General features: G+C 54.4%; 53 protein-coding genes and 3 tRNA genes (1 of these 56 running past the window's edge). 17 read left to right on the top strand and 39 right to left on the bottom strand.

Going from position 1 to position 57,671, the window contains the following annotated elements; genetic code table 11:
- Positions 1–108 carry the beginning of a BamJ family beta-barrel-assembly machinery protein gene (gene bamJ / locus F3J37_RS26145; RefSeq protein ID WP_166936539.1) on the bottom strand. The gene continues 513 nt to the left of window position 1, outside the view, so the window shows 108 of its 621 coding nt (coding positions 1–108); the start codon lies at positions 106–108; the stop codon falls past the left edge of the window.
- Between the two features lie 214 nt (positions 109–322).
- On the opposite strand from bamJ, the gene F3J37_RS26140 reads away from it, so the two are divergent.
- Entirely contained in the window at positions 323–979 is a 657-nt protein-coding gene (locus F3J37_RS26140) for a LysM-like peptidoglycan-binding domain-containing protein (RefSeq protein ID WP_166936537.1), read from the top strand.
- 58 nt (positions 980–1,037) lie between these two features.
- Here the strand turns inward: F3J37_RS26140 and rplI are convergent, their stop codons facing one another.
- Genes rplI through rpsF form a run of 4 tightly spaced genes read right to left on the bottom strand, consistent with a single transcriptional unit; the run spans position 1,038 to position 2,478 of the window.
- A complete protein-coding gene (gene rplI / locus F3J37_RS26135) occupies positions 1,038–1,487 on the bottom strand; it encodes a 50S ribosomal protein L9 (RefSeq protein ID WP_034829315.1) in 450 nt (149 codons plus the stop codon).
- 39 nt (positions 1,488–1,526) lie between these two features.
- Positions 1,527–1,754: a 30S ribosomal protein S18 gene (rpsR, locus tag F3J37_RS26130; RefSeq protein ID WP_002210155.1), complete on the bottom strand. Its 228-nt coding sequence runs from the start codon at positions 1,752–1,754 to the stop codon at positions 1,527–1,529.
- Between the two features lie 4 nt (positions 1,755–1,758).
- Positions 1,759–2,076, bottom strand: coding sequence for a primosomal replication protein N (priB, locus tag F3J37_RS26125; RefSeq protein WP_034829319.1), 318 nt, complete (start codon positions 2,074–2,076; stop codon positions 1,759–1,761).
- 6 nt (positions 2,077–2,082) lie between these two features.
- On the bottom strand, positions 2,083–2,478 hold the full coding sequence (rpsF, locus tag F3J37_RS26120) for a 30S ribosomal protein S6 (protein ID WP_034829324.1): 396 nt from the start codon (positions 2,476–2,478) through the stop codon (positions 2,083–2,085).
- Positions 2,479–2,861: 383 nt separating this feature from the next.
- On the opposite strand from rpsF, the gene F3J37_RS26115 reads away from it, so the two are divergent.
- Positions 2,862–3,068: a hypothetical protein gene (locus F3J37_RS26115; protein WP_034829327.1), complete on the top strand. Its 207-nt coding sequence runs from the start codon at positions 2,862–2,864 to the stop codon at positions 3,066–3,068.
- A 47-nt stretch (positions 3,069–3,115) separates the two neighbouring features.
- Here the strand turns inward: F3J37_RS26115 and yjfP are convergent, their stop codons facing one another.
- Positions 3,116–3,865 (bottom strand): esterase, encoded by a 750-nt coding sequence (gene yjfP, locus F3J37_RS26110; RefSeq protein ID WP_166936535.1) that lies wholly within the window; start codon positions 3,863–3,865, stop codon positions 3,116–3,118.
- Positions 3,866–4,025: 160 nt separating this feature from the next.
- On the opposite strand from yjfP, the gene F3J37_RS26105 reads away from it, so the two are divergent.
- Both F3J37_RS26105 and bsmA read left to right on the top strand, forming a co-directional pair.
- Positions 4,026–5,957, top strand: coding sequence for a methyl-accepting chemotaxis protein (locus F3J37_RS26105; RefSeq protein WP_166936534.1), 1,932 nt, complete (start codon positions 4,026–4,028; stop codon positions 5,955–5,957).
- 55 nt (positions 5,958–6,012) lie between these two features.
- Positions 6,013–6,339: a biofilm peroxide resistance protein BsmA gene (gene bsmA / locus F3J37_RS26100; protein WP_166936532.1), complete on the top strand. Its 327-nt coding sequence runs from the start codon at positions 6,013–6,015 to the stop codon at positions 6,337–6,339.
- Here bsmA and F3J37_RS26095 read toward each other — a convergent pair.
- The 15 genes from F3J37_RS26095 to nnr all read right to left on the bottom strand — a co-directional run bounded on the left by F3J37_RS26095 (position 6,313) and on the right by nnr (position 24,506).
- The gene (locus tag F3J37_RS26095; protein WP_166936530.1) at positions 6,313–7,941 is read right to left on the bottom strand and encodes an isovaleryl-CoA dehydrogenase; all 1,629 of its coding nucleotides are present in this window, start codon (positions 7,939–7,941) and stop codon (positions 6,313–6,315) included. The two genes, bsmA and F3J37_RS26095, sit on opposite strands and share 27 nt — an antisense overlap.
- Before the next feature lie 89 nt (positions 7,942–8,030).
- A complete protein-coding gene (gene rlmB, locus F3J37_RS26090; protein WP_034829342.1) occupies positions 8,031–8,765 on the bottom strand; it encodes a 23S rRNA (guanosine(2251)-2'-O)-methyltransferase RlmB in 735 nt (244 codons plus the stop codon).
- Positions 8,766–9,031: 266 nt separating this feature from the next.
- On the bottom strand, positions 9,032–11,482 hold the full coding sequence (gene rnr, locus F3J37_RS26085) for a ribonuclease R (RefSeq protein ID WP_166936528.1): 2,451 nt from the start codon (positions 11,480–11,482) through the stop codon (positions 9,032–9,034).
- A gap of 16 nt (positions 11,483–11,498) precedes the next feature.
- Positions 11,499–11,942: a nitric oxide-sensing transcriptional repressor NsrR gene (gene nsrR / locus F3J37_RS26080; protein WP_166936527.1), complete on the bottom strand. Its 444-nt coding sequence runs from the start codon at positions 11,940–11,942 to the stop codon at positions 11,499–11,501.
- A gap of 192 nt (positions 11,943–12,134) precedes the next feature.
- Positions 12,135–13,433 (bottom strand): adenylosuccinate synthase, encoded by a 1,299-nt coding sequence (locus tag F3J37_RS26075; protein WP_034829348.1) that lies wholly within the window; start codon positions 13,431–13,433, stop codon positions 12,135–12,137.
- Positions 13,434–13,609: 176 nt separating this feature from the next.
- The gene (locus F3J37_RS26070; protein ID WP_034829350.1) at positions 13,610–13,810 is read right to left on the bottom strand and encodes a DUF2065 domain-containing protein; all 201 of its coding nucleotides are present in this window, start codon (positions 13,808–13,810) and stop codon (positions 13,610–13,612) included.
- A 58-nt stretch (positions 13,811–13,868) separates the two neighbouring features.
- Entirely contained in the window at positions 13,869–14,873 is a 1,005-nt protein-coding gene (gene hflC, locus F3J37_RS26065; protein ID WP_034829352.1) for a protease modulator HflC, read from the bottom strand.
- Between the two features lie 3 nt (positions 14,874–14,876).
- Entirely contained in the window at positions 14,877–16,115 is a 1,239-nt protein-coding gene (hflK, locus tag F3J37_RS26060) for an FtsH protease activity modulator HflK (RefSeq protein WP_034829354.1), read from the bottom strand.
- A 113-nt stretch (positions 16,116–16,228) separates the two neighbouring features.
- Positions 16,229–17,509: a ribosome rescue GTPase HflX gene (gene hflX, locus F3J37_RS26055; RefSeq protein WP_160868577.1), complete on the bottom strand. Its 1,281-nt coding sequence runs from the start codon at positions 17,507–17,509 to the stop codon at positions 16,229–16,231.
- 80 nt (positions 17,510–17,589) lie between these two features.
- The gene (gene hfq, locus F3J37_RS26050) at positions 17,590–17,907 is read right to left on the bottom strand and encodes an RNA chaperone Hfq (RefSeq protein WP_034829366.1); all 318 of its coding nucleotides are present in this window, start codon (positions 17,905–17,907) and stop codon (positions 17,590–17,592) included.
- Between the two features lie 110 nt (positions 17,908–18,017).
- Positions 18,018–18,959: a tRNA (adenosine(37)-N6)-dimethylallyltransferase MiaA gene (miaA, locus tag F3J37_RS26045; protein WP_166936525.1), complete on the bottom strand. Its 942-nt coding sequence runs from the start codon at positions 18,957–18,959 to the stop codon at positions 18,018–18,020.
- Positions 18,952–20,820 carry a DNA mismatch repair endonuclease MutL gene (gene mutL / locus F3J37_RS26040; RefSeq protein ID WP_166936523.1) on the bottom strand — a complete coding sequence of 623 codons (1,869 nt, stop codon included), beginning with the start codon at positions 20,818–20,820 and terminating at the stop codon, positions 18,952–18,954. Before mutL ends, miaA begins: the two co-directional genes overlap by 8 nt.
- A 42-nt stretch (positions 20,821–20,862) precedes the next feature.
- Positions 20,863–22,500 (bottom strand): N-acetylmuramoyl-L-alanine amidase AmiB, encoded by a 1,638-nt coding sequence (gene amiB / locus F3J37_RS26035; RefSeq protein ID WP_370662142.1) that lies wholly within the window; start codon positions 22,498–22,500, stop codon positions 20,863–20,865.
- 8 nt (positions 22,501–22,508) lie between these two features.
- Positions 22,509–22,985: a tRNA (adenosine(37)-N6)-threonylcarbamoyltransferase complex ATPase subunit type 1 TsaE gene (gene tsaE, locus F3J37_RS26030; protein ID WP_034829377.1), complete on the bottom strand. Its 477-nt coding sequence runs from the start codon at positions 22,983–22,985 to the stop codon at positions 22,509–22,511.
- Positions 22,986–22,988: 3 nt separating this feature from the next.
- Complete coding sequence (gene nnr, locus F3J37_RS26025) at positions 22,989–24,506, bottom strand: bifunctional ADP-dependent NAD(P)H-hydrate dehydratase/NAD(P)H-hydrate epimerase (protein WP_166936520.1); 1,518 nt, start codon at positions 24,504–24,506, stop codon at positions 22,989–22,991.
- On the opposite strand from nnr, the gene queG reads away from it, so the two are divergent.
- The gene (gene queG / locus F3J37_RS26020) at positions 24,505–25,644 is read left to right on the top strand and encodes a tRNA epoxyqueuosine(34) reductase QueG (protein WP_166936518.1); all 1,140 of its coding nucleotides are present in this window, start codon (positions 24,505–24,507) and stop codon (positions 25,642–25,644) included. The genes nnr and queG overlap by 2 nt on opposite strands.
- A 435-nt stretch (positions 25,645–26,079) precedes the next feature.
- Here queG and F3J37_RS26015 read toward each other — a convergent pair.
- The 4 genes from F3J37_RS26015 to orn form a co-directional block, all read right to left on the bottom strand.
- Positions 26,080–26,155: transfer RNA gene (locus tag F3J37_RS26015), tRNA-Gly, on the bottom strand.
- Positions 26,156–26,185: 30 nt separating this feature from the next.
- Positions 26,186–26,261: transfer RNA gene (locus F3J37_RS26010), tRNA-Gly, on the bottom strand.
- A 24-nt stretch (positions 26,262–26,285) separates the two neighbouring features.
- A tRNA-Gly gene (locus F3J37_RS26005) sits at positions 26,286–26,361 on the bottom strand.
- 170 nt (positions 26,362–26,531) lie between these two features.
- Complete coding sequence (gene orn / locus F3J37_RS26000) at positions 26,532–27,080, bottom strand: oligoribonuclease (RefSeq protein WP_034829381.1); 549 nt, start codon at positions 27,078–27,080, stop codon at positions 26,532–26,534.
- A 103-nt stretch (positions 27,081–27,183) separates the two neighbouring features.
- On the opposite strand from orn, the gene rsgA reads away from it, so the two are divergent.
- From rsgA to mscM, 3 genes are all read left to right on the top strand, one after another.
- Complete coding sequence (gene rsgA / locus F3J37_RS25995; RefSeq protein ID WP_034829385.1) at positions 27,184–28,230, top strand: small ribosomal subunit biogenesis GTPase RsgA; 1,047 nt, start codon at positions 27,184–27,186, stop codon at positions 28,228–28,230.
- 93 nt (positions 28,231–28,323) lie between these two features.
- On the top strand, positions 28,324–29,220 hold the full coding sequence (gene asd / locus F3J37_RS25990; protein WP_034829399.1) for an archaetidylserine decarboxylase: 897 nt from the start codon (positions 28,324–28,326) through the stop codon (positions 29,218–29,220).
- Positions 29,221–29,234: 14 nt separating this feature from the next.
- Positions 29,235–32,570: a miniconductance mechanosensitive channel MscM gene (gene mscM, locus F3J37_RS25985; RefSeq protein WP_034829388.1), complete on the top strand. Its 3,336-nt coding sequence runs from the start codon at positions 29,235–29,237 to the stop codon at positions 32,568–32,570.
- Positions 32,571–32,616: 46 nt separating this feature from the next.
- On the opposite strand, the gene mdh is transcribed toward mscM, so the two are convergent.
- The gene (mdh, locus tag F3J37_RS25980; protein ID WP_166936516.1) at positions 32,617–33,552 is read right to left on the bottom strand and encodes a malate dehydrogenase; all 936 of its coding nucleotides are present in this window, start codon (positions 33,550–33,552) and stop codon (positions 32,617–32,619) included.
- Positions 33,553–33,972: 420 nt separating this feature from the next.
- Here mdh and argR point away from each other — a divergent pair, with 420 nt between their 5' ends.
- From argR to yhcN (F3J37_RS25960), 4 genes are all read left to right on the top strand, one after another.
- Positions 33,973–34,443 carry a transcriptional regulator ArgR gene (gene argR / locus F3J37_RS25975; protein ID WP_034831131.1) on the top strand — a complete coding sequence of 157 codons (471 nt, stop codon included), beginning with the start codon at positions 33,973–33,975 and terminating at the stop codon, positions 34,441–34,443.
- Positions 34,444–34,933: 490 nt separating this feature from the next.
- Positions 34,934–35,197 (top strand): peroxide/acid stress response protein YhcN, encoded by a 264-nt coding sequence (gene yhcN / locus F3J37_RS25970; protein WP_034831133.1) that lies wholly within the window; start codon positions 34,934–34,936, stop codon positions 35,195–35,197.
- A gap of 90 nt (positions 35,198–35,287) precedes the next feature.
- A complete protein-coding gene (locus F3J37_RS25965; RefSeq protein WP_166936514.1) occupies positions 35,288–35,554 on the top strand; it encodes a YdgH/BhsA/McbA-like domain containing protein in 267 nt (88 codons plus the stop codon).
- Positions 35,555–35,659: 105 nt separating this feature from the next.
- Positions 35,660–35,926: a peroxide/acid stress response protein YhcN gene (gene yhcN / locus F3J37_RS25960; RefSeq protein ID WP_166936512.1), complete on the top strand. Its 267-nt coding sequence runs from the start codon at positions 35,660–35,662 to the stop codon at positions 35,924–35,926.
- A 59-nt stretch (positions 35,927–35,985) separates the two neighbouring features.
- Here yhcN (F3J37_RS25960) and F3J37_RS25955 read toward each other — a convergent pair whose 3' ends face one another.
- The 5 genes from F3J37_RS25955 to aaeX form a co-directional block, all read right to left on the bottom strand.
- Complete coding sequence (locus tag F3J37_RS25955) at positions 35,986–36,255, bottom strand: barstar family protein (RefSeq protein WP_034831139.1); 270 nt, start codon at positions 36,253–36,255, stop codon at positions 35,986–35,988.
- Positions 36,256–36,286: 31 nt separating this feature from the next.
- Complete coding sequence (locus tag F3J37_RS25950) at positions 36,287–37,741, bottom strand: NAD-dependent succinate-semialdehyde dehydrogenase (RefSeq protein ID WP_166936510.1); 1,455 nt, start codon at positions 37,739–37,741, stop codon at positions 36,287–36,289.
- 111 nt (positions 37,742–37,852) lie between these two features.
- Positions 37,853–39,805, bottom strand: coding sequence for a p-hydroxybenzoic acid efflux pump subunit AaeB (aaeB, locus tag F3J37_RS25945; protein ID WP_058959561.1), 1,953 nt, complete (start codon positions 39,803–39,805; stop codon positions 37,853–37,855).
- A gap of 11 nt (positions 39,806–39,816) precedes the next feature.
- The gene (gene aaeA, locus F3J37_RS25940; RefSeq protein WP_058959562.1) at positions 39,817–40,746 is read right to left on the bottom strand and encodes a p-hydroxybenzoic acid efflux pump subunit AaeA; all 930 of its coding nucleotides are present in this window, start codon (positions 40,744–40,746) and stop codon (positions 39,817–39,819) included.
- A 9-nt stretch (positions 40,747–40,755) separates the two neighbouring features.
- A complete protein-coding gene (gene aaeX / locus F3J37_RS25935) occupies positions 40,756–40,959 on the bottom strand; it encodes a p-hydroxybenzoic acid efflux pump operon protein AaeX (RefSeq protein WP_021508145.1) in 204 nt (67 codons plus the stop codon).
- 258 nt (positions 40,960–41,217) lie between these two features.
- Between aaeX and aaeR the strand changes: the two genes are divergently transcribed.
- A complete protein-coding gene (aaeR, locus tag F3J37_RS25930; RefSeq protein ID WP_038644372.1) occupies positions 41,218–42,135 on the top strand; it encodes an HTH-type transcriptional activator AaeR in 918 nt (305 codons plus the stop codon).
- 242 nt (positions 42,136–42,377) lie between these two features.
- Here the strand turns inward: aaeR and tldD are convergent, their stop codons facing one another.
- The 8 genes from tldD to csrD form a co-directional block, all read right to left on the bottom strand.
- A complete protein-coding gene (tldD, locus tag F3J37_RS25925) occupies positions 42,378–43,823 on the bottom strand; it encodes a metalloprotease TldD (RefSeq protein WP_038644371.1) in 1,446 nt (481 codons plus the stop codon).
- Positions 43,824–43,887: 64 nt separating this feature from the next.
- Positions 43,888–47,706: an AsmA2 domain-containing protein YhdP gene (yhdP, locus tag F3J37_RS25920; RefSeq protein WP_166936508.1), complete on the bottom strand. Its 3,819-nt coding sequence runs from the start codon at positions 47,704–47,706 to the stop codon at positions 43,888–43,890.
- Positions 47,707–47,753: 47 nt separating this feature from the next.
- Positions 47,754–49,223, bottom strand: coding sequence for a ribonuclease G (rng, locus tag F3J37_RS25915; protein ID WP_038644369.1), 1,470 nt, complete (start codon positions 49,221–49,223; stop codon positions 47,754–47,756).
- Positions 49,213–49,806, bottom strand: a complete 594-nt coding sequence (locus tag F3J37_RS25910) for a Maf family protein (protein WP_034830874.1) — start codon at positions 49,804–49,806, stop codon at positions 49,213–49,215. The genes rng and F3J37_RS25910 overlap by 11 nt, the downstream gene beginning before the upstream one ends.
- An 8-nt stretch (positions 49,807–49,814) precedes the next feature.
- Positions 49,815–50,303: a rod shape-determining protein MreD gene (gene mreD, locus F3J37_RS25905; RefSeq protein ID WP_034830875.1), complete on the bottom strand. Its 489-nt coding sequence runs from the start codon at positions 50,301–50,303 to the stop codon at positions 49,815–49,817.
- Positions 50,300–51,334 (bottom strand): rod shape-determining protein MreC, encoded by a 1,035-nt coding sequence (mreC, locus tag F3J37_RS25900; protein WP_034830877.1) that lies wholly within the window; start codon positions 51,332–51,334, stop codon positions 50,300–50,302. The genes mreD and mreC overlap by 4 nt, the downstream gene beginning before the upstream one ends.
- 145 nt (positions 51,335–51,479) lie before the next feature.
- The gene (gene mreB / locus F3J37_RS25895) at positions 51,480–52,523 is read right to left on the bottom strand and encodes a rod shape-determining protein MreB (RefSeq protein WP_007891976.1); all 1,044 of its coding nucleotides are present in this window, start codon (positions 52,521–52,523) and stop codon (positions 51,480–51,482) included.
- A 310-nt stretch (positions 52,524–52,833) separates the two neighbouring features.
- Positions 52,834–54,780 carry an RNase E specificity factor CsrD gene (gene csrD, locus F3J37_RS25890; RefSeq protein ID WP_166936506.1) on the bottom strand — a complete coding sequence of 649 codons (1,947 nt, stop codon included), beginning with the start codon at positions 54,778–54,780 and terminating at the stop codon, positions 52,834–52,836.
- Between the two features lie 327 nt (positions 54,781–55,107).
- Between csrD and msrP the strand changes: the two genes are divergently transcribed.
- From msrP to F3J37_RS25870, 4 genes are all read left to right on the top strand, one after another.
- On the top strand, positions 55,108–56,112 hold the full coding sequence (msrP, locus tag F3J37_RS25885) for a protein-methionine-sulfoxide reductase catalytic subunit MsrP (RefSeq protein WP_166936504.1): 1,005 nt from the start codon (positions 55,108–55,110) through the stop codon (positions 56,110–56,112).
- On the top strand, positions 56,113–56,715 hold the full coding sequence (gene msrQ / locus F3J37_RS25880; protein ID WP_166936502.1) for a protein-methionine-sulfoxide reductase heme-binding subunit MsrQ: 603 nt from the start codon (positions 56,113–56,115) through the stop codon (positions 56,713–56,715).
- A 232-nt stretch (positions 56,716–56,947) separates the two neighbouring features.
- Positions 56,948–57,400 carry a type II 3-dehydroquinate dehydratase gene (gene aroQ / locus F3J37_RS25875; protein WP_058959566.1) on the top strand — a complete coding sequence of 151 codons (453 nt, stop codon included), beginning with the start codon at positions 56,948–56,950 and terminating at the stop codon, positions 57,398–57,400.
- Between the two features lie 21 nt (positions 57,401–57,421).
- A partial coding sequence (locus F3J37_RS25870; protein WP_505543780.1) for a DUF8684 domain-containing protein occupies positions 57,422–57,671 on the top strand: 250 nt, incomplete at its 3' end.

Here is a 57,671-nt window from a genome sequence, read left to right as displayed (position 1 = left end):
TTCCGGCTGCAGACCCTGCAGTCCAGATTCCTGCAGCTGCTGGCCGACCTGTAAACCGATACCGTAACTTGCTTGTGATTCGACGCTGTCGAATGAAGGGGTGGTCATCTTGATTCCTTAATCCCGGAGAAAATAGAAACGGCAGCATAACAGCGCAGGCGGCTGGCGTAAAATCTGCAGCGCCGCAGATGACATTTCTCAGCGAAAGAGAAACAATACGCAGGTCAAATTTTTCAATGCTGGCAGGCACTTCGTGCCCGCATTGCCCATACTATAGCTGTGGCAACGTTTTCGTCGTACAGCGCTAAGAAAGAGAGAATACATGGGCCAGATTGCCCCACGACGCCGCAGGACGCGCGCACCGCGTGCTTTTACTTTATCGAGGTTGCAACGTTGGCTGCCGCAATTTCCGCGCAAGGCCGCCAGCGAGGAGGATTCACGAATGGCTTCTGATACCCCTTCCCGCGTTCCCGCCCTGCTGCTGCGCGTCTGGCATCTGCTGGATGATGTGCGCTGGATGAACCCACTGCCGGCCTTCCATCGCCGTGGCATTGTGATTGCCTTGCTGGTTCTGCTATTAGCGTTTCTGTGGCCGAGCAGTACGCCGCAATATCCGATTGAGCGCCCGGCAGATAACAGCAGCAAAGAGGTGCCGTTACAGGCAGAGATTTACGATAACAAGCAGCCGCAGAACACCCAACCGAAAACCGATTCTCAGGGTGAGTGGCACAACTATACGGTGGCATCAGGTCAGACGCTGGCACAGTTGTTCCGCGACAATAATCTGCCGGTGAATGATGTGTTCGCGATGGCACGCGTCGAGGGTGACGATCAGCCGCTTAGCGCATTGAAGAATGGCCAGCAGGTGAAGGTTCGTCAGAACGCGCAAGGCGTGGTGACAGGATTAACGGTGGATGGCAGCAACGGCCCGGTGTTATTTACTCGCCAGCCAGACGGCAGCTTTATCCGCGCTCAGTAAATCGCAGATACAAAAACGCCGGCACATTGCCGGCGTTTTCGCGTTACCGAGTAAAAAATTACTCAGCCACTACATTCACAACCAGTTTAGCGAATACTTCGCTATGAACCTGGAAGTCAACTTCGTGCTCACCGGTAGAACGCAGAACGCCGTTTGGCAGACGCACTTCGCTCTTAGCCACTTCAACGCCAGCTGCAGTTACTGCATCAGCGATGTCGCGGGTACCGATTGAACCGAACAGTTTACCTTCGTCGCCTGATTTAGACGCGATGGTAACGGTGCCCAGTGCATTAATTTTCTCTGCACGTGCGTTAGCAGCAGCCAGAACGTCAGCCAGTTTGGCTTCCAGTTCAGCGCGACGCGCTTCGAAGAACTCAACGTTTTTCTTGGTAGCAGGAACAGCTTTGCCCTGTGGAACCAGGAAGTTACGAGCGTAGCCCGCTTTAACGTTAACCTGATCACCCAGGCTGCCCAGGTTTGCTACTTTATCAAGCAGAATAACTTGCATTACCTTATCCTCTTAAAGTCGTTAATGGACAACTACCAATTACTGATGACGATCAGTGTATGGCAGCAGGGACAGGTAGCGAGCGCGCTTGATGCAACGAGCGAGCTGACGCTGGTATTTTGCACGAGTACCGGTGATACGGCTCGGGACAATTTTACCGCTTTCGGTAATGTAGTTTTTCAGTGTAGCGATGTCTTTGTAATCAATCTCTACAACGCCTTCCGCGGTGAAACGGCAGAATTTGCGACGACGGAAATAACGTGCCATTTGGCTAGTCTCCAGAATCTATCAATTCAATCTGCTCGGCATGTAACACCATTCTGCTCTGACCATTGCGTGCCTGATGGCAGCTAATGAAACCTTCGAGAACGAGTTGCGTACCGACCGTTATATGTTGAGTAATCACCTGATGGGTGCTGCCGCTGATAATCACCGGCATCTGACACCAGGCTTGCCGGTGAAAACCGGCTTCCTCCTGCACAGAACGGTGCTCAAGCACGAACTGGCAGTGAGGAATCCCTGACGGACTGACTTTTCGAACTGGCGTCTTGCACACAGTGCCTGACAGGCGCAGTCGATTTGCCGTCATGTCGGATTACTCTTCAGAATCCCCAGCATCTGAGTCATCTGATGATTCGTTAGCGAAGTCTTCGCGACGATCACGACGCTCATCTTTCGCTTTAACCATCGGAGATGCTTCAGTTACCGCGTGCTTAACGCGCATAACCATGCTGCGGATAACGGCGTCGTTGAAGCGGAAGTTAGTTTCCAGCTCGTCAATCACTTCCTGCGGTGCTTCTACGTTCAGCAGAACATAGTGAGCTTTGTGCAGTTTGTTGATTGGGTAAGCCAGCTGACGGCGGCCCCAGTCTTCCAGACGGTGAATCGTGCCCTGTGCACCGGTGATAGCACCAGTGTAACGCTCGATCATACCTGGAACCTGTTCGCTCTGGTCAGGATGGACCATAAATACGATTTCGTAATGACGCATCGATAGCTCCTTACGGATTATTCAGCCTCCTGTCGGGGTCAGCTGCGGCCCATGGAAGCAAGGAACGTTATAGGTTGTGAATCATTTAAATGAAACACACCTCTGAGTGCAGCTGAAAAATTGACGCGTAATCATACTGGCGTCCCCCTGGAAACTCAAGCGCACAATTCATCAAATCACTTGGGCCATGCCAGTTAAGCGCACCTTTTGTGCTAAGGATTAAGATTCAGCAGGTTAGCGAAGGTTTGTTCAAAATTGCTGATGGAGGCGTTCAACAGGGCGGTCTGGCATCAATGTGGCGAAGAACTAAACTATTTACAGGCGCAACGGTTTGGCTTATTCGCGGCGTCTGAGAGTGCAATCCCTGAAGTGAGGAGTCGAATATGAAAACCATCATTTTCGCCACTTTACTGGGTCTCTTCCTGTCTCCACCCGCTTTCGCCAGCTCCGCTGACTACGCGCAGCAGATGAGAAGTAACAGCAGCAATGCGGCTTCAGGCTATGTCTATGTCAACCGGCTGGATGCGCCTGGCAGTAACCCAGTCAGTGCGAATACCAGTGCAGCAGATCGTCTGTCTTCACAACTGTAAATCGGATGACGTAACGGGCTGGCTCACTTTGCCAGCCCGAGTTGTTTCTACAGCTGATGTTTGAAAAAACTCACCAGTGCAGTCAGGGCTGAAGGCGTGATTTTGTGGCCGATGTGCTTTTCCGACAGGTAAGTCATTTTTTCATTCAACGCGGCTTCACGCAGCGCTTTCTCCAGCCGGACGGTTTCAGTGAACGGCACCACTTCATCGGCTTCACCGTGCCATAACAGCAGCGGGCGATTGGCCAGCTTATCCAACTGCTGGCTGGGATCGTAAGGTGCCAGCGGCGCGAGGCGAGCAGCAAAGGCCTCTTTCTGCTCTGGCGTGCGCGCCACCAGCGGTGGGAACAGCGTATGGCTGAGCTGCATAAAGTAACCGGAGCCCATCATACAAGCGACGCTATGAATCTGCGGATAGCGCACCATCGCGCCCAACGCGGTCATGCCGCCCATCGAAGCACCAGCCACTGCAAAGCGCTCATCGGCAATCAAATCTTTCTCACGCAGTGCCGCTTCTAACTGTGGTACTTCGTCGATGTTCTGTTTAAGGATCTCCCAGAAGTGCGTCATACGCGCTTCGGTATCGCCGTTGTAGCGCGCGCCGTGCATGTCGGCATCCGGCATCACGACGCGAAACCCAGCCTGCGCCAGCGCCACCGCGAAGTAGCTGTACACTTCTTTGGATGAGGTAAAGCCGTGATAAAACAGGATGGTGGGTAACCGTGCCTGCCGCTGCCCGGCAGGAGCCGCATGAATACACTCAATACCTGCCAGGTTTTCCGTTGCCAACTCAATCATACCGCCTCCGTTGAGAATGATTATCACCCGTCACAGTGTAAGCGCTGAGCGACAAAACGCGAGCGACTTCACATTTAATCAGAATAATTTCTGTACTAAACCTTTTGCCGCATTTGCCGTTGATCTTGTACCCCTCCAATAGTCTTGAAATAGGTACTTTATGAAGCGTCTCTCTCTCAGCGCCATGGGTCTCGGCATTAAACTGTCTGTATTGACGTCTTTAAGCGTGGCGATTGTGCTGTTTACCCTGACCCTAACCCTGAGTCATAACGCGGCCCGTCAACTGGAGCAGCTGGCGACTGACGATATGCAGAATCAGGTGCTGGGCATTAATGAAATGGCCACCATGTTTAACGCCACGTTGTCTGAAGAAGTGGCGAACTACACCAAACTTTTCCAGAGCTTCCTGCCCAAGCGCTTTAGTCGTGATGAGAACGATCGCATTCAGGTCGGCGAATTCAGCACGCCTACGCTGCGCGCCGGGCTGAAAACCCTCAACCTCGATCAAATCGCGGTGGATGATTTTCTCGATCGCACCGGTGCGGTGTCGACCATCTTTGTGCGTGACGGTGAAGACTATGTTCGTATCGCCACCTCGCTGAAAAAAGAGGATGGCAATCGTGCCATTGGCACCAGACTTGACCGGAGCAGCGCAGCCTGGCGTAGCGTTAATCAGGGCGAAGTTTATCGCGGACTGGCCACGCTATTTGGCCATCGTTATATCACCCAGTATCAGCCGGTGCAGGATGAGAGCGGCGCGGTGATCGCCATTCTGTTCGTTGGCGTACAGATCGATACGCAATACGCCCTGATGCGCGACAAAGTGCTGGCACGCCATCTCGGCGACAGTGGCAACTTCTTTGTGTTGAACGGTGCCGCCGGCAGCACGCAGGGACAGTATCTGTTTGATCGTCAATCAGAAGGCAAATTGCCGCGTTGGGATCAGACCGTCCAGCAGCAACTGTTAACCCAGCCAAAAGGATTAATGAGTATTGAGCTCGACGGCGAGACTAAGTTACTGGCGTGGCAGCAACTGCCGGGCTGGAACTGGATTATTGCCGGAGAAGTGAGTCGCGCCAGCCTGCTGGCCCCGATTACCCAGAGCCGTAACCTGTTTATCGTCATTGGCTTTGCACTGGTGATCGCTTTCGCCGTGGGTTTTATCTGGTACAGCCGCCGCGCTATTACGCGTCCGTTGCAGCAGGTGATTCATCTGGCGGAGCAATATGCAGCCGGGAATTTGCAGGCGCATCTGGATTCCACCCGTCGTGACGAAATCGGCCAACTGGTAGCGGCGATTAACGGCATCGGCGATGGGCTGGAAAAAGTGGTGAGTCAGGTTCGCTATGCGGCACGCGATATCAGTCGTGGCACTGACACTATCGCCGCCAGCAGCTCCAGCATCAGTGAACAGATCAGCCGCCAGGCGAGTAGCGTGGAAGAGACCTCTGCCAGCATGGAGCAGTTTGGTGCCACCGTGGCGCAAACCGCGGCCAACGTGCGTCAGGCGATGGCGCTGGTCGGTGAAGCGGCCAACACCGTTGATCAAGGCGGCAGTACGGTGGCACGCTCGGTCGAAACTATGGCGGAGATCCGCGTGGCTTCACAGAGCATCGCCGATATCACCCATGTGATTGAATCGATCGCTTTCCAGACCAATATTCTGGCACTTAACGCGGCGGTGGAAGCGGCGCGTGCCGGTGAGCACGGCAAAGGCTTTGCCGTGGTGGCAGCGGAAGTGCGTGCGCTGGCGCAGCGCAGTGCCAATGCGGCTAAAGAGATCGATAACTTGATCGCCACTTCCATCGATAAGGTGGCGGCTGGCCATACGCTGTCGGAGCAAACGCGCGATGCAATGCAGCATATCGTCAGCCATATTGAGCAGGTGAAAACGCTGATGGGCGAGATCAATATCGCTGCGCAAGAGCAGGCAGCGGGCATTGGTCAGGTGAATCTGGCAATGAATCACATTGGCCAGGCCACGCATCAAAGCAGCGATATGATCACCCAATCGGAAACCACCGCGCAGACGCTAAGCCAGCAAGGTCATCATTTGACGCAGCTAGTGAGTGTTTTTCATCTGAAAGACTGATGTGAACGGGGAAGATGGCCTAAACTGGAGCCATCTTCCTTTTCAGGAGCGTGTTATGCATCGCTTTTTACTGGTGTTGAGCCTATTACTAGCCGGATGTGCTGCGTTTAAAACCACGCCGGAAGCCCCACCGCCGCCCACCAGCCACGCGCAGGAGATTAGTCGTGCGCAAAGTTATGGCTTGCGCAAGCTGGGCAATATTACGGTCTCTACCCGTGGTTCACCGGATGATGCCCAGCGCGCACTGGCCGCACGCGCGAATCAGGCGGGTGCGGTTTACTATCAAATCCTGATGCTGGATGAAACCACGCTGCCCGGTTTTTGGTACGGCACTGCGATTCTCTATGGTGCGCCTTCAGCCAGCGCTGGCGCGCAACAGTAAGCGTGTGCAGAGGTCGTCACTCAACGAACGTCGCCCCCGCATATCCAGGTGTTGATCGCACCAGCCATCAGCCAACGGCGGTTCTGCCACTTTTAATAGAATCGCCGCGCTCGCCAGTTGTAACAGTTCCTGCGTCACCTCACGTGCCATACCTTCCCGCACATGGTTGAGCTGCAGCCTTAACTGGCGCCAGCGACGATCAAAGTGGCGATTGCTGCCTTTTACCGCTTCAAATTCATCGTTGAGCATGGTCATGACGTCCGCCTGGCGACCCAGCACGCGCAGCACGTCGAGGCACATCACGTTGCCAGAACCCTCCCAGATGCTATTGACCGGCATCTCACGGTACAGACGCGGCAGTTCACTCTCTTCGCAGTAGCCGATGCCGCCCAGCACTTCCATCGATTCAGCCACAAACGGCATGCCCGCTTTGCAGATGCCAAACTTGGCGGCGGGGGTGAACAGTCGTGCGTACAAACGCTCGTGCTCGCTGGCGGGGGTGGACCATGCGCGCGCTAATCGCATCAGCAGCGCGGTTTGCCCTTCCAGCTGCAAGGCCTGCTGCGCCAGCACGGTGCGCATTAATGGCTGATCGCTAAGGTTTTTGCCCATCACCTGACGCTGCTGCGCGTGATGCAGGGCAATCGACAAAGCGCGGCGCATTAAGCCATGGCTGCCCAAGGCGCAATCAAAGCGCGTCATGCCGCCCATTTTCAGGATCAGCCGCACGCCATCGCCCTCTTCGCCCATCAACCAGCCAATCGCATCCTGAAATTCCACTTCGGCGCTGGCATTAGAGCGGTTGCCGAGCTTGTCCTTCAGGCGCTCGATGCGAATCGCGTTGCGCGTGCCATCAGGCAGCAGACGCGGCAGAAAGAAACAGCTCAGCCCTTGCGAAGTCTGCGCCAGAATGAGATGCGCATCGCTTTGCGGCACGGAGAAAAACCATTTGTGGCCGGTGATGCGATAAGGTTCGCCTGTGCCGTGCACACCAATCGGTTCCGCGCGCGTGCTGTTGCTGAGCACATCGGTTCCGCCCTGCTTCTCGGTCATGCCCATGCCAATCAACAGGCCGCGCTTTTTGTTGCCCGGCTGGTGATGCGCATCGTAGCGATCGCTCAGCAGCGTTTCGCGCCAATCCGCGTAGGCTTCCGGCAGATGATTTTGCAGTAGCGGAATGGCGGCATGCGTCATGGTGACCGGGCAGAGTGAACCCGCTTCGACCTGAGCATGCAAAATAAAGCGCGCGGCACGCGCCACCATCGCATTAGGCTGAACATCGGGCTGCCAGCTGAGGTTGTGCAGGCGGCTGGCACATAATCCCTGCATTAGCAGATGCCAGGCCGGGTGAAAGCGCACCTCGTCCAGCCGCTCACCGCGTGCGTCGTAGCGCTGCAGTTCCGGCGGTTGGGTATTCGCCAGCCGGCCTAACTCCAGCGATTCGGCGCTGCCCAGTTGCAATCCGACAGAGGCCAGCCATTCGCGGTCCCAGCCAGCACCCTCACGTGCCACGGCCTCGCACAAAGCGATATCGCGGGTGAATAAATTGCTGTTACTGAGAGGATGGGGCTGATTGAAAACGCTGTGGGTTGTCCAGGTCATAATGTGGCATCTCCCTCATAAAACGCATGGTTCAAGTATGAGGGGGATGTGCAGTTATGCCTGGCTCAGAAACACTTTTGCGGTGGGGATCACGCCAAACGCTGACGTACCGCTTCGAACAGGCAGACGCCGGTGGCGACAGAGACGTTCAGTGAAGAGACGCTGCCCGCCATTGGGATGCTGATCAGCTCATCACAGTGTTCACGGGTCAGACGACGCATGCCTTCGCCTTCCGCGCCCATCACCAGCGCCATCGGGCCAGTCATTTTGCTCTGGTAAACGGTGTGATCGGCTTCACCTGCGGTGCCAACCACCCAGATGTTGTACTCCTGCAGTAAACGCAGGGTACGTGCCAGGTTGGTGACGCGAATCAATGGCACGTTCTCTGCTGCACCACTGGCGACTTTTTTCGCGGTGGCATTCAGCGGGGCGGCACGATCTTTCGGCACGATGACGGCATGCACGCCCGCCGCATCGGCGCTACGCAGGCAGGCACCGAGGTTATGCGGATCGGTAACGCCATCCAGTACCAGCAGGAACGGTTTTTCCAGGCTTTGCAGCAGATCAGGCAGATCGCCTTCCTGATAGTTTTTACCCTGTTTAACGCGTGCCACGATGCCCTGATGCACACCGCCTTCCACCTGGCTGTCGAGCCATTGGCGGTTGGCCACCTGAACCACAATTCCCTGAGCTTCCAGTGCGGCAATCAGCGGCTGCAGGCGACGATCGTCACGGCCTTTGAGAATAAAGACTTCCTGGAAACGCTGAGGATCACGTTCCAGCAGCGCCTGCACGGCATGAATACCAAAAATTATTTCACTCATTTGTTTGCTCAAGGTTGGATGTATCGATTTGAAAATTTGAGTATTAATTTCGATGCGCATAACTGCGCACCCTACAAAACGCGCTGATTTAACGTACGCTCGTCGTCACAACACGCTGAACTAACTTAACGTCGCCATCACGACGCGCTTATCCATAATCTGTCGTGCGGGCGCCATCACAGCACGCTGGCCTAACTTTAGGGCGCCGTTTAAGGCGACCCCAGCTTCAAAGTGCGATCAGGTTTTCAGGCTTCGCGAGCCAACCCTCAAGCTTCGTTAGGTTTCTTCTTCGCCCCGCGCTTGGCCTTGGTGGCGGCGGCGATTTTACGGGTTTTCTCAGAGATTTTTTTGCCTTTTTTCTCAGTTTTTGCCGATTTTTCAGCAGGCGCATGCTTCTTCTTCTCGCTGCGGAACGCTGAATCTGGCTCGAAGGTGCCCTTTTTACCCGCATCACGACGACGTCTTGCGGGCGGCTTGCCGCCGCGCTTCTCACGTTCGCGCTCGGTTTTACCCTCGCCGCGCGGTACGCGCTTGCTGGAGATGAGCGCAAAGTCGATTTTGCGCTCATCCATGTGCACCGCTTCCACACGCACTTCCACCGTATCGCCTAAACGATAAGTACGGCCACCAGATTCGCCAATCAGACGCTGACCAATTGGATCGAAACGGTAGTAATCGTTGTCCAGCGAAGAGACGTGCACCAGGCCATCGATAAACAGATCGTTGAGACGCACAAAGAAGCCAAAACCGGTCACGCTGGAGATTACGCCGCTAAACACGTTGCCAACCTGATCCTGCATGAAGTCACATTTCAGCCAGTCCGCGACATCACGCGTGGCTTCATCAGCACGGCGTTCGGTCATCGAACAGTGCTGACCGAGCTGCAACATTTGCTGCATATCGTAGTGATAGCCGCCATTTGGCGTGGTGTTACCTTTCAGCGTGCCCTGCTCTTTCGCCAGCAGGTATTTGATCGCGCGGTGTAGCAGCAGATCAGGGTAACGGCGAATCGGTGAGGTGAAGTGCGCATAGGACTGCAACGCCAGGCCAAAGTGACCACGGTTTTCAGGATCGTACACCGCTTGCTTCATTGAGCGCAGCAACATGGTTTGCAGCATTTCTGCATCGGGGCGATCGGCTACTTGCTTGAGCAATTCGGCATAGTCGACAGGCTGCGGTCTCGCGCCACCTGGCAGGCTCAAGCCCAGCTCATTCAATACGGTGCGGAAGCTTTTGATGCTATCTTCGGTTGGACGATCGTGATCGCGGAACAGTGACGGTTCCTGATGCTTCTCAACATAACGCGCCGAGGCGATGTTGGCGAGAATCATGCACTCTTCGATCAGCTTGTGCGCATCGTTACGCACGGTACGTTCAACGCGATCAATACGACGCTCCGCATTGAAGATAAATTTGGCCTCTTCAGTTTCGAAGGAGATGCCGCCACGCTGCTCACGTGCGGTTTCCAACTCCTGATACATGTGATGCAGCTCTTCAAGGTGTTTCACCTGCGCGGCATACTGCTCACGCAGTTCGGTATCACCCTGCAGAATGTTCCACACTTTGGTGTAAGTCAGACGCGCATGGGAATTCATCACCGCTTCGTAGTGCTTATAGCCAGTGAGCTTGCCGCTGGAAGAGATGGTCATCTCGCATACCATGCAGAGGCGATCAACCTGCGGGTTCAGCGAGCACAAACCGTTGGAGAGGATCTCCGGCAGCATCGGCACCACTTGTGACGGGAAGTAAACCGACGTGCCGCGCTGATGCGCTTCGTTATCTAACGCTGTGCCTGGGCGCACGTAATAACTGACGTCAGCAATCGCCACCCATAGACGCCAGCCACCACCGCGCTTTTTCTCACAGTAGACGGCATCGTCAAAGTCACGCGCATCTTCACCATCAATGGTAACGAGCGGTAATTCACGCAGATCGACGCGGCCTTTTTTTGCCTCCTCTGGCACCTGCTCTTTCAGTTTCGAAATCTCTTTCTCAACTTCTTCCGGCCAGGTATGTGGGATCTCGTGGGTGCGCAGCGCCATATCGACCGCAAGACCGGTGCCCATGTTATCGCCGAGAATCTCGGTGACCTTACCAATGGCTTTGGTGCGACGGGTTGAGCGCTGGACGATCTCTACAACCACCACCGAGCCCATGCGCGCGCCCTGGGTTTCTTCCTGCGGAATCAGGATGTCGAAGCTCAGGCGGCTGTCATCCGGCACCACAAATCCAGTACCGGCATCGGTAAAGTAACGGCCAACGATTTGGCTGTTACGGGGTTCCAGCACGCGCACCACGCGCGCTTCACGGCGACCTTTACGGTCTGCACTACCCGGCTGGGCCAGAATCACATCACCGTGCAGGCAAAATTTCATCTGCTCAGCAGAGAGATAGAAATCATCTTTCTGGCCTTCGACGCGCAGGAAGCCATAGCCATCACGATGGCCAATCACTTTGCCGCGCAGTAAGTCGAGGCGTTCTGGCAGGGCGTAACATTGACGACGGGTAAACACCAGCTGACCGTCACGCTCCATGGCGCGCAGACGACGGCGCAGCGCTTCGAGCTGCTCTTCGCTGGTGATATTCAATTCCTGGGCAATTTCATCGCGATTGATGGGTTTCTCACGCTTTTCTAACAGCGCCAGAATAAATTCGCGGCTTGGAATGGGGTTGTCGTACTTTTCTGCTTCTCTATCCTGATAAGGATCTTTTGACATTACGGTTCCTCCGATGTCATTTAATTTGGATTGCCACCGGCGGTTCGGACAATAAAATTTGGTACAGTGAATCGTTATCTTTGACCAGATCGGCCAACGTATAGTTATCCAACTCTTTGAGGAATATCTGGACCGCATCGTGCAGCGCCTTGCGCAGACGACAGGCCGGTGTGATGGCACACTCCTCACAGTTCACCAGCTGCAAAGGCTCCATTTTTCTCACTACCTGACCAATGACGATTTTTTCCGGGTCCATGCCTAAACGAATTCCGCCGTTTTTACCGCGTGTCGCGGCGACAAAGCCAGCCCGGCTGAGTTGGTTGATGATTTTAACCATATGGTTACGCGACACCCCGTAGGTATCGGTGACTTCGGTAATGTTGGTCTGCTTACCTTCCGGCAACGTCGCCATGTAAATCAGCGCACGCAGACCATAATCGGTGAAACTCGTTAGCTGCACATATACCTCGGTGAATCATCGGGCGTTAGGGTTATGCGCCGGTCGGCGTGGTATTTAAGTATGATGATAAACCAGAGCGTGGAAGCCGGTGCGTTTTTTCTTAAGCAAGTATCGATAATTGCAAGAAAAAAGAGAGTGAGCGGAGTCAAAGAGCGGATAAACAAAGGCCGGACAGTGTCCGGCCATGTCAGATTATGCGTCGAACGGGTCGCGCAGAATCATGGTCTCACTACGGTCCGGGCCAGTTGAAATAATATCAATCGGCACACCGGTCACTTCTTCTACACGCTTGATGTAGTCACGCGCGGCCTGTGGCAGACCTTCCAGCGTTTTCACACCAAAGGTGGTTTCGCTCCAGCCAGGCATGGTTTCGTAGATTGGCTCAATACCTTCCCAACCTTCCGCAGCCAGTGGCGTGGTGGTCATCTCGCGGCCATCCGGCATGCGATAAGCCACACAGATTTTCACTTCTTTCAGGCCATCCAGCACGTCCAGTTTGGTCATGCAGAAACCTGACAGGGAGTTGATCTGTACTGCGCGACGAACGGCAACCGCATCCAGCCAGCCGGTACGACGACGACGACCGGTGGTCGCGCCAAATTCGTGGCCCTGTGCACACAGGAACTCGCCAGTTTCGTCAAACAGTTCGGTAGGGAATGGACCCGCACCAACACGCGTTGAGTAAGCTTTAACGATACCCAGCACGTAATCAACATAACGTGGGCCAATACCGGAGCCCGTCGCCACGCCACCTGCGGTGGTGTTAGACGAGGTCACATACGGATAAGTACCGTGGTCGATATCCAGCAGCGTACCCTGTGCGCCTTCGAACATGATCAGATCGCCACGCTTGCGCGCACCGTCCAACAGGTCAGAAACGTCAACCACCATGCTGGTCAGAATGTCAGCCACAGCCAACGTATCGCTCAGCACTTTTTCGTAGTCAACCGCATCAGTTTTGTAGTAGTTAACCAGTTGGAAGTTGTAGAAATCGACGATTTCTTTCAGCTTAACGGCGAAGGTTTCTTTGTTGAAGAGGTCGCTCACGCGAAGACCGCGACGTGCAACTTTATCTTCGTAAGCTGGACCGATACCACGACCGGTGGTACCAATCGCTTTGGCGCCACGCGCTTTTTCGCGCGCCACGTCCATCGCGACGTGATATTGCAGAATCAGTGGACATGCTTCAGAGATCAGCAGACGTTCACGTACCGGCACACCGCGCTCTTCCAGACCTTTCATCTCTTTCATCAGCGCTTCAGGCGACAATACAACACCATTACCAATGATGCTGGTCACGTTATCACGCAGGATGCCAGATGGAATTAAGTGGAGGACGGTTTTTTCACCGTTGATGACAAGTGTATGGCCTGCATTGTGGCCACCCTGGTAACGCACAACGAAATTCGCGCGTTCAGTCAGAAGGTCTACGATCTTACCTTTACCTTCGTCACCCCATTGGGTGCCCAGTACGACGACGTTCTTACCCATTTTTTCAAAATCACCGATTGCTTAAAAATGGATTCTACCATCGGTTTTGCTCACTTTCAGCACTTTTAGCATACGATTGCGCGGTTTTTTGCCCGCGTTTTGATCAATACAACATGTTGGGGGAAACATCGACTGCAAGACACAATTTAGCCGTGCGTTATCGCTCAAATTTAACGCTAAGCGCTCGCATGCACGCTCAGCATGTAATAAATCACCACGCCCGCTACCACTAATCCACCACCAAAACGATGCAGGATGCGATCGGGCAACTGCGCCATAGACAGAATCATGCGGCGCCAGATACGCGGCAGAAACATCGGACCCAGCCCTTCCAGCACCAGAACTAATGCCAGCGCCATCCAGATGGTTGTGTTCATTCTATTTTTCCCAAAAAAAAGGCCGACAACATTGTCGGCCTCAAGGTTATATCAGTTCTTAACGCGCGGTGTTAGTCGGTGCCTTCATAAAGCGGAAGAAATCGCTATCCGGGCTCAACACCATCACATCCTGGTTATCAGAGAAGCTGTTCTCGTAAGCACGCAGGCTGCGGATAAAGGCATAGAAATCAGGATCCTGACCGAAAGCATCAGCAAACAATTTTGCTGCCTGCGCATCACCTTCACCACGTGAGATCAATGCCTGACGCTGGGCTTCAGCCAAAGTACGAGTGACCTGGTAATCCGCCTGGGCACGCAGTTTTTCTGCCTCTTCCTGACCTTGTGAACGCTGGCTACGGGCAACCGCTTCACGCTCAGCGCGCATACGGTTGTAGATAGCATCAGACACCTCCGCTGGCAGGTTGATCTGCTTGATGCGTACGTCAACCACCTGAATACCCAGTGCAGCCATACTGTTCGGATTCGGTGCTGGCTCGCTGCTGTTGGTTTCACGCTCTACGCGGGCTGCCGCGCTGGCAATCGCATCATCTGCGGCTGGCGTCTGCACTTCGTCATCACTGCCTGCGGTACCGGTGTTCAACGCATCACGCACGTCGGTGGTCAAACGACCACGTGAATCCGTCACGATGTCTTTCACATCCAGGCGACCCATCTCAGAGCGCAGACGGTCACTAAACTTACGTTTCAGCAACACTTCAGCCTGAGAAACATCACCACCGCCAGTTGCCAGGTAGTAGCGGCTAAAATCACTGATACGCCACTTGATGTAGGAATCAACGATAAGGTCTTTCTTCTCTTTGGTAACAAAGCGATCGGCCTGGTTGTCCATGGTCTGGATACGTGCATCCAGCGACTTCACAGTTTCAATGAATGGGATCTTGAAATGCAGACCCGGCTCATAAACCTGCGGCTTGTTCTCGCTATCGCGCAGAACTTTACCGAAGCGCAGCACGATACCGCGCTCACCTTCTTGCACCACAAACAGCGATGCGTACAGCGCCACCAGGACGACAATAATTACGGCAATAATTGGCTTACGCATCGATTACTCCCTCCCTGCGCGCTGGGTATCGTTGCGTAACGCATTGGCGCGACGCTGGTCCATGATGCTGCTCGGACTATAAGACGAAGAGTCATCATTGCTGGCACTGCTGCCAGACGAAGGCAGCTTCATCAAATTAGTGTTTTTCTGGCCTGCCTGGCTGCCAGAAATCTGACCACCACGCATCAGTTGATCCAGCGGCAGCACCATCAGGCTGTTACCACGGTCATTAACCAGGACTTTACGCGTATGGCTCAGCACGCGTTCCATGCTTTCGATATACAGACGCTCTTTGGTGATTTGCGGTGCGGCTTTGTATTCCGGCAGCAGTAAAGCAAAGCGTGCCACTTCACCCTGCGCTTCTAACACCGTACGCTCTTTGTAAGCGCGGGCTTCTTCCAGAATACGTTGCGCCTGACCGTTCGCACGCGGCTGCACTTCATTTGAATAGGCTTCTGCTTCACGCACGTACTGCTCGCGGTTTTCACGTGCGGCGATGGCATCGTCAAACGAGGCCTTCACTTCTTCCGGTGGACGTGCCGCCTGGAAGTTGACGTCAAGCAGGGTGATACCCATGTTGTAAGGGCGGATGGTTTCATCCAGCTCGCGTTGGGTTTCGCTACGCACCACGGTACGGCCTTCGGTGAGGATACGGTCCATGGTAGAACGACCAATCACACCGCGCAGCGCGCTGTCGGTGGCCTGACGCAGACTGTCGTCAGCGCTGGTGACCGCATACAAATATTGCTCAGGATTGGTCACGCGGTATTGCACGTTCATTTCAACGCGCACCACGTTTTCGTCCGACGTCAGCATCACGCCAGAGGCGGCCAGTTCACGCACGGCTTCAACGTTAACGGCACGCACCTGATCGATAAAGGTCGGTTTCCAGTTCAGGCCCGGCTCAACCAGATGGCTGAACTTACCAAAACGGGTCACAACGCCACGTTCTGCTTCTTTGATGGTGTAGAAACCGCTGGCAGCCCAGATGACCACTGCGGCTACGGCAACGATGCCAACCAGTTTGCCACCGCTACCGCCGCCGCGCTGGCCATTGTTGTCACTCTGTTTGCCACCGCCCAGTCCGCCGAGTTTTTTACTCAGCTTACGGAAGATATCATCCAGATCAGGAGGCCCCTGATCGCGCCCTCCCTTATTTCCCCCAGAGTTGCCGCCTTGATTATTGCTGCTTCCCCACGGGTCGCGGTCCTGTCCGTTATTTCCGGGCTGATTCCACGCCATGTTTCTACTCCATTTATTGTATTTACGTTTTTTACCCTTCCTCTTTCGAATTGCGGCCCAGAGAAATAATTGCAGCAATTTTCAACAAGTTAGGTAAAGGCGTTAGGGCAATATCAAACAATATAACTGGCTAATGACGGTTCCTGTTTGCACAAACGACGCCAGTCAACGATTGGCATTCTCACATGCATACCTACAGAACCATCATCTTCATTCCATTCTTTCTCAATCGCCTGCAGTTGGTAGAAGCGGCTGCGCAAACGGCCCGCTTCTGGCGGCAGACGTAAATCATACTGCGCAATTTCACCGGCTAAGCGTTCAGACAGCGCCTGCCAAAGTAAGGGTAGACCTTCACCGCTCTGAGCAGAAAGCCAGACGCGTGTCGGCTTATTCTCTTCATCACGATCAATACGCGGCACAAAACCGTCCAGCATGTCGATTTTATTCATAATCAACAGCGTGGGAATTTCATCCGATTCGATTTCTGCCAATACTTCATTAACGGCGTCGATGTTGTCGTTGACGCGCAAATCGGCAGCGTCAATCACGTGCAGCAAGAGCGTCGCCTGCCGTGTTTCCTGCAGTGTGGCTTTAAAGGCCGCCACTAAGTCATGCGGTAAGTGGCGAATAAACCCAACGGTATCCGCTAAAACCACCTCACCCACGTCTGCCACATTCAGGCGACGCAGTGTCGGATCGAGGGTCGCAAACAGCTGATCGGCCGCATATACATTGGCTGACGTCACCGCATTGAACAGGGTAGATTTGCCGGCGTTGGTGTATCCCACCAGCGAAACGGTCGGCACATCGGCTTTGGCGCGTGCTTGTCGGCCCTGTTCGCGCTGCTTCTCCACACGCTCAAGGCGAGAAAGGATGAGACTAATGCGATTACGCAGTAAGCGGCGGTCCGTTTCCAGCTGCGTTTCACCGGGACCACGCAAACCAATACCGCCTTTTTGGCGCTCAAGGTGCGTCCATCCACGCACCAAACGGGTTGCCATGTGGCGTAACTGCGCCAGCTCGACCTGTAATTTACCCTCATGGGTACGGGCGCGCTGAGCAAAAATATCGAGAATTAAGCCAGTGCGGTCGACAACGCGACATTCACACACTCGCTCGAGATTACGTTCCTGGGCAGGCGATAAGGCATGATCGAATAATACGACCGATGCTCCACTCGCTTTCACCGCATCGGCAATTTCAACTGCCTTTCCTTCACCGACAAAATATTTGGGATGTGGCGCTTTACGGCTGCCAGTAATCACATGCAGCGCTTCGACGCCCGCAGAAGAGACAAGAGTTTCGAACTCCTGCAAATCTTCCAGCTCTTTGTCTTGGGAGAACCAGATGTGTACCAGTACGGCCTGCTCACCGGCATCATAACGGTCAAACAAGCTATAACCTCGCTAAAATAAAATAACCAGGACGGGAAAACGCTTTCGCTCCCCAGCCCTGGCTTTACGGCAGCGCAAAATTATTCTGCGTTATCGCCGTCTTGTTGTGGCTGCGACTGAGCGCCCTGGTTGCTTCCGCTATGGTGGTAATTGCTGCTGCCACCGCTACCGCCCGGGTTGTTGCTATGGTGCGAAACCGGACGAGAAGGAACCACTGTAGAGATGGCGTGCTTGTACACCATCTGGCTAACCGTGTTTTTCAACAGAATGACGAACTGATCAAAGGATTCAATTTGTCCTTGCAGCTTAATACCATTCACCAAATAGATCGAAACCGGTACACGTTCACGACGCAATGCGTTCAAAAACGGGTCTTGTAATGATTGCCCCTTAGCCATTCTATCTTTTCCTTATATGCTTGTTGTTTGTTACTTTAAGAACCGTGGTTCAGAAAAACTGCGTAAAAATTTGCGCACGATAACGGACCAATTGTACACAATCATCCCTGCTACGCACTAACTACCTGAAGCACCGCATTACGGGCTAATTCTGGCTCGTCACTGTCTAACCAATGGACGTTTGGCCAGCCACGTAACCAAGTCATCTGGCGTTTAGCGAGCTGCCGGGTGGCGCAAATTCCCCGATAAACCATTTCGTCGTAATCGATTTCACCAGAGAGATAAGACCACATCTGGCGATAACCTACACAACGAATGGAAGGCATATCCGTATGCAAATCACCTCGTGCAAACAGTTCACGAGCCTCCGCTTCAAATCCTGACGCTAGCATCTGGTCGTAACGCAACGCAATGCGTTGATGTATCAGTTCACGACTCGCCGGAGCGATAGCAAACTGGTACACGTCGTAGGGTAACGCTTCGCCGGACGTTTTTGTCAGTTCCGTTAAAGTTTTACCCGAAATAAAAAAAACTTCCAGTGCTCGCGAAAGTCTCTGCGGATCATTCGGATGAATACGACTACCGGCGACCGGATCGATTTCACACAGCTGGCGGTGCAGGGCTTCCCACCCTTTCTCCGCCGCCATTTGCTCTATCCGCTGACGCACCTCGGGATCGGCCGAGGGCAACGGCGACAATCCTTCAAGCAACGCCTTGAAGTAGAGCATGGTTCCACCAACAAGCAACGGAATCTTACCCTTTTGGGTAATCTCCGCCATTTCTGCCAGCGCATCGCGACGAAACTCAGCGGCGGAATACGCTTCCGCCGGATCGCGAATGTCCAGCAAACGATGGGGCGCCAGTGCTAACTCTTCTGCCGACGGTTTCGCCGTGCCAATATCCATCCCGCGATAGATTAAGGCAGAGTCAACGCTGATAAGTTCCACCGGAAGTTGCTGACGCAGCGAAATCGCTAATGCCGTCTTACCGGAGGCGGTAGGCCCCATCAAAAAAATTGCCTTTGGCCGGCTAGCCTGGTTTAGTTCACTCATGCTTCAACGCGTTAATCGCGCTCTCAATCTCAATGGTCTGTAACAGACCTGAAGGCGGCGACTTGAGCAGATGCGGGCATAGCCTTTCCAGCTCTGCCAGCAGTGCAATCGCCTGCGAGTGATTCCAGTGAGCGTGTTCTGCATCATCACGACGTGCCAGCCATTGGGCCAACGCAGATGCAGAAACCTCTTGCTGCCGGGCCAAGTAGCCTAACAGTTCTGGAATCAAGATTTGTAAATTTTGTGTGCGTAACGGTAAAGGGACGGCGCGTAAGGTGACGTGCTGACCTTCTCGTTGTAAATCAATGCCCATCAGCCTCAATAACGCGCCCTGAACATCGATCACATTCAACTCTTCTTTGGCAATTTTCAGCCGGACCGGGATCAGTAAAGGTTGAGGTTTCAAGCCCTCTTCTCCCGGTTGTAACTGGGCCTGTTTCAGCCAGCGTGAGGCCACATTCAGTGACAACAACTGTAATTGATGACCCCGTTCCAGCAGCGCATATTGCTCATGCATCACGCTCAGCACACGACCAAAACTTTGCGCATGTGCAGCCAACGGCGCTTCACGTGCTTCAGGCTGGCGCACGGGAGCCGGTTGCGGCGCGGCGGCGCGAGGGGGTTCGGCCACAGGCGTTTTCATTAATTGCTGGTAGGCGGCACCTTCACGTGCTCGATACACCGGCTCTTTATTCTGCCAACCCGTGTGCGTTCCCGCTGCCGCACCGCCGCTGCTGGAGCTGGTGCTATTGCGTGATGGGCTCGCGGGTTGCGCAAAGTGATTCACGCCCGCGGCCTGTCGATTCTCTGGCTGCCACTTTGGCGCGGGCTCTTCCGCATGCGCGATGGGCAACTCTGCGGCACGGCTCGCCTGCAACGCACTCATGACGCCCTGCCAGATGAAATCATGCACCAGCCGTGACTGGTGAAAACGGACTTCGTGCTTGGCGGGATGAACGTTGACATCTACCTGATGGGGATCGATCTCCAGATACAGCACATAAGCGGGCTGTTGATCTTCCCCCAACTGCGTCTGATACGCCTGCCGAATCGCATGGTTGATCAGCTTGTCACGCATCATGCGGCCATTGACGTAACAATATTGCAGATCCGTCACCTGACGTGACCCGGCGGGATCGGCCACCCATCCACGCAACGCCAAATCGTCATGCTGCCAGTCAATGCGCAGAGCATGTTGCATAAAGGGGGTGCCACAGATAGCGCCAAGACGGCGTTCACGCTGCGCTTCCTGATCCACCGCGCGATACTGGCGAATCATCTTGCCGTTGTGGGTCAGCGAAATTGCCACGTCAAAGCGCGCCAGCGCGATACGGCGAATCACTTCATCAATATGGGTAAATTCGGTCTTCTCAGTGCGCATGAACTTGCGCCGCGCCGGGGTGTTGTAAAACAGATCGAGCACTTCCAGCGACGTCCCGACAGGATGTGCTGCAGGTTTCACCGTGACATCCATATCACGTCCTTCCGCATAGGCTTGCCAGGCTTCGTGTTGATCCGCGGTGCGAGAGGTTAGCGTGAGGCGTGAAACCGAACTGATACTGGCGAGGGCTTCGCCGCGAAAACCGAGGCTCATAATCGCCTCAAGATCATCCAGCGAAGCAATTTTACTGGTGGCATGGCGAGCCAATGCCATGGCCAGTTCGGCTTTGGCGATGCCACAACCGTTATCGCGGATGCGAATCAACTTCGCGCCGCCTTTTTCGATATCAACGTCAATGCGCGTCGCGCCGGCATCAAGACTGTTTTCCACCAGCTCTTTTACGACCGATGCCGGGCGCTCAACCACTTCGCCGGCGGCAATCTGGTTCGCCAGCTGCGGCGGTAAAATCTGTATTGGCATGGTGGTGATCCTTTAAGCAGACTGGCGCCGCAGCGCCAGCAATCAGGATTGTGGAATCTTTAAGTTTTGCCCCAGCATCACGTTGCTCGACTTCATATTATTCGCCTGCATGATGGCTTTGGGGCTGACACCATAAAGAGCGGCGATCCCAGTGAGTGAATCACCGCGTACCACTTTGTGTCGGGTAGGACGACTCGCAGCGGTCACGCTCACGCCCGATTTTGCCGGGACTTTCAAACGTTGCCCGACCCACACCACATCGCGTTTCAGGCTATTGAGGTCACGCAGAGTTGCCATGCTGACACCGTATTTGGCGGCAATACCTGACAACGTCTCACCGCGCGTCACCGTATGGCGCTGCGTCGCGCCAGTGTATTGCACGGTTCCGGTTGCCGGGTTGCTGGCAACGCTAACCGCTGGTGCGCTGTCCAGCGGCCGGTTTTCCTCCTTTGGGATGGATTGCAGCGGATGCGCGAGGAAATAGTTACGCAGTCCTTTATAGATCGACTGAGCAATTTTCTCCTGATACGCGCTGCTGCCAAGCAGCCGCTCCTCCGCCGCGTTACTGATAAAGCCAGTCTCAACCAGTAAAGAAGGGATATCCGGGGAACGCAACACGCCTAAGCTGGCATGCTCCGGTAAACGTTTGTGCAACGGCGTCACGCCGCGCAGTTGCTGCAGCACTTTCACCGCGACATCATAGCCAACGCGCTGTGAATGCCCGAATTGCAGATCCAGTACCGCCTGGCTTAAGTAAGGATCAGCCTGGCTGTTTGCCAGTAAATCACCGGCACCGCCCAGCAATTCGGACTGCTTCTCTTTCTGTTCCAGCCAGTTCGCCATTTCGTTATTGGCGCGGCGGTTTGATAACACCCAAACGGATGCGCCGGTCGCCGAATGGTTGGGCGCGGCGTCGGCGTGAATCGATACCAGTAAATTGGCATTCTCTTTTCGCGCCACCTCGGAACGACCCATCACCGAGATAAAGTAATCGCCGTTTCGCGTCAGCACGGGCTTAAACATCGGGTCCTGATCCATCAGCGCTTTCAGTTTGCGCGCAATGGCAATGGTGACGTTCTTCTCGTGCAGGCCATGCTGGCCCGATGCGCCGGGATCCTGACCACCGTGGCCGGCGTCAATCGCCACAATCACCGTGTCATTGCGTGAAACGGCGCCACCCGGACGTACCGTGGTGTTGCTGTTGGTGACGGTGGTCACCGGATTGGCATTAAATGGATTCGCCGCACTCTCGCTCTGGCGAGCGGTGGTCACCGGTGCGGCAGCAGTGCTGCGTTTTGCCGGTTGCGTACCGCGAATAGTAAACACCACGCGATACTGATTGCCGTCACGTTGGGTGCTGGCACGCGTGTGTGCCGCCTGGGTCAGTTCGAACACCAAACGAATACTCTGTTTATCTTTCGGCTGGCTATTACGAATGCGTTGTACGATGTTTTCGCCGCTAAAGTTCAGCGGCAAGCCCTTAATCGCGCCACTTTGCCGAATATCCAGCACCACACGATTGGGGTTATGCAGCGGGAAGAAACCATACACGGGTTGACCATTAAAACTCAGCGTGACGGTTGCCTGACTGTCGCCGTTTTCGACTTTGATATCTGACAAGGTGGCAGATAACGCCGAAGCAGAAACGATACAGAGCGCAGCCAGCAGAATCCCTTTCATCCATGCGGTCATGCCGACTCCCTGCCTTGCTGGAACTGGGCCAGCAACGTTTCACCCACTGCAGAAACCGCGCTGATCTCCGCTTCTCGCGCCGCGTCCACGTAGCGCAGCGTCAATGCCAGATCGGGCTCGGGTAATACGCCAGCGCCCTGCTGCGGCCATTCGACCAGGCACAATGCATCCCCGCTGAAGTAATCGCGGATACCCATAAACTCCAGCTCTTCAGGATCGGCCAGGCGATAAAGATCGAAGTGATACAGCGTGCGTGAGCCGAGTTCGTAGGGCTCCACCAGCGTATAGGTTGGGCTTTTGACGTTACCCTGATGACCAAGCGCCTGCAAAAAGCCGCGGCTAAACGTGGTTTTACCGGCGCCGAGATCGCCATAAAGATAGATCACCAACGCGCTGCTGCAAACGCGGGCAAGTTGCGCACCCAGATTTAGGGTTGCCGCCTCATCGGGCAAAGGGATAACACAGGTTTTCATGCTTTATTGTTGGATCATCTCTGGATTAACAAACTGCCACAGCAGTTCGAACAAATCAGTGGCTAACATGCCGCGCGTACCGCGCTGCCGGGCAACCGCATCTGCCGCTGCACCGTGTGCGACACAGCCCGCGCAGGCTGCCTCAAGTAAAGTCAGTTTCTGGCCCAGCATGGCCGCAATGATACCGCTCAGGACATCGCCCATGCCGCCGGATGCCATCCCCGCATTGCCTACATCCGCAATCGCGATGTCACCTGCCGCGCTGGCCACGATCGTGCCTGCGCCTTTCAGCACCACCACACCGCCGTAGCGTTTAGCGAGCGTTTGCGCCGCCTGTAAGCGGTCGCGCTCGACCTCACTGGTCTTCACGCCTAACAGCCGTGCGGCCTCGCCAGGATGCGGAGTAATGATGCGATTCTGACGGTAATCCGGCTTGATTGCCAGCAGGTTAAGCGCATCAGCGTCCCAAAGCATCGGCTTTTCACTGGCCGCGACTTTTTTCAGTGCCTTCTGAGCCCACTCACGTTGTCCCAGTCCGGGCCCGATAGCGATCACGTCTGCCCATTGCTGGGCCTGTTCCAGCGTTTCTTCACGTAGCACATCGACCATGAGCTCCGGCCGCGCGGTCAGAATCGGGCCGATATTATCTTCATGCGTGAGCACGCGCACAAGCCCAGCACCACTGCGCAGCGCCGCTTCCGCCGTCATTCGAATCGCCCCGGCGGTGCCAGTATCCCCTCCCACTACCACTAAACGTCCATGGTCACCTTTGTGCGAAGTGGCTTTTCTTGGTTTCAGCCAGTGCACCAGATCAGCCGCATCGTAGCGTTGAATGGGATCCGTCTCGCCTGCGAGGAAGGTGTTCATCCCTAGCGCATCACAATGTAACCGACCCACGTGATCGCGAGCTTTACCAGTCAACAATCCCGGTTTCAGCACAATCATACTCAGGGTGACATCCGCGTTGATGGCATTGCCAGGCGTGGTGCCAGTGGCAGCATTCAATCCCGATGGAATATCTATCGCGAAGATGGGCGCGGCATGTGCATTGGCCAGATCAATCAATTCAGCGTAAGGCGCGGCTGGCGCACGATTGATGCCGGTGCCGAGCAATGCATCGATGATCACATCAATGTTTTGCGGCCATGACGCATCCGGGGCATGTATCACCCCGCCCGCCGCCAGCCAGGCTTCTTGCGCCTGTTGCGCTTCTTCCGGCAAGGGTTTATTACCGCTGCACGCCAGCAATGTGACGCGCAATCCTGCCGCCTGTGCCAGCCGCGCCACCACATAGCCATCGCCCCCGTTATTACCCTGTCCGCACAGAATCAGCCAGTGCTGCGCCTGCGGCCACTGTGCCCGAACTCGCTCATAGCTCGCCTGCCCGGCGCGCAGCATTAATTCGTACAAGGTTAAACCCAGGCTATCCGCCGCATCGCGCTCCAGTTGCCCTATCGCCTGCGCAGGCCAGACAGAGTGTGGTAAACTGCGCGGGTTTGCTTCAATTGCCTGGTTTCTCATGTCATACCCTCTCGATCTTCAACAGCTTGCCCACCAAATTAAACAGTGGGGGCGCGAACTCGGCTTTCAGCAGGTTGGTATTTGCGATACCGATCTTAGCGCTGAAGAGCCCAAATTACAGGATTGGCTGGAGAAGCAATATCACGGAGAGATGGACTGGATGGCGCGCCACGGCATGATGCGTGCGCGTCCGCATGAACTCCTGCCCGGCACACTGCGCGTGATCAGCGTGCGCATGAACTACCTTCCGGCCAAAGCGGCGTTTGCCAGCACCTTAAAAAATCCTCAGCTAGGCTATGTCAGCCGTTATGCGCTGGGCCGCGATTATCACAAAGTATTGCGCAATCGCCTGAAAAAGCTTGGAGAGTTGATCCAGGCACATTGTGGTGAACTCAATTTCCGCCCGTTTGTTGATTCCGCCCCCATCCTTGAACGCCCGATTGCCGCCAAAGCAGGCCTGGGCTGGACCGGTAAACACTCGCTCATTCTCAATCGCGAAGCCGGTTCCTGGTTCTTTCTCGGCGAGTTGCTGATTGATTTGCCGTTGCCCGTCGATCAGCCTCAGGAAGAACAGTGCGGTCGCTGCGTCGCCTGCATCACTATTTGCCCGACTTCCGCCATCGTTGAGCCTTATGTGGTTGACGCGCGGCGCTGTATTTCTTATCTCACCATCGAGCTGGAAGGCGCGATACCGGAAGAATTCCGTCCGCTGATTGGTAATCGCATCTATGGATGTGACGATTGCCAGCTTATCTGTCCGTGGAATCGTTATGGTCAGTTGACCGATGAAGATGATTTCTCGCCGCGCGCGGTGCTGCACGCGCCGCCGTTGGTGGATCTCTTCAAGTGGGATGAAGCGAAATTCTTGCGAGTCACTGAAGGTTCTGCGATTCGCCGCATCGGCCACTTACGCTGGCTGAGGAATATCGCAGTGGCATTGGGCAATGCGCCCTGGGCAGAAGAAAATCTGGCGGCGTTGCAAATGCGTAGCGGTGAAAACGCCATGCTGGATGAGCATATTGACTGGGCCATCACGCAGCAATTACAGAGGCGTGCGGCACAGAGCGTGGATGTTCAGCCCGCGAAGAAACAGCGCTTAGTGCGCGCCGTCGAGAAAGGCCTGGCCCGTGATGCGTGATTGAGCAATCGCGCAGGATAAAATCCTTTTCCACACGCTGTGAATAAAATTATAAAGCCGAATAGTGACGAGGATCATTATATCGTCTACCAAGACTATTCACAGACTGAAATACCTTTAATTCATTAATAATCAACGATTTAAATGATTACTGTAAATATTTAAGTAGAATATTGCGCGCAGGGGCTTGTCCAGAGCTTGTGGATAACTCTGTTTAAAACAGTTTTGCAGATAGGGTAAAACGCCGTCAGCACGTTGCAGGCGCATTGTGGATAACCTGTAAGATAACTGCAACAGACTACAGGCATCGTTGGTGCTAATGCGGTACGTAAAATTTCCAGAAAGAAAACCAGGCCGCATAAGATCGATAAAGACTGCAGCAGTTTTAAGTCTGATTACGCCCGAGAGCAAATAACATTAGTGAATATGAAAATCTGGAGCGGGAAACGAGACTCGAACTCGCGACCCCGACCTTGGCAAGGTCGTGCTCTACCAACTGAGCTATTCCCGCAAAGAGGTTACTACTAACTAAAACAGATTTTGGAGCGGGAAACGAGACTCGAACTCGCGACCCCGACCTTGGCAAGGTCGTGCTCTACCAACTGAGCTATTCCCGCAAAGAGGTTACTGCTAACGAAGTTTGGAGCGGGAAACGAGACTCGAACTCGCGACCCCGACCTTGGCAAGGTCGTGCTCTACCAACTGAGCTATTCCCGCAAAACTTTCGCGTTACTGCTGCGCACCGTAATAAATTCTTCACCGGTACGGGGTGCGCATTATACGAGAAATCCTTTCAGTCGCAAGAGTCTAAAAGCAAAATTTTACGCTTTCAGTGCGTTTGCTGATTTAATCAGCAACCTGATGATTTCCTGCGCACCCTTAGGCGATTAAAGCTGCAAGAAGTGTTCGCGGTAGTAGGCCAACTCGGCAACGGACTCGCGGATATCATCCAGCGCCTGGTGACTGCCCGCTTTTTTGAAGCCCGGCAGGATATCGGGTTTCCAGCGACGCGCCAGTTCTTTCAGCGTGCTGACATCCAGATAACGGTAGTGGAAGTAGGCTTCCAGCTCCGGCATGTATTTGAACAGGAAGCGGCGATCCTGGCCGATGCTATTGCCGCAAATCGGAGAAGTGTTAGCCGGAACCCACTGCTTGAGAAATTCGATGGTCGCCAGCTCTGCAGCACGGTCGTCGTATTGGCTGGCTTTCACACGTTCTACCAGACCACTGTTGGTGTGCGTACGCACATTCCACTCATCCATCAATGCCAATTGCTCATCAGACTGATGCACCGCAAACACCGGGCCTTCTGCCAGGATATTCAGGTTGGCATCGGTGACGATCGTGGCGATCTCAATAATGCGATCCTGCTCCGGATCCAATCCGGTCATTTCCAGGTCGATCCAAATCAGATTATTTTCATTTCCAGCTGTCATGCGTTTCCCGCCTGTTGCCAAAGTCGTCATTACACTCGTTTCAGGTGTATCATAGACGTTTTGCCCAGCGGGGCGAAGCCTGGCGAAAGCCGTGAGAGGATGCGTGAGCAAAAATAAACTGTCGAAGGGTCAACAACGTCGCGTAAGCGCTAACCATCAGCGTCGTCTGCAGCAACGGAATGAAAAGCCGGAACCGGATGACAACCTGTTTGGAGAAGCGAGCGAAGGCGTGGTGATCAGCCGTTTCGGCATGCACGCAGATGTGGAAGATGGCGTGGGCGAAGTGCATCGCTGCAATATCCGTCGCACCATTCGCTCACTGGTCACCGGTGACCGTGTGCTGTGGCGTGCGGCGATTGGCGGCGGCAAAGGCATCGTAGAAGCAGTTCACGAACGTAAAACGGTACTGACGCGTCCGGATTTCTATGATGGCGTCAAACCGATCGCGGCGAACATCGATCAGATCATCATTGTGTCGGCGATCCTGCCGGAGCTGTCGCTCAATATCATCGATCGTTATCTGGTGGCCAGTGAAACCCTGGGCGTTGAGCCACTGCTGGTCCTGAACAAAACCGATCTGCTCGACGCGGAAGCCCGCGCGTTTGTGGATGAGCAGATGGATATCTATCGCAAAATTGGCTATCGCGTGTTGATGGTATCCAGCCGTGCCAAAGATGGCCTGGCGGAGCTGGAACAGGCCTTAACCGATCGCGTGAGCATTTTTGCCGGTCAATCTGGTGTGGGTAAATCTAGTTTGCTAAACAATTTGCTGGGACTGGAATTGGCGGGCGATGAGATTCTGACCAACGATGTGTCTGATAACTCCGGTCTGGGCCAACACACCACCACCGCCTCACGCCTGTATCACTTCCCGCACGGCGGCGACGTGATCGATTCTCCAGGCGTACGTGAATTCGGTTTATGGCATCTGGAGCCGGAACAAATCACCCGTGGATTTGTCGAATTCCGTGAGTTTATCGGCGGTTGCCGTTTCCGCGACTGCAAGCATGATACCGATCCCGGCTGTGCCATTCGCGAAGCAGTTGAAGAAGGGACGATTAACATCTCGCGCTTCGATAACTACCACCGGATTCTGGAGAGTATGGCGCAGGTAAAAACGCGTAAAAACTTTTCCGCCAGCGAAGATTAACGGGTACAACGGCACATTCGCCAACTGACCGGGGCGCTGCTACAATCCGCCCCCTTTTGTGTAAACCAAGCGTAATTAAGCCAGGAGGCAATGGTGTTTGATCGTTTTAAACTCGGCCTGAATCATATTCTGCCTAAAAAAGGGCTGACCGAACTTGCCGGCTGGGGCGCCAGTCGTCGCGGTGGCTGGCTGACCAAAGCGGTCATCGACATGTTTGTCTGGTACTACAAAGTGGATATGGCCGAAGCCAGCAAACCCCATACTGGTAGCTATCGCACCTTCAATGACTTCTTCGTGCGTCCGCTAAAAGAGGGTGCGCGCCCGATTGATCCCGATGCGACCCTGCTGGCGCTGCCAGCTGATGGCGCGGTGAGCCAGTTAGGCCGCATTGAAGGCGATCAGATCTTCCAGGCGAAAGGCCATTATTATTCGTTGCAGGCCTTGCTGGCCGGTAACGACGATCTGGCAGAAAAGTTCGTCGATGGTGAGTTCATCACCACCTATCTCGCACCGCGCGATTATCACCGTGTGCACATGCCCTGTAACGGTATTCTGCGCGAAATGATTTATGTGCCGGGCGATCTTTACTCCGTCAACCCGCTGACAGCACGTAACATCCCGAATCTGTTTGCACGCAATGAGCGTGTGATCTGCGTCTTCGATACCGATCATGGCCCGATGGTGCAGATCCTGGTAGGGGCAACCATTGTCGGCAGCATCGAAACCGTGTGGGCGGGCACCATTACGCCACCACGTGAAGGGGTGATTAAACGCTGGCGTTATCCTTCAGCGGATCACGACGGCGCCGTTGTGTTGTTGAAAGGTCAGGAAATGGGGCGTTTCAAACTCGGTTCGACGGTAATTAACCTGTTCGCACCGGGCCGCGTGAAGCTGGCGGAAAGTCTCGAAGCCGAGAGTAAAACCCGTCTTGGCCAACCGCTGGCGATTGCCCTGCCGCAGCCCGGCGACAGCGCCCCGCTCGCTGAATAACCGGAACCTCTCCCGTGCGCGTTCTTCTCTCCCTACTGCTGAGCCTGGTGCTCAGCAGTTCTGTATTGGCAGCCACCGTTCCCCCCGCGAGTCAGTTGAAGCAGGAACTGGATGCGGCCAAATCCGCCAAAGCCTCTCCTGCTCAAGCTGAGCAAGTTCAGGCCATTGAAGCAGCCATCAATTTCCTCACTGAGCGCGATGAATCGCTGGAGCGCGCTAAACAGTATCAGCAGGTGATTGATGATTTTCCGCGGCTGGCACGTGAACTGCGTCAGCAGATCGCCACACTGACCGACAGCAGTAAAACGGTGCGCAATAACATGAGCAGCGCCGAGCTGGATCAGGAAATCCTGCAAATCAGCAGCCAGTTACTGGAAGAAGGGCGTCAGGCGCAACAGGAGCAGGATCGCGCACGTGAGATTAGCGATTCACTTTCCCAGTTACCGCAGCAGCAAACCGATGCTCGCCGGGCGATGACCGAAAGCGATCGCCGCGCTCAGGGTTTCTCAGCGGCCGCCACGCCGCTGGCTCAGGCGCAGATTTATGCCCGCCTGGCCGAAAATGCTGCCAATAAAGCCCGTGTCGATGAGTTAGAACTGGCACAGCTCTCCGCCAATAATCGCCAGGAGCTGGCGCGTATGCGGGCGGAAGTGCATCAGCGTAAAGTGACGCAGCTGGATAACTATCTGCAATCGTTGCGCAATCAGCTGAATAATCAGCGTCAGCGAGAAGCGGAACTGGCGCTCGAACGCACCGAACAGCTGGCGGAAAACAGTGGCGATTTACCGGCTTCGATCAGCGATCAATTCCGCGTCAACCGTGAGCTATCAGCCGACCTGAATGCGCAAGCCCAACGTATGGATTTGGTCGCTTCGCAGCAACGTTTGGCCACCAACCAAACGCTACAGGTACGCCAGGCGCTCAGCACGCTGCGCGAACAATCACAATGGCTGGGCGCCTCGAATCTGCTGGGTGAAGCCTTACGTGCGCAAGTCGCCCGATTGCCGGATATGCCGAAGTCGCAGCAGATAGACAGTGAGATGGGCCAACTGCGTGTGCAACGGCTGCATTATGAAGATTTGCTGGAGCGGCAAAAGGATCTGCGCAAAGAGAAGCAGGATGACGGCACGCCGTTCACCAGTGAGCAAACCCGTATTCTTGATGCCCAGTTGAAAACCCAGCGCGAGCTGCTCAACTCACTGATCTCCGGCTGCGATACACTGATTCTGGAAATCACCAAGCTGAAGGTGTCGAACACGCAGTTGCAGGACGCCCTGGGAGAAGTGAAGGAAGCCACCCACCGTTATCTGTTCTGGACGGCGGATGTCAGCGCCATCGACCTGAAGTATCCGATTGACGTGGCGCGTGACTTAACCCGCCTGCTGTCGCTGGATACCTTAGGGCAACTCGGTAAAGCGCTGGCGATGATGTTTACCAGCAAAGAAACCGTGATGCCAATCATCTGCGCAGTGCTGTTAGTGGGCTTTAGCATCAGCTCGCGCCGTCATTACAATGCTTTTATGGCGCGTTCCGCCAGCAAAGTGGGCAAAGTGACCCAGGACCGCTTTAGCCTGACGTTGCGCACTGTGTTCTGGTCAATTCTGGTCGCCGTGCCGCTGCCGGTATTGTGGGCAGCGCTGGGCTTTGGTTTGCAGCACGCCTGGCCTTATCCGTTTGCCGTTGCGATTGGAGATGGCATCACTGCCACGCTGCCGCTGCTGTGGGCCTTTATGATCAGCGCTGCTTTTGCGCGTCATGATGGGCTATTTGTGGTGCACTTCCGCTGGCCGCAGGCGCGAGTCGCGCGTGCCATGCGTTACTACTCGCTGACGGTTGGCCTGATTGTGCCGCTGATCATGCTGCTGATTGCCTTTGCCAATCTCGACGATCCACAGTTCTCCGGCACGCTCGGTCGCCTGTGCTTCATTTTGATTTGCGGTGCGTTAAGTATTGTCACCGTCAGCCTCAAACGTGCAGGCATTCCGCTGTATCTGGATAAAGAGGGCAACGGCGACAACTTCGTTAACCGTATTCTGTGGAACCTGATGATTGCCATCCCGCTGGTAGCGGCGTTGGCTTCCTGCATCGGCTATCTGGCGACCGCGCAGGCGCTGCTGGCGCGCCTGGAAACCTCGGTAGGCATTTGGTTCTTCCTGTTGGTGATTTACCACATTATCCGCCGCTGGATGCTGATCCAACGCCGTCGCATCGCCTTTGATCGCGCCCGCCAACGCCGTGCCGATATGCTGGCGAACCGCGCGCGCAGTGAAGAAGAGAAAGAGCAACAGACTCCCGCCAACGCCGATACGATTGAGATCGATGAACCGAGCCTGGATCTGGATGAGATCAGTGCGCAGTCGTTGCGTCTGGTGCGCTCTATTCTTACGTTGATTGCGCTGGTATCGGTGATTGTACTGTGGTCAGAAATTCACTCGGCCTTTAGTTTCCTCGACAACATCCCACTGTGGGATGCCAGCACCACAGTGCAGGGCGTGGAGAGCGTGCAGCCGATTACGCTGGGCGCGGTGCTGATTGCCATTCTGGTGTTCATTATCACCACTCAGCTGGTGCGTAATATGCCTGCCCTGCTGGAACTGGCGTTGCTGCAACACATTAGCCTGTCACCTGGCACCGGTTATGCCATCACTACCCTGACCAAATACGTGCTGATGCTGATTGGCGGATTAGTCGGCTTCTCGATCATTGGCGTTGAGTGGGCAAAACTGCAGTGGCTGGTGGCGGCGTTAGGTCTGGGGTTGGGCTTTGGTATGCAGGAGATCTTTGCCAACTTTATTTCTGGTCTGATTATCTTGTTCGAAAAGCCAATTCGTATCGGCGATACCGTCACCATTCGCGATCTGACCGGCAGCATTACCCGCATCAATACCCGCGCCACCACGATTACCGACTGGGACCGTAAAGAGATCATCGTGCCTAACAAGGCCTTTATCACTGAGCAGTTCGTTAACTGGTCGTTGTCGGATTCTGTCACGCGTGTGGTGCTGACCATCCCGGCTCCGGCACACGTCAACAGTGATGAAGTCACCAACATTCTCAAGCAGGCGGCCGAGCGCTGTACCTACGTGCTGGATATGCCCGCACCGGATGTGTTCCTGGTAGATTTACAGCAAGGCATTCAGCTGTTTGAATTGCGTGTGCACGCAGCTGAGATGGGCCACCGCATGCCGCTGCGTCATGAGTTGCATCAGTTGATTCTGCGCGGCTTTGAAGAGCACGGTATTGAGATGCCGTTCCCACCATTCCAGGTGCGTATGGAAACGCTGGGACGTAAAACACCGGCCAGCAATGGCTCACCGTCCAGCCAGACCTTTAAATCTGGCGGCTTATAAATGACAACGCCCGGCAATCTCCGGGCGCTGTTTTTTCTGCTGAGCGTTACTTCACAAACTCTACGCCCTGCGCGATGTCTTTCTTCAGCGTCTCCAGCATGCCGCTGAGCGCCTGCTGTTCAAACGCACTCAAAGGACCCAACGGGCGACGTTCCACAATACCGTTCTTGCCGATCAGCAGCGGTTGTGAGAAGAAGCGCGCATACTCACCGTCCCCTTCAACATAAGCACATTCGACCACGTTTGCTTCGCCCTGCAGCGCACGCACCAGTGAGAGACCAAAGCGCGCAGCAGCCTGCCCCATGGACAAGGTCGCCGATCCACCACCGGCTTTCGCTTCCACCACTTCGGTGCCGGCGTTTTGAATACGCTTAGTGAGGTCAGCCACTTCCTGTTCGCTGAAGCTGATGCCTTTAACCTGCGACAGCAGCGGCAAAATTGTCACGCCTGAGTGCCCCCCCACCACCGGGACCTCGATCTCGGTGGGCTGCTTGCCTTTCAACGCTGCAACAAAGGTGTTGGCGCGGATAATGTCGAGGGTTGAGACACCAAACAGACGGTTCTTGTCATACACGCCGGCTTTCTTCAGCACTTCAGCCGCAATGGCCACCGTGGTGTTAACCGGATTAGTGATCACGCCAATCAGCGCTTTCGGCGCGGTGCTGGCAACCTGCTCGATCAGGTTACGTACAATGCCCGCGTTAACGTTAAACAGGTCGGCGCGATCCATGCCGGGTTTACGTGCCACACCCGCAGAAATCAGCACAATATCGGCTCCCTGCAGCGCAGGTGTCGCGTCTTCGCCACTAAACCCTTCCACCTTCACAGAGGTAGGAATATGGCTGAGATCAACCGCCACCCCGGGCGTGACCGGGGCGATATCATAAAGTGAGAGAGCGGAACCTGCGGGTAATTGAGTTTTGAGCAGCAGTGCGAGCGCCTGGCCAATACCACCGGCTGCACCGAGAACGGCAACTTTCATCCTGAACTCCTTATGAAGGTGGGGCAGAGATATGCCGAAAATCCATCAGGTTACGAGTTTAATCAACTTCTCAGGCGATAGCGACAAACCTGTCGCGCAATAACATGACGCCGCAATCGGCTCCCGAGACATCTCCACTTCAGAAGTCGCCTGAATGATACAATCGCAGCCAGAAGACAATGGACGGCAATGATCATCGATATAGTTGTTACCACTTCAATACTATAACAACATTGCAACCTTCGCTTTGCGCGTCAGCCCGCGATTTTGGCGCAACACAAAACTCTGCTATGATGCCTGTCCGCAGTTGATTAGCGCGATTCGCTCACTACGCTTATTGCATAAAAATTCATCTAAATGCATAATAATTTATCTGCTGCTGGCCTGTTGCCTGCTGCACCCCTCTTTTATTGGTAGCTTATGCGAAACCCATCAAAACAAGACGACTTGATCAAAGCGTTCAAAGCGTTATTAAAAGAAGAAAAATTCAGCTCTCAGGGCGAAATCGTACAGGCGCTGCAGGAAGACGGCTTCGAGAACATCAACCAGTCAAAAGTTTCTCGTATGCTGACAAAGTTTGGTGCCGTGCGCACCCGTAATGCCAAAATGGAAATGGTTTATTGTTTGCCAGCCGAACTTGGCGTGCCGACCACCACCAGCCCATTGAAGAATCTGGTGCTGGATATCGATTACAACGATGCCTTAGTGGTGATTCACACCAGCCCGGGTGCTGCGCAGCTGATTGCACGCCTGCTGGATTCACTTGGTAAAGCGGAAGGCATTCTCGGTACTATCGCGGGGGATGACACCATCTTTATTACCCCTGCGCGCAGTTTCTCCGTAAAACAGCTGCACGATGCCGTGCTGGTTTTATTCGAACAGGAACTATAAAACCCTGGTCTTAACCGGCAGATCATCTGCCGGTAACATCCTTCCTGACGATCCGTTACCCGCCACGCTTGTTACAAAATCCTTTTTTAATAATAAGTTATCGATATAGCTGCCGGTTCTGCATCCGACGAAATATTGGTACGACCTTTTCCCCTTCTTGACCATTCGCGCTATTTTACACTGCTTTACATATTGTGCTCAGTGGTTATAGCTTCTTATGGCGTATCAGCCAGCGTGATCGACCATGATCTTTCGCACGAAAAGATAATTTGATGCAGATCATTGTTTTTACGAATAAATCACAGCCAACGGTTAAGAATCAACCGGTTTTAATAACTTCCAGTTCTAAAAAGGTGCCATAAGGATAAAGAATAACAACCAAACATTATTAGCCAGATATTAATTTCATGGGTGATTAGATCTATACTTGTTTTCGTGATGCAAATCACACGAAAGAAAAAGATAAAAACAGAAGACGAGGAAAAATACCATGAACGTTAAAACTACTATCGCAACCCTGAGTGTTCTATCTGCCCTGTCATTTGGTGCTTTTGCAGCAGATTCTATCAATGCCCAACAGGCAGCGAATCTGCAACCTGCCGGCACCATCAGTGTGAGCGGCGTGGGCGGTTCTCCGATGGATATCCATGAGCAGCTGAATGCGAAAGCCGATCAGGAAGGTGCTAAAGCCTACCGTGTGATCGAAGCGAATACCGGCGACAGCTATCACGCCACCGCTGAGCTTTATAAATAAGTTGACTGAACAAGACGCAGTGTGAACGGCGACCCGTTTGAGACGCATTTGCCTCTCAGGTTGCCAAACCCCATTTCAGGAGAGTGAATCATGAAAACCAAATTAGCTATCGCCATCGTAAGTCTGGCTTCCGTGTTGTCTTTCGGTGCCAGTGCCGCCAGCCTGGTTTCTAACGAACAAGCTGCACAGCTGCAACCGCTGAATCAAACTGTCAGCGTGAGCGGTGTTGACGGCGACCAGACCAACGTCCGTCAGGAGCTGTCTCAGAAAGCTGATGCGCAAGGTGCCAGCCACTATCGCATCATTGAAAACAATCGCGGCGACACCTTCCACGTGACCGCTGAATTGTACAAATAAGACTAAATCGAACGTCGGGCGCCTGAATGGCGCCAGACAATTGATCGACGACCCGCCTCACCCACCTTTTGCCGCAGGTTGTTGATTACAACGAGGAGAAAAATCATGAAAATCAAAGCAACCATCGCAGCCGCCAGCCTTCTTTCCTTGTTTACCTTTGGTGCATCAGCAGCCCAACTGGTAACGGATGAGCAGGCGCAAAATCTGCAACCTACCGGCAGCACTATCACCATCAGCGGTACCGGCGGTTCGCCAATGGATTACCGTGCTGAGCTTTCTCAGAAAGCCGATGCACAAGGTGCCAGTGCTTATAAAGTGATTGAAGCGAAAACCGGCGATAGCTATCACGTGACCGCCGAGCTGTATAAATAATTCCTCGTCAATTCTGACGAACCCTTTGGCCCCGCTCGCCGGGGCCCTTTTTCGGCTTGTCACTTCACATTAAAGCGGAGCTGGCCTTCCAGCTCCTCTTCTGCTTCATCAAACAGCAGGATTAATGCGCCATACCGGCGTTTCTGCCCTGTCCCCAGATTCACAAACTCAATTTCCAGCGGCAATGGCAACTGCTCCCCAAGTATCGCATCCCAGAGATCGTCAAGATCGCTGATGGCCAGATCCGCCAGCGCAAAACGATCGCTGAACTGGCGATAGAAATGGGCTTGATCGACGATTTCGTCAAAATCAAAACGCTCGGTTCTCATCGTGATTCCCTCTTGCAGGCAGGGCCGCCCGTCAGGCAAGCCCACCAATATGCAGCGCTTTCACTTCCAGGTACTCTTCCATTCCCAACACCGATCCTTCACGTCCCAAACCGGACTCTTTTACACCGCCAAACGGTGCCAGTTCAGTGGATACGGCACACTCATTAATGCCAATCATCCCGGCCTCCAGCGCCGCCGAGACGCGGAACACCCGTTGCAGATTTTGCGTGTAGAAATAGGCGGCTAATCCGTATTCCGTGTTATTGGCGCGCTGAATGACATCGGCTTCATCATCAAAGCGGAAGCAGGCGGCGACCGGACCAAAGGTCTCTTCCTGGGCCAGCTTCATCCCCTCATGCGCCTCGGCAATCACCGTCGGCTGCCAGAAGTTGCCCCCCAGCGGATGACGCTCGCCGCCAATCAGCAACTTACCGCCTTTGCTCAGCGCATCCTTTACGTGCTCTTCCACTTTATCCAGCGCCGAGCGCTCGATCAGCGGGCCGACAATCACGCCTTCCTCTACGCCATTACCCACTTTCAGCTTGCCCACGGCATCGGCCAGTTGATTGACGAAACGATCGTAGACCGCGTTGTGTACATAAAAGCGGTTAACGCTGACACAGACCTGGCCCGCATTGCGGAATTTGTTAGCAATGGCGCCCTGTACCGCCGCATCAATATCCGCATCCTCAAACACGATATAAGGCGCATTGCCACCCAGCTCCATCGAGACTTTCTTCATGGTGTCCGCGGCATTGCGCATCAGCGTTTTGCCCACGGCGGTTGAACCGGTGAACGAGATTTTACGCACCGCCGGACTCGACATAATGGCGTCGCTGATGGCATGGGTATCGCCCGCCACCGCATTTAACACGCCATCGGGCACACCCGCTTCCTGCGCCAGCGCGACTAACGCAAACGCGCACAGCGGCGTATTGTTCGCCGGTTTGATGATGCCGGTACAGCCTGCTGCCAGCGCCGGGCCAAGCTTGCGTGTCAGCATCGCCATCGGGAAATTCCACGGCGTGATAGCCGCCACCACACCAATCGGTTCACGTGTTGCCAAAATGCGTGATCCGGGTTTCGCCGGCGGGATGATTTCGCCGTTGGCACGTTTAGCTTGCTCGGCAAACCATTGAATAAAGCTGGCGGCGTACTCGACTTCGCCTTCGGCTTCTTTCAGGGGTTTGCCCTGCTCGGCGGTCATCAGTTGCCCGAGCCAGCTTTTGTTCTCAATGATCAGTTGATACCAGCGATTAAGAATCTCCGCGCGCTGTTTCGCAGTTTTATCACGCCATGCCGGGAAAGCCTGCTGAGCGGCAGCGATGGCCCGCTCGGTTTCCGCCTTACCCGCGCGTGCGACTTTTGCCAGCACTTCGCCGGTTGCCGGATTAGTGACGTCAAAGGTGGCACTGGCGTTGTGCCACTGGCCCGCAGCGAAATAGCCGGTTTTGAACAGCGCGTGTTGTTGTAGAGAGGTGGACATTATTCTTCTCCTGCTAGTTTGCATTCTGTCAGGAAAGTATAGATGCCAATATCATCGGGTTTTGTGTCAGCGTGGGATCAAAAAGGCCGCTGCAACGTGCAGCGGCCGATTTCAGATTTGGATGAGGGTGTTTTGGTATTTATCCAGCATCAACGAGAGCCGTTTCACCGGTTCGGTAACGCTCTCCGGTGCCGAATAGTGATGGAGCTTTTCCTGATAAATCTCCAGTTCCTTCAACAAACGCTCAAAGTAGTAGCGCCGCTTGTCATCGCTGGTGGCTGAAATCACGCGATCGGCGGTGTATCGCAACTGACGGTGATAAGCCGAAAGCTCCGCGTTAACCGGGACTTCAGCATTACGCAGTCGCTGATGACCGATAATCAGCGTCAGTGCGATGCGGTATTTGTCGATATCGCCGGGGAACAGATTGAGCAGCAGGAACAGCTGCTGATAGAGCGCGGGCAGATGATTCTCGCGACGGCGCGCCTGATTAGTGGTCAAGGCCGCCACAGCCGCATACATAAAGCGATTCAACAATTTACGGCCGGTACGTGCTTTGGATTTATCGCGAATCAGCAGAATCACCATCATCGCCACAAAGCTGCCGATCCACTGGCCCAACGCATTATCGAGGAAGACGTTGAACTCGAACTTCATCGGATTATCCAGCACCAGCACATTGATGGTGCCAATCAACGCACCTAACGTACCAATCTGGCGTCGTTGCACGAAGATACCGCCGATAAACCCGAGTGCGCCAATCGCGATACACAACAACAACGCGCTTTGCTGGGTAGCTGGCAGGATATAGATGAAGTAGAGCATGCCGAGTGGTACGGCGAAGGCCATACCGTAGAAGAAGTCTTTCGCCATCATCAACGGATTCGGCATACGCATCGCCAGCGCGGTGATGACGGCCAGCATCACCATACAGCCACTGCCCGAAGTCCAGCCGGTATAGAGCCAAAACAGAGAGCCGAGCGCGGTCGCCACAAAGGTACGCACGCCGTTGATCATCGCATGATGGGTTTCCGCCGAACGTGCCTGAATCACCACTTCGCGCTGCAGGATGCTCTCTTCCAGCGTAGTGATACGGCTGTTGCTGCGCACACCATTAATCAGCAGCAGATACTCTGTTGCTGCGCCGACCCAACTTGCCACTGTCATCGGCACATTTTTGTTGCTGACGCTGATCAAACGACGCATCACCTTCATACGCTTATGCACGTCATCGACGTTATGGACGTCTTTCTCAATCAGCAGGCGATACTGCGTCGGAATATAATCCGGACGAGCGTTTTGAATCAGGAAGGTTTCAGCGGCTTGCGTAATTAACGTCAGCGACAGCGTATTCAGCATCTGTAAGCGGCGGCTGGTATTTTTCCAGCGCGAAGATTCCATCAGCAATTGGCTGCGCATGCCGTTGAGTGCCGTGGTGCGACGTACCAGCGCGCTCCAGGTGCGATCCACCTCGTCTTTATCCGCGTGGGCGACACACAGCTGCAGCAGTTTGTAATGCGCCACCAGCAGCGAATCGACTTCTGCATCAATCACTTTTTTGATCGAGCGCGGCGAAAACAGCATATCCGCAAGAATCGCACACAGAATCCCAATGACGATTTCACTGCAACGCTCAACGGCAAACTGGGGTGCCAGCGTTAAACCGCCACTGGCATCGGCAGTAATCACGATTATCAGTGCAGTGTAACCCGCCAGTCCCAATGCGTAAGAGTTCTCGACCTTAATCAGCGAAGAGAGCCAGACGCACATCCCCGCCCATAAACAGCACAGCAGCAGCATCACCACCGGTGCACGCACCGTAGCGATCATGATGGTGAGGGCGGCAATACAGCCAATAAATGTACCAATGATGCGCAGAATGCCGCGATAGCGCAGTGCGCCAGAATAGGGATCGCCCCCCGCAGCAAAGGCGGTACCACCAGCAACAATGCCGGCGGTCATCACCGCCCAACGCGGCGTTTCCAGATTAAAGTGAAAGCCAATCATCAGCGCCGCAACCAGCGCAAATGTCAGCTTCACCGGGAAACGCAAAAACTCAATCATAACGCCCTCGCTTAACCAAACTCGCGCAGGCGGTTAAAGAACTGCGTCAACGGCGAGACTTTGGTCTGGCGATCTTTATCACCGGTGATCACTACCGTGGCGGTAGTGCCCGCCGGAAAGCGGTTGCCCGGTTGATCGTCAAGACGAATACGCACCGGTACGCGCTGTGCCAGTCGTACCCATTCGAGGTTGGAATCGATGGTCGCCATACCTTTGCTGTCCACGCTGCTGCTGCTGTTGGTCACGCCCGCCGCGATGCTGTCCACCGTGCCGCGCAATACGGTATTACTGCCCAGCGGGGTGATTTCAGCGCGGAAGCCCGGACGCACGCCATCCAGCTTGGTCTCTTCCATATAAGCCAGCACATAGAATGAGTGCTGCTGTACCAATGCCACGGCAACGGAACCACGGGTGATGAACTCGCCCTGATAAACGTTCAGGTTAGTGACCCAGCCATCTGAAGGCGCTTTGATGGTGGTGCGATCCAGGTCGATCACCGCCAGATCGCGCGTTGCCACCGATTTCGCCAGCTGATGTTCGCTGGTTTGCAGATCGTTATTAGCCTGGTCGATGGCTTCACGCGACATGGCACTGGTGCCGAGTTGATTACGGCGCGCCGCTTCACGACGCTTTTCATTGACGAGTGCCTGGTAATATTCGACATCCGCCTGGGCTTCATCCAGCGCTTTCTGGTAGCGCGGGCGATCCACGACAAACAGCGTATCCCCCTGTTTCACCAGCTGGTTGTCGTGCACCGGCACGTCAGTGATAAGGCCGGTCACGTCCGGCGAGATCGCCACCACATCAGCGGAGAATTTGGCGTCACGCGTCCAGGGCGATTCGGTGTAGAACACCCAGGCGCGGAAGATGATCACGATTGCGATGATAACCAGCAGGATAGTAATCGCGTAACGCGCGATTTTTCTTATGAGCGCTTTCACTTAAAAACCTCAGACGAATAGACGGGATACAAGGTAAAACACGCAGCAATACAACGCTGTGTTAAAAAGTGCCGGATGCCACACCAGGTCATAAATTCCGCTGGGCGTCAGCACGCGTTTCACCAGCCAGAACAGCGCCAGAGAAACCAGTAGTTCAATGAAGATGGGCGGAAAACTCAGCCCGAATACGACAAATACCGGAAGCACACTCATTACGGTTCCTTAGTTCGACCTTGCCGGATTGCACCGATACCTGCCCTCATGCCGCATGGCACGTCGGGTTGAGAATCAGGGGATGATTGGGAGACTGATGGCAACATTCAGGCCGCGTTGAGCTAATGATAGCGTATCATCGTGTAAACACAGCCGTGTTAAGGTGCGGTGAACAGACCCAGCGTGCGTATAGTAACGCGCATGACTATACGTTTTCTACATATTGTGAGCTAAATCACTTTTTAGCCAGAGTAAACAATGGAACGACTTAAAGGCATGTCCATTTTCGCCAAAGTGGTTGAATTAGGTTCTTTTACCGCCGCGGCACGTCAGCTTCATCTTAGCGTTTCGTCAATCAGCCAAATTGTCGCCAAACTGGAAGATGAGTTGCAGGTCAAATTGTTAAATCGCAGCACCCGCAGTATTGGTCTGACCGAAGCAGGTAAGATCTACTATCAGGGCTGCCGCCGCATGCTGGCTGAAGCGTCTCAGGTGCACGAACAGCTTTATGCCTTTAATAATACGCCGATCGGTATTCTGCGTATCGGCTGCTCTTCCACCATGGCGCAAAACGTGTTGTCTGCAATGACCAGCGATATGCTACGTGAATATCCTGGTCTGAGCGTCAATCTGGTTACCGGCATTCCCGCGCCAGATTTGATCGCTAACGGCTTGGATCTCGTAGTCCGCGTAGGCGCGTTGCAAGATTCAAACCTGTTCTCACGCCGACTGGGCGCGATGCCGATGGTGGTCTGTGCCGCAAAAAGTTATCTGGCACAGCATGGTACGCCAGACAAACCGGGTGAAATCGATAATTTTTCATGGCTGGAGTACAGCGTACGCCCGGATAACACCTTTGAACTGGTCGCGCCGGAAGGGTTGGTGACGCGGCTGACGCCACAAGGGCGCTTCGTGACTAATGATTCACAGACGCTGATTCGCTGGCTGAAAGCCGGTTGCGGCATCGCCTATGTCCCCCTGATGTGGGTGATTGATGAGATTAACGCCGGGGAGATCGATATTCTGTTCCCGCAATATCACTCAGAACCGCGTCCGGTGTATGCGCTCTATACCGAGAAAGACAAGATGCCGTTGAAGGTGCAGGTATGTATCGATTATCTGACCGAGTACTTTAAGCAGGTGGCGCAACAGTATCAGCAGCATCGTAAGAGTTAACGGTCTGGGCGCCATACAGGGTGTCCCTTCGATGCGCGAAACGACTATTTGTAAGGTGCGCCATAGGGAAACTCAGACTGTTCGATAATCTATAGAGTCCGCCATGCGAACATCAACTTACGGTCATTCGTAGAGGCCGCCGTGGAATCATCAGACTCCACGGCCATTCGAAATGGTGCGTCATGGGGACATCAGACTTTACTGTCATTCGTCAGGTGCGCATTGATGCGCACCAGCAATGATTATGCAGTTCCGCCGACGGTGATTTTATCCAGCTTCAGGGTTGGCTGGCCGACGCCGACCGGCACACTCTGCCCCTCTTTACCGCACACGCCAACGCCTTTATCCAGCGCCAGATCGTTACCAACCATTGAGATCTGCTGCATTGCTTCAATACCCGAACCAATCAGCGTTGCACCTTTCACCGGCGTGGTGACTTTGCCGTTTTCAATCAGATAGGCTTCTGAGGTTGAGAAGACAAACTTGCCGGAGGTGATATCCACCTGACCTCCACCAAAGTTTGGTGCATAAATCCCGTACTCAACGCTGGAAATGATGTCCTGCGGCGTGGATTTACCCGCCAGCATATAGGTGTTGGTCATACGTGGCATCGGCAGATGCGCATAGGATTCACGACGCCCGTTACCGGTTGGCGGTACGCCCATCAGACGCGCATTGAGCTTGTCCTGCATGTAGCCTTTGAGCACACCGTTTTCGATCAGGACGTTATACTGGCCTGGCACGCCTTCGTCATCCACTGCCAGTGAGCCGCGCAGCCCTTCGATGGTGCCATCGTCAACCACGGTGCAGAGTTCAGAGGCCACCAGTTGCCCCATTTTTCCGCTGAAGACCGAAGTTTCACGACGATTGAAATCGCCTTCCAGACCATGACCGACTGCTTCATGCAGCAGCACGCCCGGCCAGCCAGCGCCCAATACCACCGGCAAGGTGCCCGCAGGAGCGGCAACAGCTGAGAGGTTCACCAGCGCCAGACGCACCGCTTCACGCGCCCACGCATCGGCACGCACATCACCGTTTTCATCGGCATAGAAGAACTCATAACCGGTACGCGCGCCGCCGCCGCTGGAGCCGCGTTCACGTTTACCCTGATCTTCCACCTGCACGCTGATCGACAGACGCACCAGTGGGCGGATATCCGCAGCCAGCGTACCATCGGTCGCCGCCACCAGCACCTGTTCGTACACGCCAGTCAGGCTGGCATTGACTTCCTGCACGCGCGGATCGGCCGCACGTGCCACGGTATCAACACGATGCAGCAGTGCAATTTTGTCTTCGCGCGTCAGGCTGTCCAGCGGATTCACCGGCGCATATAGCGAACGGTTGATCACAGCTGAAAGTGTATGCGCTTTGCCATTGCCCTGCTCACGCACAATACTGCGCGCGGCTTCAGAAGACTGGCGCAGGGCGTTCAGGGTGATTTGGTCTGCGTAAGCGAAACCGGTTTTCTCACCACTGATTGCACGCACACCGACACCCTGGTCGATGTGGTAAGAACCATCTTTAATGATTTTGTCTTCCAGCACCCAGGATTCATGGAAACTGGACTGGAAGTAGAGGTCGGCATAATCCAGACGACGTTCTGAAAGCTGCCCTAACAGGGAAAAAAGGTCCTGCTGATTAATGCTGTTCGCAGCTAGTAACTGCTCACTTACCAGATTCAGAGTCATCGTTTCTCACTCATTATGTGCTCGGATAGTCATAGCCTGCGGCAATTCCCCGACGGCGTCAAATTCACTTCTTGTCGTCTTCGCGCGGTTTGCGCAGCACTTCATTGATTTCCGGTTTATCCAACGGTCCGCTAATGTGATAACGCAGTAGCGAGATCTTATTCCATAGCGGGCCCAATACTTTACTGGCGGCAAATACGGCGGCCCCGATCACCGGGTTGACCACAAAGGCCGTCGCCACTCCCACCGAAGCGGAGATCTCAGGGGCAACGACCGCTTCCATATCAATCTGGCGTTTTGCCAGGTCGATCTGCCCCTGCATGGCGATATCCGCTTCAAGGCCATCAACCAGCAGGTTATCCGTGTGCATCACACCATTTTCGATCCACGCCGTGCCGTTAATTGAATCGAAATAGAAGCCTTCACTGAAGGTGTCACTGAAATCGAAGCGCAGCTTGCGCAGCAAGGCGTCAAAACTCATCAGGCGTAACAACTGCCCCGCACGCCCGGTGTTCACATCCGCAATCTGGCCTTTGCCAAAATGGGTTTTCAGCGTACCGCTCAACGTTTCCGCTGAAGGCTGCCACGGGGCGGAACGCCAGTGCAGGTCATAATCGACGTTAAACGGCGCGTCACGAAGTGGGGTATTCATCCCAAACCAGTTAACGGCATCATTAATGTTTTTACCGCTCAGACTGCCTTTTAATGAGGTACGCTGATTGCCCGGCTTATTGACCCATTCTCCGTTGATCTTCAGCTTCGCACTGCCGGAATCCACGCTACCGTTAGTAAGTGCTAACGTATCTCCCTGCGGCTGTAATCTGGCCTGCATATGTCCAAACTTCTGCCCGCGCAGCCAGCACTCATCACAGTTTAGCTGCATCGCTGGCCAGTTACTGAAGTCTACTGTGCTGCTGTTGTCACCCAACGGCGAGGCGTTGTTGTCGCTGCTGTTCGCCCATTCTGGATTGTAGTAAAGATAGCTAAGGTCGATTTGCCATGGCGCATGCTGTGCGGTTTGCAAACTGCCGCGCGCTTCGCGGCTTTCCAGCTGGAGTTGTGTGTTGCCGGTCGGCCCTTGCGTGACGGTGGCATTTACGTCATGCCACTGCTGACCACCGAGCATAAGTGCCGGTGTCCGCAGAGTCACATCGCCTGGTAACAGCGCGCCGCCGACTTCCGTTTCGCCCTGAGCATTACGCGAACCACTGCTTCCCGCCAATAGCCCCATCCAGGCTTCACCATCCAGCGGCGGTAAATTGAGTTCCATCCCGCGTTTTTCTGGCAGCTTCGGCGTGCTTTTCGCATCGTTGAGCCAGATGCCGCGATCCACGCGCAGCTGGGGTTCGAGAATCCAGCGGCTGTTAAAACGGTTATGCTCGCGCACGCTGCCGCTTAGCGTGAATCCTTTCAGATCACCGGTGGCGTTAATGGCGATGGGCATCGCTTCGCCCGACTGCTTATCCAGCGGCGAAGGTAAGTGACTACTTACTGTTTTGCCCTCACCCTGCAAATCGACTTTATAGGTCGCGCCCCCTTTGTGTGGCAGCGTGATGTCGACATTGCCCTGCCACGGCAGACTGCCGCTCAATTGACTGCTAACGCTGGTCGGCAACACTTTCAGTTTCGACGGCTGCCAGTCGCCCAGCAGCTTCACATTGACACCGAAGTTGTCAGGGTTTTCGGTAGTGGTAAAACTGACGCCAGTGGGCTGACCAAACCAGTTGGCCTGCATCTCTTCACTTTCGAGGTTGCCGTTGTTGTAACGGAAACGTCCGGTGAGGTTTTCCAGCGTGGTGTTTAACGGCTTAATGTGCAGGCTGTTATTGTTCATCACCACATTACCGCTGGCATGTACCAATTCACCATCCAGCGGAATATCGAGATTCAATGAACCGCGCACATTGCCACCGATTTGCAACTGCTGCAGTGCCGCGCCCAACGTCGATTTCAGAGGCGTCTGTTCGAAGTAATCGGCAATCTGCTTGCCCTGACCGCTAAGATCGCCATTAATAATCAACTTCTCTTTGAGATAGTCGGGGATCACCGCGTTGACGTTACGCGCATCCACTTCCCCCAATTTGGTTTTCTCGGCTTTCATCCACAGGCCGTCGTTAACAAAATCGAGGTCGATATCGAGGTTTTCCAGCGCGGGCCAACCGGGCTGGAACTGGAAGGTGGATTGACGCAGCGGCACCCATACTTCAAACATGCCGTCATTGTGCTTAAACGGGAACAGGCTGGGATTACCGGCGAACAACAGCGTGGCATTGTCCACCTTCCCGCCTTTGATCGACTCGCTGAGGAAATGGGTCAGATCATGGCCCATTAGCGGTTCCGGGAAGTAGCGCCAGGCATCACCCGCATCGGTGACGCGAATGCCCGCCAGAATATTCAGCTGTGGCGCTTTGCCGATATTTTGCTGATAGCGGAAATCACCGCGCGCCCACAGGGAACGAGCCTGAACATCAAGATTCTGACCGTCCAGCGTCAGGCCGCTGGCATCGCGCTGCCAGTTCAGTTTGCCAGTGATCTGTTGAATTTGCAGTGGCGCCTGGAACATGTCGCCATAAGGCACTTCTGCTTGCCCCATCGCCACATCCAACCGACCGTTACTCACGCTGCCGCTGGCGGTACCGTTTAGATTGCTGATCCCTGGCAACAGCTCCCAATGCTGCCACGCCAGGTTGCGCCATTTGGCTTGCAGGCGGGTTTGTTCGGGCTGATTGAGCGGAATATCCAGCGCCAGCGCATCGATGTTGCCGCGCGGCTGCAATGCACGCCAGTTATCCAGTAACGCAGGGGATAAGGGTTTGAACAGCGGCACCAACGGTGCCAGACGCTCCAGATCCAGTTGCGTGGCACGCACACGCACCTCCGCACCACTGTTGGCGCCCAGCATCTGCTGGTCTTCCGGCTTCCACAGCAATGAGAAGTGTCCCGGTGCCCAGGCGATGCCATCGGTGCTGAGTCGGGTTTGCGGGACGGACAAACTCCAGCCATTTTGGAAACGCGCCAGATGCGCGGTTAAGCCATCAACCTGCAGTTGGTGATCGCCCTGTTCGCCGCGCCAGCGTGCACCGCCTTTACTGAGCAACAGGTCACCGGCGTAGACATCGCCATCACGCAGATTCACCCATGCCGCAAGGCTGAAACGGGCACTTTCGAGGCTGGTGTTGTCGCGCAGCCACGGACCGATCCACGGACGCACATCGACGTCATCCGCTTGCATCCAGATGCGGCCATCGTTGAGTAATCCGTTGGTATCGTTGAGATCGAGTCGCACCTGCACCACACCATGCTGACCGGTAAAGCTGGAGAGATTGACTTCCCCTTCCGCACGGTGACGCGTGCTTTCGTTGAGCCAGGTCAGGCGCGGAATCGCCAGCTCAGCGTGCTGGCCAGAGGGCGTGAGAAAACGGATGCTGCTATCACGCAGATCAAAGTGATCAAACTGGCGCAGAAACAGATCGTTGATTTGCGCCGGCTTAAAGCTATTTTTTTGTTGATCGCTGGTGAGCAGCGGATGATTGGTTTCGAGACGCAGTTGCCAGAAGGTAAGATCACGGAACTGCCAGCGCCAGTGCAGCAGCGATTGCCAGACGTTAAGCGCCAGATTTACGCGGCCAATGGTGAGTTTGCCATCTTCCGGCATCACAACGTTGAGATTACGCACCTGCAGGGTTGGGCCGAAATTCTCCCATTTACCCTGCAGCTCGCTGGCATCCACCGTCACTCCGCTGACGCGTGAAATCGTCTGCAGTATGTCGCTGCGATAGCTGTTGAGATGCGGCATCACGAGGCGCAACCCGCTGACTAGCAGCGCCACAATAACGATGATTGCGGCGAGCAGCAGTAACAAAATCCTCGGCAACCGCCTCACACACCTCTCCTTGCTTCCCGTTGAAAACCGGCGTTCAACCTCACGACTTACATCATGACGACGTCAAACTGCTCCTGAGTATAGAGCGGCTCAACATGGACTTTAACCTGCTTACCGACAAAGATTTCCACTTCAGCCAGCGCATGTGACTCTTCGCTTTTTAATGCCTCGCCTACTGCCGGGGAAACATAAACGAGGAAACGATCGGAATCATAAGCATGATGCACACGCACGATTTCGCGCATGATTTCGTAGCAAACCGTTTCCACCGTTTTCAGCGTGCCGCGCCCTTTGCACACCGGGCAATCGGCACAGAGCACATGTTCAATACTTTCCCGCGTGCGTTTGCGCGTCATTTCCACCAGACCGAGCGCCGAGAAGCCGTTGATACCGGTTTTCACCCGATCTTTGCTCAGCGCACTTTCCAGCGAATGCAGTACGCGGCGACGATGGTCGTCATTACTCATGTCGATAAAATCGATGATGATAATGCCGCCCAAATTGCGCAGACGTAGCTGGCGAGCAATCGCCTGTGTGGCTTCAATGTTGGTGTTGAAGATGGTTTCGTCGAGATTACGATGCCCAACAAATGCACCGGTATTGATATCGACGGTGGTCATGGCTTCGGTTTGATCGATGATCAGATAGCCGCCCGACTTGAGTTCAACCTTACGCTCCAGAGAGCGCTGGATTTCATTCTCAACATCAAACAGATCGAAGATTGGCTGTTTGCCGCTGTACAGCTCCAGCTTGCTGGCCATTTCCGGAATATATTCGCCGGTAAATTCCACCAGCAGATCGCAGGTCAGACGGGAATCAACGCGAATGCGATCCAGCGCTGCGCCGGCAAAGTCACGCAGCACACGCTGTGCCAGCGCTAATTCACCGTACAGCAGACAGCGTGTCTGATTACGTTTTTTGCGCTCGCTGACTTTGGTCCACAGACGCTTGAGAAACGCGGCATCCTGCGCCAGGTCTTCCTCACAGATGCCTTCGGCAGCAGTACGAATAATGAAGCCGCCGAGGTCGTCGCAGTAGGCGGAAACGACCGCTTTCAGGCGATCACGCTCCGCTTCGCTTTCAATACGCTGGGAAACACCCACATGCGATGCGCCTGGCATAAACACCAGATAACGTGAAGGCAGCGTAATATCGGTGGTAAGGCGCGCGCCTTTGGTGCCGAGCGGATCTTTCACCACCTGCACCACTAAATCCTGGCCGGGGCGCACCAACTCGCTAATATCGCGTACGACGAAGTTTTTCTTCTCATCACCCGCCACGCATTCAGTGTGCGGCATGATGTCAGAAGCATGCAGAAAGGCGGCTTTATCCATGCCAATATCAACAAACGCGGCCTGCATGCCGGGCAAAACGCGGCTAATGCGACCTTTATAGATATTCCCTACGATACCGCGCCGTGCTTCGCGCTCAATGTGAATTTCCTGCAGAATGCCGCCATCAATATAGGCAACACGGGTTTCAGAAGGTGTAACGTTAACCAGCAGCTCAGCCGTCATCTTGTCCCCTTAACGCACGCAGTGACTGAAAGTGGCTCAGCAACTCATTGGTTTCAACCAGCGGTAATCCCACTACGGCGTGATAGCTTCCATTAATCTTGCGGACAAAATTGCCGCCCAGACCCTGTATTCCGTACGCGCCGGCTTTGTCCATCGGCTCGCCGCTGGCAATATAGTGCGAGATTTCTTCTGCCGTGATATTGCGGAATGTCACGTCAGTGGTGACAAGGCAATCCAGCTCGCGTGCACTGTCAGCCAGCGCGACGGCGGTCATCACCTGATGCGTTTGCCCGGAGAGTTGACTCAACATCTGCGCTGCGTGTGCAGCATCGCGCGGCTTTTCCAGCACGTCATTGTTGAGTACCACGATGGTATCTGCACCCAGCACCGGTAAATCCTGCGGCGCGACCGCCACGCCAGCTCGCGCTTTGTCCAAAGCCAGACGGCGAACATACACTTCCGCCGCTTCTTCTGGCTGGCGCTGCTCTTCAACGTCGGTAATCAGACGTTCAAACTGCAGACCCAATTGCGTGAGCAGTTCACGTCGACGCGGTGAACCGGATGCGAGATACAGGCTTATCATAGTCTTCCTTACTGAACAGCGAACTGTCGGCGAATCTTTCTCATTAATAAGAATAGCCAGGGCCATAGAATGCCGTCGACCACACTGCTCCAGAAGATTTCCGGGCGAAATGAGACGTTGATGACCAGGAATTCAGCCCAGAAAACAATGACATCCACCGCGAGCGACAGCACCATGACCATTAATGCCTGCTGCCACAACGCCAGATTTCGGAATAGCTGAAATTTGAAGGCCACCAGATACGCGATGATGCTGAACGCCAGCGCGCGCACCCCCAGCGTTGAACCGGCCACCAGGTCCATCACGGCCCCTAAAAAGAAGCCTGTACCAACATTAACCCGGTGCGGTAATGCCAGAACCCAGTAAACCAGGATCAACAAAAGCCATGAAGGCCGGAACATGTAGATTTGTTCCGGCCAGGGCATGATTTGCAGAATGAGGGCAATCAGAAAGGACAGCCAGATAACCCATCGGCCCTGGCTGCGATATCGACTCAAGGCTGGCCTCCGCGTGTGTTCGCTGGGATCCCTTGCGAACGACTGCTGTTAGCGGGTGCCGGCGGCCCCATTTGCTGCGTAGGCTGCATCATATCCGGTGCCGGTGGGCCCATTTCGCCTGCTGGCGGCAAGACCTGTGGCATCATCTGCATCAGACGCTCATTCGCCACGCGGTGAACTTCATCTGGTGCCATTGGCATGTCGCCATTCTTATCCGCGCCCCACAACAGCAGCAGGTAACGCAGACGTTGCAGGCCAGCCGTCGGATGCGCCTGAATCACGGTGTAGGCACGTTGGGTATCGACTTTCACGGAAGAGACCACGCCAACCGGGTAGCCTTCAGGGAAACGCCCGCCGAGACCTGACGTCACCAGCACATCGCCGACACGAATGTCGGTGTTGCCCGGCAGATGTTCCAGCTGCAAATCTTCACTGCAGCCGTTACCCGCCGCAATCACGCGAATATCATTACGTAACACCTGAATCGGCAACGCATGCGAAGCATCACAAATCAGCAGTACACGGCTGGTCACCTGACCCACAGCAACCACCTGACCCACTACACCTTTATCACTGATCACCGGCTGGCCTTCGTAAACACCGTTTACGCTGCCTTTATCGATAACCACCTGATCGGTATACGGATCGGTGCCGGTTGAAATCACCTGGGTCACCATCTTGTGCTCATCCTGACGCAGCGGCGAGCCGAGCAGCTCACGCAGACGTGCGTTTTCCTGCTTGTATTGCCCCAGCATCAGCAGGTCACTGTTTTTCAGGAAGAGCTCACGGCGCAGCGCTTTGTTTTCCAGCTCGAGCTGCTGGCGTGAAGCCAGCGTTTCTGAGACGCCGTCAAGAAGCTGTCGCGGCCCATTGGCCAGAAAATAAAATGGACTTACCGACGTGTCCAGGTAGTTGCGGATCTGGGAGAAGGAGCTCACGCGGCTGTCTGCGATAATAATCGCGATAGCCACAATGACTGCCAGAAAGAGACGCAACTGCAGGGAAGGTCCCCTGCTAAAAATCGGCTTCATAAATTCTGCGTGTTCCTCGACATCAGGGAAGAAGCGCCAGTCTTATGACTAACGCCTCCAGGGCTGGACGCATCTCGCCGTCGTGCGCAGCGTCGATAGGCGCGACTCCCTGCGCAATTTGACCACGGTCTCAGCCGATGAGGATTTACTCCTCGCTGAACAAATCGCCGCCGTGCATGTCGATCATTTCCAACGCTTTACCACCGCCGCGCGCGACGCAGGTCAGCGGGTCCTCTGCAACGACAACCGGAATACCGGTTTCTTCCATCAGCAGACGATCCAGATTGCGCAGCAATGCGCCACCACCGGTCAGCACCATGCCGCGCTCGGAGATATCAGAAGCCAGTTCTGGTGGGCACTGTTCCAGCGCGACCATCACTGCACTCACGATACCCGTCAACGGCTCTTGCAGCGCTTCGAGGATTTCATTGGAGTTCAGGGTAAAACCACGCGGTACACCTTCTGCCAGGTTACGACCACGTACTTCAATTTCGTGTACTTCATCACCCGGATAGGCAGAACCAATGCCGTGCTTGATACGTTCCGCAGTGGCTTCACCAATCAGTGAGCCGTAGTTGCGGCGCACATAGTTAATGATAGCTTCATCGAAGCGGTCACCACCGATACGTACAGAAGAAGAGTAGACCACGCCGTTCAGGGAGATAACGGCCACTTCAGTGGTACCACCACCGATATCCACCACCATCGAACCGGTTGCTTCAGATACCGGCAGGCCTGCACCAATTGCGGCAGCCATCGGCTCTTCAATCAGAAACACTTCGCGCGCGCCTGCACCTTGTGCAGATTCACGGATAGCACGGCGCTCAACCTGAGTGGCGCCAACCGGTACGCAGACCAGCACACGTGGGCTTGGACGCATAAAGCTGTTGCTGTGCACTTGCTTAATGAAGTGCTGGAGCATTTTTTCAGTCACGAAGAAATCGGCGATCACGCCATCTTTCATAGGACGGATGGCCGCGATGTTGCCTGGAGTACGACCCAGCATCTGCTTGGCGTCATGACCTACGGCCGCAACGCTCTTTGGCGAACCGGCACGATCCTGACGAATGGCAACCACGGAAGGCTCGTTCAGCACGATGCCTTGTCCTTTTACGTAAATCAGGGTATTCGCGGTACCCAGGTCAATGGACAAGTCATTGGAAAACATGCCACGAAATTTTTTAAACATACTAAGGGATAATCCTGCAAGCTGGGGGCGGAAAATAAAATCCGCCTACTTTACCAACCACGCGAAGCCGCTACAAGGCGCAAAAACGTTCTGCTTCGGTGAAAAAATACGCTGAATAATTTTTTGGGCCGATTCGCTTATCCCTGGCCGCCGTTAAATAGCGCTAAGCCGCCCTATTAAACGTAAATTCCCCCTTAATCACCGGGCGAATTTCGACATAAAATCTAACATTTCCAGCCATCATAAGCGCGGACGTAATCCACCAAAGGGCAGAAAAAGGCCCCTCAGCGCCACTTTACTGGCTGAAGACCTAAATTCGATAACGTTGTGAATGTTTTTTCACGTTACTGTTCACCGGCAATGATGGGGCAAAGAAGTCGCCCTGCCCACCTGCCACGCCCAGATTCGCCAGCGTTTGCCACTCCGCGCGCGTGCGCACGCCCGCAGCAAAAACTTGTGTCGAGGTGGATTTACACACTTCCAGTAAACTTTGCACAAATAACTGGTTTTCAGTACGACGTTCAATATTACGTACCAGCCCCGGATCGAGTTTGATCACTTCGATTGGGAACTGCTTGATATAAGCACTGCTCACCACGGTCATGCCCGCCTGATCCACCGCCACACGGCAACCAAACGCGGTCAACATTTGGAAAACCGGCACTAAGCGATTGATGTGTTGACAAACATCCGCCTCAGCAAGTTCAAATAAAAAACGTTTTCTTTGCGATTTTGTACATTGCAGCAAAAGCTTTTGCAGCCAGCGCTGGAATGGACGCTGTAATAAGGAGTCAATATTGACGGGTAACGCCAGCGTTTCATCAGGCCACACTTCAGAGAGGGCCGCGATTCGCGTCACCAGTTGGCGATCCCAACTGTCGGTCAAACCCAGTTGCAGCACCAGTGGCATAAACTCGGCCGACACCACTTCTTTGTCGCCATCGAACACGCGCGCCAGCATTTCACGGTGGTGCACTTTGCCATCCAGCAACACAGCCGGTTTTTGGTAAAGACGTGGGCCGCCGCGATTAAGCGTGTTTTCCAGCAGCGTTCGCCAGCGCACACTACCACGTCCCATGTCTAAGGTATTGCCTTCACCGACTGACCAACTGTTACCGCCCTGCAAGGCGGCACGACGGGTCGCCATCTCAACATTTTCCATCACCTGCGGCACGGTTTCTCCGCTGCGCCACGCGCTGATGCCAATGTGGATTAAATCATCGCGATCGACCATACGCATCGGCGGCAATGAGTCGACCGCGTTGATCAACTGATCGGCGATACTGTTGGCCTCTTTGAGCGTGCGGTGCGGCAATAACACGGCAAAATCGCTGCGGAAGTAGCGTGCCAGTAAAGCGCCTGGATATCGCAGAACAAATGTCGACAGCATATTAATCAGGTCAAACAGGTATTCATCCACCAGCGTTTGGCCCAGCGTTTCATGCAGCGTGTCGAGATCGGGCAGGCGCACCATCATCACCACGCCATGCGTGCCCACATCTTCCTGATCTTCCAGCAGCGTGGCTAACTGGTTATCGAAGAACAGGCGGTTATTCAGGCCGGTGCGTGAATCCTGTGCGGCAAACGTACGGATAAGCGTATCAATGCGCAAGCGCTGCTCGCCCGCTTCCTGAAGATCGTTAAGCAAAGTGTCAATGGCGCGACTGGCTTTTGGCGGCCATTCGGCATAATGGCCGACGTAGGGCACGCGCTCACCCGCCAGAATACGCTCGGAGCGAGCTTCTAAACTCTCCATGTGCTGCCAGCGACGATTGATCCAGCGATGCGTCATCACCAGTAAAGCCGACATAATCGCCACCACGCTGAGCAGGACAATCAGCGTATAGGCACCGGTAAAGGAACGGAACCAGGTTTTCGCAGGATCGAGTACCACTACACGCAGCTCAAGGCCGGGAGAGTGCACTAACGGAAGATCGAACTGAATAAAACGATTCGGCTCATCTTCGAGCATAGGATTTTCATGGCGAGCGAGTTGAAACACCACGGTATTGCCGTTATGCATCTCAATCTGTTCCGCATTGATCACCGGCATGATGCGCGTCAACCACTGCGTCAGTTCTTGTGGCGATTGCGTTGTCAGCGCTTTATCGACTTCGGTCGCCAGCGTATTGACGCGTGTTTCAACGCGCTGTTGCGATAGCCAGATAAAACTAAAAGCGCAGCCGACCAGCATCAATAACATTGCCAGTAAGCTTAATAATGTAATAAACGCAGAAAACTTAGTTGTTAATCGCATCCCTGTGCCTGTATCACTGCGGTTCTAAACGGTCGCCATCCGACGGCGCCAACCTGCTCATTGGCGTAAACCTGAGCAAAATAGCACAAAACATCGTCTGAATCAGCGCCAGACGCGCATCAAATTAGGCGGTGCGCCATGCTAATCGGACCTGCGGCGCGAGTATAGCCGCAAAGTGTGATGGCTTGCGTTTCACACGGACTTTTTCGTCCTATTCTCAACAGAGCCCGCTTGCCAGGAAATTTCATATTTTTCCGGGCAAAGTGGCGTGTCCAGCGCGAGTTGATCATGCTGAGTACAACACCACCTTTTTCGCCGGAGAATGCCATGAAGCTGAAGCAATACCTTACCGAATCCGACGTGACGCCCGAGAGCATCTTTAATATGCGCCGCCGTCAGGTGTTGAAAGCGCTGGGATTAGGCGCCGCTGCGGCAAGTTTACCCGGCGCGGCGCAGGCAGATGTGCTGAGCTGGTTTAAAGGCAATGACCGTCCACCTGCCCCTGCAGGACGCGATCTGCAATTTACCAAACCCGCGCAGTATCAGGCCAATCTGCCGATGACACCGTTTGACAAGGTTTCTGGCTATAACAACTTTTATGAGTTTGGTCTGGATAAGGCCGATCCAGCTGCCAACGCCGGCACGCTGAAAACTGAGCCCTGGCAGTTGCGCATTGAAGGTGAAGTAGCGAAACCGATCACGCTGGATATGGACGACATCTTTAAACGTTTTGCCATGGAGCAGCGTATTTATCGCATGCGCTGTGTTGAAGCGTGGTCGATGGTGATCCCGTGGGTGGGCTTTGAGCTGAATAAATTACTTAAACTGGCTGAACCCACCAGCAATGCCCGCTTTGTCGCCTTTCAGACGTTATATGCTCCGGACCAGATGCCTGGTCAGAAAGGTCGCTTTATTGGCGGTGGGCTGGATTATCCGTATGTGGAAGGGTTGCGTCTTGATGAAGCGATGCACCCTCTCACACTATTAAGCACCGGCGTGTACGGTAAAGCGCTGCCGCCACAGAATGGCGCCCCGATTCGCCTGACGGTGCCGTGGAAATACGGTTTCAAGGGCATCAAATCCATCGTTAAAATCACCCTGACGCGCGACCAGCCTCCTACCACATGGAACCAAATCGCCAATAACGAATATGGATTTTATGCCAACGTTAACCCCCATGTGAATCACCCGCGCTGGTCGCAGGCCACCGAGCGTTTTATTGGTTCCGGCGGCATTCTGAATGTCGAACGCCAGCCAACCCTGCTGTTTAACGGCTACGCTAAAGAGGTGGCTTCACTGTATCGCGGGCTCGATTTACGGGAGAACTACTGAGTGCGACTGACGTTACGCCATATCACCCTGTTAAAAGTGGTACTGCATCTCGCGGCTTTCCTGCCGTTTGTGTATCTGTTTATGGCAGCCAGCCAGGGCTGGTTAAGTGCCGATCCGGCGAAAGATATCCAGCATTTTACCGGCAGAATGGCGTTAAAGTTGCTTCTGGCGACGCTGCTGGTGAGCCCACTCACGCGTTACCTGAAACAGCCTCTGCTGATTCGCACCCGCCGCCTGCTCGGCGTGTGGTGTTTTGCCTGGGCATGTTTGCATTTGACCAGCTACTACCTGCTGGAACTGGGTTATAACCACCTGCAACTGCTGGGTAGTGAGATCGTTTCACGTCCTTATCTGTTACTGGGTATGATCTGCTGGCTGGTGCTGCTTACCCTCGCCATCACCTCATTTCAACGTGCCCAACGTAAGCTTGGCCGTCGCTGGCAAACCCTGCACAACGGCATCTATCTTGTCGCGATCCTCGCACCTATCCACTATCTTTGGTCGGTGAAAGTCTTCTCCCCGCAGCCCTGGATTTATGCGCTGGTGGCTTTAGTGCTGTTAGGTTGGCGTTACAATAAGTTGCGTAAACTTCTGCATCGATAATCCCCGCATGGTTGTCTTCCTGCTGTGAAATCTGATAAAAGGTGTGGCCTTCGGGCCGCATCCGATCAACTTCGCAGATAAGACCAGTATTTTGCTGCGAATTGCGACGAAACGGATATAATGCCCGGCTTTATTGCAAGCGAATTCGTCTTTTTCACTCTCAGGAGTGACAAACGACAGATGTCGCGGTATTTTACGCGATGCCTTACTGATTGCAGGAGATAGCAGCAAGATGGCGCACGAATTTCACATACTGCTTTTAAACGGCCCCAACCTGAATTTGTTGGGAACGCGCGAGCCTGAGAAGTATGGGCACACCACGTTGGCAGAAATTGTCAGCGATTTGACCCAGCAGGCCGATCAGCACCATGTGAAATTGAGTCATTTGCAATCGAATGCAGAGTTTCAGTTGATTGATCGTATTCACGAGGCCCGTGGCAATGTGGATTACATCATCATCAACCCGGCTGCATTCACGCATACCAGCGTTGCACTGCGTGATGCCCTGTTGGCGGTTAGCATCCCTTTTATTGAGGTGCATCTCTCGAACGTGCATGCACGTGAGCCGTTCCGACATCACTCCTATCTTTCTGATGTATCTGCTGGCGTCATTTGTGGACTGGGCGCTGATGGATACTCATGGGCTTTACAAACGGCAGTAAAACGCCTGTCACATTCCAATTAAACAGAGTACGGAACCACACTCATGGATATTCGTAAAATTAAGAAACTGATCGAACTGGTAGAAGAGTCCGGCATCTCCGAGCTGGAAATCTCTGAAGGCGAAGAGTCAGTTCGTATCAGCCGTTCACCTGCGAACGCTGGCTATCCGGTCATGCAACAGGCTTATGCTGCGCCAGTGATGCAGCAGCCTGCACTGGCGACCGCCGTTGCACCTGCAGCCGCTGCGCCGGCTGAAGCCGCTAAGCCGGAAATCACCGGCCACATCGTGCGTT

This window comes from Candidatus Pantoea communis (assembly GCF_011752685.1).
Classification (GTDB): domain Bacteria; phylum Pseudomonadota; class Gammaproteobacteria; order Enterobacterales; family Enterobacteriaceae; genus Pantoea; species Pantoea communis.
This window is presented reverse-complemented; position numbering and strand designations above follow the sequence as displayed.

What these genes read in the sequence shown, in the direction of transcription:
- yhcN (WP_166936512.1), top strand. Translation starts at nt 35,660, where the DNA reads ATGAAAATCAAAGCAACCATCGCAGCCGCCAGCCTTCTTTCCTTGTTT.
- mreB (WP_007891976.1), bottom strand. Translation starts at nt 52,523, where the DNA reads ATGTTTAAAAAATTTCGTGGCATGTTTTCCAATGACTTGTCCATTGAC.
- argR (WP_034831131.1), top strand. Translation starts at nt 33,973, where the DNA reads ATGCGAAACCCATCAAAACAAGACGACTTGATCAAAGCGTTCAAAGCG.
- F3J37_RS26070 (WP_034829350.1), bottom strand. Translation starts at nt 13,810, where the DNA reads ATGAACACAACCATCTGGATGGCGCTGGCATTAGTTCTGGTGCTGGAA.
- F3J37_RS26075 (WP_034829348.1), bottom strand. Translation starts at nt 13,433, where the DNA reads ATGGGTAAGAACGTCGTCGTACTGGGCACCCAATGGGGTGACGAAGGT.
- F3J37_RS26115 (WP_034829327.1), top strand. Translation starts at nt 2,862, where the DNA reads ATGAAAACCATCATTTTCGCCACTTTACTGGGTCTCTTCCTGTCTCCA.
- hflK (WP_034829354.1), bottom strand. Translation starts at nt 16,115, where the DNA reads ATGGCGTGGAATCAGCCCGGAAATAACGGACAGGACCGCGACCCGTGG.
- orn (WP_034829381.1), bottom strand. Translation starts at nt 27,080, where the DNA reads ATGACAGCTGGAAATGAAAATAATCTGATTTGGATCGACCTGGAAATG.
- rpsR (WP_002210155.1), bottom strand. Translation starts at nt 1,754, where the DNA reads ATGGCACGTTATTTCCGTCGTCGCAAATTCTGCCGTTTCACCGCGGAA.
- F3J37_RS25955 (WP_034831139.1), bottom strand. Translation starts at nt 36,255, where the DNA reads ATGAGAACCGAGCGTTTTGATTTTGACGAAATCGTCGATCAAGCCCAT.
- msrP (WP_166936504.1), top strand. Translation starts at nt 55,108, where the DNA reads ATGAAGCTGAAGCAATACCTTACCGAATCCGACGTGACGCCCGAGAGC.
- rng (WP_038644369.1), bottom strand. Translation starts at nt 49,223, where the DNA reads ATGACGGCTGAGCTGCTGGTTAACGTTACACCTTCTGAAACCCGTGTT.
- mdh (WP_166936516.1), bottom strand. Translation starts at nt 33,552, where the DNA reads ATGAAAGTTGCCGTTCTCGGTGCAGCCGGTGGTATTGGCCAGGCGCTC.
- yjfP (WP_166936535.1), bottom strand. Translation starts at nt 3,865, where the DNA reads ATGATTGAGTTGGCAACGGAAAACCTGGCAGGTATTGAGTGTATTCAT.
- F3J37_RS25910 (WP_034830874.1), bottom strand. Translation starts at nt 49,806, where the DNA reads ATGATAAGCCTGTATCTCGCATCCGGTTCACCGCGTCGACGTGAACTG.
- tldD (WP_038644371.1), bottom strand. Translation starts at nt 43,823, where the DNA reads ATGACTCTGAATCTGGTAAGTGAGCAGTTACTAGCTGCGAACAGCATT.
- amiB (WP_370662142.1), bottom strand. Translation starts at nt 22,500, where the DNA reads ATGAAAGGGATTCTGCTGGCTGCGCTCTGTATCGTTTCTGCTTCGGCG.
- rnr (WP_166936528.1), bottom strand. Translation starts at nt 11,482, where the DNA reads ATGTCAAAAGATCCTTATCAGGATAGAGAAGCAGAAAAGTACGACAAC.
- hfq (WP_034829366.1), bottom strand. Translation starts at nt 17,907, where the DNA reads ATGGCTAAGGGGCAATCATTACAAGACCCGTTTTTGAACGCATTGCGT.
- nnr (WP_166936520.1), bottom strand. Translation starts at nt 24,506, where the DNA reads ATGAGAAACCAGGCAATTGAAGCAAACCCGCGCAGTTTACCACACTCT.
- aaeB (WP_058959561.1), bottom strand. Translation starts at nt 39,805, where the DNA reads ATGATTGAGTTTTTGCGTTTCCCGGTGAAGCTGACATTTGCGCTGGTT.
- tsaE (WP_034829377.1), bottom strand. Translation starts at nt 22,985, where the DNA reads ATGAAAACCTGTGTTATCCCTTTGCCCGATGAGGCGGCAACCCTAAAT.
- F3J37_RS26140 (WP_166936537.1), top strand. Translation starts at nt 323, where the DNA reads ATGGGCCAGATTGCCCCACGACGCCGCAGGACGCGCGCACCGCGTGCT.
- miaA (WP_166936525.1), bottom strand. Translation starts at nt 18,959, where the DNA reads ATGAGTGAACTAAACCAGGCTAGCCGGCCAAAGGCAATTTTTTTGATG.
- rpsF (WP_034829324.1), bottom strand. Translation starts at nt 2,478, where the DNA reads ATGCGTCATTACGAAATCGTATTTATGGTCCATCCTGACCAGAGCGAA.
- csrD (WP_166936506.1), bottom strand. Translation starts at nt 54,780, where the DNA reads ATGCGATTAACAACTAAGTTTTCTGCGTTTATTACATTATTAAGCTTA.
- F3J37_RS26105 (WP_166936534.1), top strand. Translation starts at nt 4,026, where the DNA reads ATGAAGCGTCTCTCTCTCAGCGCCATGGGTCTCGGCATTAAACTGTCT.
- bsmA (WP_166936532.1), top strand. Translation starts at nt 6,013, where the DNA reads ATGCATCGCTTTTTACTGGTGTTGAGCCTATTACTAGCCGGATGTGCT.
- F3J37_RS25965 (WP_166936514.1), top strand. Translation starts at nt 35,288, where the DNA reads ATGAAAACCAAATTAGCTATCGCCATCGTAAGTCTGGCTTCCGTGTTG.
- aroQ (WP_058959566.1), top strand. Translation starts at nt 56,948, where the DNA reads ATGGCGCACGAATTTCACATACTGCTTTTAAACGGCCCCAACCTGAAT.
- mutL (WP_166936523.1), bottom strand. Translation starts at nt 20,820, where the DNA reads ATGCCAATACAGATTTTACCGCCGCAGCTGGCGAACCAGATTGCCGCC.
- F3J37_RS25950 (WP_166936510.1), bottom strand. Translation starts at nt 37,741, where the DNA reads ATGTCCACCTCTCTACAACAACACGCGCTGTTCAAAACCGGCTATTTC.
- yhcN (WP_034831133.1), top strand. Translation starts at nt 34,934, where the DNA reads ATGAACGTTAAAACTACTATCGCAACCCTGAGTGTTCTATCTGCCCTG.
- priB (WP_034829319.1), bottom strand. Translation starts at nt 2,076, where the DNA reads ATGACGGCAAATCGACTGCGCCTGTCAGGCACTGTGTGCAAGACGCCA.
- F3J37_RS26095 (WP_166936530.1), bottom strand. Translation starts at nt 7,941, where the DNA reads ATGACCTGGACAACCCACAGCGTTTTCAATCAGCCCCATCCTCTCAGT.
- aaeR (WP_038644372.1), top strand. Translation starts at nt 41,218, where the DNA reads ATGGAACGACTTAAAGGCATGTCCATTTTCGCCAAAGTGGTTGAATTA.
- aaeX (WP_021508145.1), bottom strand. Translation starts at nt 40,959, where the DNA reads ATGAGTGTGCTTCCGGTATTTGTCGTATTCGGGCTGAGTTTTCCGCCC.
- queG (WP_166936518.1), top strand. Translation starts at nt 24,505, where the DNA reads ATGTCATACCCTCTCGATCTTCAACAGCTTGCCCACCAAATTAAACAG.
- rlmB (WP_034829342.1), bottom strand. Translation starts at nt 8,765, where the DNA reads ATGAGTGAAATAATTTTTGGTATTCATGCCGTGCAGGCGCTGCTGGAA.
- hflC (WP_034829352.1), bottom strand. Translation starts at nt 14,873, where the DNA reads ATGCGTAAGCCAATTATTGCCGTAATTATTGTCGTCCTGGTGGCGCTG.
- rplI (WP_034829315.1), bottom strand. Translation starts at nt 1,487, where the DNA reads ATGCAAGTTATTCTGCTTGATAAAGTAGCAAACCTGGGCAGCCTGGGT.
- mreC (WP_034830877.1), bottom strand. Translation starts at nt 51,334, where the DNA reads ATGAAGCCGATTTTTAGCAGGGGACCTTCCCTGCAGTTGCGTCTCTTT.